This is a genomic window from Moraxella sp. I5G, assembly GCF_055193055.1.
The window spans coordinates 57,672-100,201 of record NZ_JBUXLH010000010.1 but is presented as its reverse complement, the minus strand read 5'-3'; the positions used below and the strand labels follow the sequence as shown (position 1 = coordinate 100,201).

41 protein-coding genes (1 of these 41 only partly in view) are annotated in these 42,530 nt (G+C 37.4%); 22 read left to right on the top strand and 19 right to left on the bottom strand.

Features of this window, described 5'->3' with window-relative positions:
• Both ACZBKJ_RS06920 and ACZBKJ_RS06915 read left to right on the top strand, forming a co-directional pair.
• On the top strand, positions 1–1,687 hold a 1,687-nt coding region (locus ACZBKJ_RS06920; protein WP_463200249.1), incomplete at its 5' end, for a transferrin-binding protein-like solute binding protein.
• Between the two features lie 228 nt (positions 1,688–1,915).
• Positions 1,916–3,340 (top strand): surface lipoprotein assembly modifier, encoded by a 1,425-nt coding sequence (locus tag ACZBKJ_RS06915; RefSeq protein WP_463200248.1) that lies wholly within the window; start codon positions 1,916–1,918, stop codon positions 3,338–3,340.
• Between the two features lie 62 nt (positions 3,341–3,402).
• Here ACZBKJ_RS06915 and ACZBKJ_RS06910 read toward each other — a convergent pair whose 3' ends face one another.
• From ACZBKJ_RS06910 to ACZBKJ_RS06890, 5 genes are all read right to left on the bottom strand, one after another.
• Positions 3,403–4,227 carry a phosphatidate cytidylyltransferase gene (locus ACZBKJ_RS06910; RefSeq protein ID WP_463200247.1) on the bottom strand — a complete coding sequence of 275 codons (825 nt, stop codon included), beginning with the start codon at positions 4,225–4,227 and terminating at the stop codon, positions 3,403–3,405.
• Positions 4,227–5,048, bottom strand: a complete 822-nt coding sequence (gene uppS / locus ACZBKJ_RS06905) for a polyprenyl diphosphate synthase (RefSeq protein WP_463200246.1) — start codon at positions 5,046–5,048, stop codon at positions 4,227–4,229. Before uppS ends, ACZBKJ_RS06910 begins: the two co-directional genes overlap by 1 nt.
• A 78-nt stretch (positions 5,049–5,126) precedes the next feature.
• Positions 5,127–5,681: a ribosome recycling factor gene (gene frr / locus ACZBKJ_RS06900; RefSeq protein WP_463200244.1), complete on the bottom strand. Its 555-nt coding sequence runs from the start codon at positions 5,679–5,681 to the stop codon at positions 5,127–5,129.
• A 51-nt stretch (positions 5,682–5,732) separates the two neighbouring features.
• Positions 5,733–6,458: a UMP kinase gene (gene pyrH / locus ACZBKJ_RS06895; protein WP_463200243.1), complete on the bottom strand. Its 726-nt coding sequence runs from the start codon at positions 6,456–6,458 to the stop codon at positions 5,733–5,735.
• 105 nt (positions 6,459–6,563) lie between these two features.
• Entirely contained in the window at positions 6,564–7,598 is a 1,035-nt protein-coding gene (locus ACZBKJ_RS06890; protein WP_463200242.1) for a porin, read from the bottom strand.
• A gap of 436 nt (positions 7,599–8,034) precedes the next feature.
• On the opposite strand from ACZBKJ_RS06890, the gene ACZBKJ_RS06885 reads away from it, so the two are divergent.
• The gene (locus ACZBKJ_RS06885) at positions 8,035–8,718 is read left to right on the top strand and encodes a MiaE family protein (RefSeq protein WP_463200241.1); all 684 of its coding nucleotides are present in this window, start codon (positions 8,035–8,037) and stop codon (positions 8,716–8,718) included.
• Between the two features lie 122 nt (positions 8,719–8,840).
• The gene (locus ACZBKJ_RS06880) at positions 8,841–9,575 is read left to right on the top strand and encodes a glutathione peroxidase (RefSeq protein WP_463200240.1); all 735 of its coding nucleotides are present in this window, start codon (positions 8,841–8,843) and stop codon (positions 9,573–9,575) included.
• A 71-nt stretch (positions 9,576–9,646) separates the two neighbouring features.
• On the opposite strand, the gene thiI is transcribed toward ACZBKJ_RS06880, so the two are convergent.
• A complete protein-coding gene (gene thiI, locus ACZBKJ_RS06875) occupies positions 9,647–11,095 on the bottom strand; it encodes a tRNA uracil 4-sulfurtransferase ThiI (RefSeq protein WP_463200239.1) in 1,449 nt (482 codons plus the stop codon).
• 144 nt (positions 11,096–11,239) lie between these two features.
• Between thiI and lipA the strand changes: the two genes are divergently transcribed.
• The 5 genes from lipA (at position 11,240) to ACZBKJ_RS06850 (ending at position 14,945) form a co-directional block, all read left to right on the top strand.
• Complete coding sequence (gene lipA / locus ACZBKJ_RS06870; RefSeq protein ID WP_463200238.1) at positions 11,240–12,277, top strand: lipoyl synthase; 1,038 nt, start codon at positions 11,240–11,242, stop codon at positions 12,275–12,277.
• Positions 12,278–12,279: 2 nt separating this feature from the next.
• On the top strand, positions 12,280–13,215 hold the full coding sequence (locus tag ACZBKJ_RS06865) for an alpha/beta fold hydrolase (protein ID WP_463200237.1): 936 nt from the start codon (positions 12,280–12,282) through the stop codon (positions 13,213–13,215).
• 40 nt (positions 13,216–13,255) lie between these two features.
• A complete protein-coding gene (gene dapD, locus ACZBKJ_RS06860) occupies positions 13,256–14,077 on the top strand; it encodes a 2,3,4,5-tetrahydropyridine-2,6-dicarboxylate N-succinyltransferase (RefSeq protein ID WP_463200236.1) in 822 nt (273 codons plus the stop codon).
• Between the two features lie 19 nt (positions 14,078–14,096).
• The gene (locus ACZBKJ_RS06855) at positions 14,097–14,357 is read left to right on the top strand and encodes a DUF333 domain-containing protein (RefSeq protein WP_463200234.1); all 261 of its coding nucleotides are present in this window, start codon (positions 14,097–14,099) and stop codon (positions 14,355–14,357) included.
• 84 nt (positions 14,358–14,441) lie between these two features.
• Positions 14,442–14,945, top strand: coding sequence for a dihydrofolate reductase (locus tag ACZBKJ_RS06850; RefSeq protein ID WP_463200233.1), 504 nt, complete (start codon positions 14,442–14,444; stop codon positions 14,943–14,945).
• A gap of 28 nt (positions 14,946–14,973) precedes the next feature.
• Here ACZBKJ_RS06850 and trhP read toward each other — a convergent pair whose 3' ends face one another.
• Entirely contained in the window at positions 14,974–16,383 is a 1,410-nt protein-coding gene (gene trhP / locus ACZBKJ_RS06845) for a prephenate-dependent tRNA uridine(34) hydroxylase TrhP (protein ID WP_463200232.1), read from the bottom strand.
• A 129-nt stretch (positions 16,384–16,512) separates the two neighbouring features.
• On the opposite strand from trhP, the gene ACZBKJ_RS06840 reads away from it, so the two are divergent.
• Entirely contained in the window at positions 16,513–17,172 is a 660-nt protein-coding gene (locus tag ACZBKJ_RS06840) for a response regulator (protein ID WP_463200231.1), read from the top strand.
• A gap of 32 nt (positions 17,173–17,204) precedes the next feature.
• Positions 17,205–18,551, top strand: a complete 1,347-nt coding sequence (locus ACZBKJ_RS06835; protein WP_463200230.1) for a sensor histidine kinase — start codon at positions 17,205–17,207, stop codon at positions 18,549–18,551.
• A gap of 57 nt (positions 18,552–18,608) precedes the next feature.
• On the opposite strand, the gene queF is transcribed toward ACZBKJ_RS06835, so the two are convergent.
• From queF to mtgA, 5 genes are all read right to left on the bottom strand, one after another.
• On the bottom strand, positions 18,609–19,457 hold the full coding sequence (gene queF, locus ACZBKJ_RS06830) for an NADPH-dependent 7-cyano-7-deazaguanine reductase QueF (protein ID WP_463200229.1): 849 nt from the start codon (positions 19,455–19,457) through the stop codon (positions 18,609–18,611).
• A gap of 28 nt (positions 19,458–19,485) precedes the next feature.
• Positions 19,486–20,262, bottom strand: coding sequence for an ABC transporter permease (locus tag ACZBKJ_RS06825; protein WP_463200228.1), 777 nt, complete (start codon positions 20,260–20,262; stop codon positions 19,486–19,488).
• A 41-nt stretch (positions 20,263–20,303) separates the two neighbouring features.
• Positions 20,304–21,254 (bottom strand): ABC transporter ATP-binding protein, encoded by a 951-nt coding sequence (locus tag ACZBKJ_RS06820; protein ID WP_463200252.1) that lies wholly within the window; start codon positions 21,252–21,254, stop codon positions 20,304–20,306.
• 89 nt (positions 21,255–21,343) lie between these two features.
• Positions 21,344–23,563, bottom strand: a complete 2,220-nt coding sequence (ppk1, locus tag ACZBKJ_RS06815) for a polyphosphate kinase 1 (protein ID WP_463200227.1) — start codon at positions 23,561–23,563, stop codon at positions 21,344–21,346.
• A gap of 52 nt (positions 23,564–23,615) precedes the next feature.
• Positions 23,616–24,263, bottom strand: coding sequence for a monofunctional biosynthetic peptidoglycan transglycosylase (gene mtgA / locus ACZBKJ_RS06810; protein ID WP_463200251.1), 648 nt, complete (start codon positions 24,261–24,263; stop codon positions 23,616–23,618).
• Between the two features lie 171 nt (positions 24,264–24,434).
• Between mtgA and ACZBKJ_RS06805 the strand changes: the two genes are divergently transcribed.
• The 6 genes from ACZBKJ_RS06805 (at position 24,435) to ACZBKJ_RS06780 (ending at position 30,463) form a co-directional block, all read left to right on the top strand.
• Positions 24,435–24,839 (top strand): thioredoxin domain-containing protein, encoded by a 405-nt coding sequence (locus ACZBKJ_RS06805; protein ID WP_463200226.1) that lies wholly within the window; start codon positions 24,435–24,437, stop codon positions 24,837–24,839.
• A 277-nt stretch (positions 24,840–25,116) separates the two neighbouring features.
• Positions 25,117–26,865 carry an L-lactate permease gene (locus ACZBKJ_RS06800; RefSeq protein WP_463200224.1) on the top strand — a complete coding sequence of 583 codons (1,749 nt, stop codon included), beginning with the start codon at positions 25,117–25,119 and terminating at the stop codon, positions 26,863–26,865.
• A gap of 34 nt (positions 26,866–26,899) precedes the next feature.
• Complete coding sequence (locus ACZBKJ_RS06795; protein WP_463200223.1) at positions 26,900–28,108, top strand: alpha-hydroxy acid oxidase; 1,209 nt, start codon at positions 26,900–26,902, stop codon at positions 28,106–28,108.
• A gap of 160 nt (positions 28,109–28,268) precedes the next feature.
• Entirely contained in the window at positions 28,269–28,664 is a 396-nt protein-coding gene (locus ACZBKJ_RS06790; protein ID WP_463200221.1) for a DoxX family protein, read from the top strand.
• A 141-nt stretch (positions 28,665–28,805) separates the two neighbouring features.
• Positions 28,806–29,243 (top strand): DUF4149 domain-containing protein, encoded by a 438-nt coding sequence (locus ACZBKJ_RS06785; RefSeq protein ID WP_463200220.1) that lies wholly within the window; start codon positions 28,806–28,808, stop codon positions 29,241–29,243.
• Between the two features lie 512 nt (positions 29,244–29,755).
• Positions 29,756–30,463 (top strand): hypothetical protein, encoded by a 708-nt coding sequence (locus ACZBKJ_RS06780; protein WP_463200219.1) that lies wholly within the window; start codon positions 29,756–29,758, stop codon positions 30,461–30,463.
• A gap of 276 nt (positions 30,464–30,739) precedes the next feature.
• On the opposite strand, the gene metE is transcribed toward ACZBKJ_RS06780, so the two are convergent.
• The gene (gene metE, locus ACZBKJ_RS06775; protein WP_463200218.1) at positions 30,740–32,995 is read right to left on the bottom strand and encodes a 5-methyltetrahydropteroyltriglutamate--homocysteine S-methyltransferase; all 2,256 of its coding nucleotides are present in this window, start codon (positions 32,993–32,995) and stop codon (positions 30,740–30,742) included.
• A 197-nt stretch (positions 32,996–33,192) separates the two neighbouring features.
• On the opposite strand from metE, the gene ACZBKJ_RS06770 reads away from it, so the two are divergent.
• A complete protein-coding gene (locus ACZBKJ_RS06770; RefSeq protein WP_463200217.1) occupies positions 33,193–34,080 on the top strand; it encodes a LysR family transcriptional regulator in 888 nt (295 codons plus the stop codon).
• Between the two features lie 82 nt (positions 34,081–34,162).
• Here ACZBKJ_RS06770 and ACZBKJ_RS06765 read toward each other — a convergent pair whose 3' ends face one another.
• The gene (locus tag ACZBKJ_RS06765; protein WP_463200216.1) at positions 34,163–34,810 is read right to left on the bottom strand and encodes a PepSY domain-containing protein; all 648 of its coding nucleotides are present in this window, start codon (positions 34,808–34,810) and stop codon (positions 34,163–34,165) included.
• A gap of 176 nt (positions 34,811–34,986) precedes the next feature.
• Between ACZBKJ_RS06765 and ACZBKJ_RS06760 the strand changes: the two genes are divergently transcribed.
• Together ACZBKJ_RS06760 and ACZBKJ_RS06755 are read left to right on the top strand one after the other, a co-directional pair.
• Positions 34,987–35,724, top strand: a complete 738-nt coding sequence (locus tag ACZBKJ_RS06760; RefSeq protein WP_463200215.1) for a radical SAM protein — start codon at positions 34,987–34,989, stop codon at positions 35,722–35,724.
• 50 nt (positions 35,725–35,774) lie between these two features.
• Positions 35,775–36,449: a trimeric intracellular cation channel family protein gene (locus ACZBKJ_RS06755; protein ID WP_463200214.1), complete on the top strand. Its 675-nt coding sequence runs from the start codon at positions 35,775–35,777 to the stop codon at positions 36,447–36,449.
• A gap of 15 nt (positions 36,450–36,464) precedes the next feature.
• Here the strand turns inward: ACZBKJ_RS06755 and ACZBKJ_RS06750 are convergent, their stop codons facing one another.
• Positions 36,465–37,361: a LysR family transcriptional regulator gene (locus ACZBKJ_RS06750; protein WP_463200213.1), complete on the bottom strand. Its 897-nt coding sequence runs from the start codon at positions 37,359–37,361 to the stop codon at positions 36,465–36,467.
• A 223-nt stretch (positions 37,362–37,584) separates the two neighbouring features.
• Between ACZBKJ_RS06750 and ACZBKJ_RS06745 the strand changes: the two genes are divergently transcribed.
• Together ACZBKJ_RS06745 and ACZBKJ_RS06740 are read left to right on the top strand one after the other, a co-directional pair.
• A complete protein-coding gene (locus ACZBKJ_RS06745; RefSeq protein WP_463200212.1) occupies positions 37,585–38,187 on the top strand; it encodes a nitroreductase family protein in 603 nt (200 codons plus the stop codon).
• A gap of 144 nt (positions 38,188–38,331) precedes the next feature.
• Complete coding sequence (locus ACZBKJ_RS06740; RefSeq protein WP_463200211.1) at positions 38,332–39,207, top strand: lytic transglycosylase domain-containing protein; 876 nt, start codon at positions 38,332–38,334, stop codon at positions 39,205–39,207.
• 24 nt (positions 39,208–39,231) lie between these two features.
• On the opposite strand, the gene ACZBKJ_RS06735 is transcribed toward ACZBKJ_RS06740, so the two are convergent.
• The 4 genes from ACZBKJ_RS06735 to sppA form a co-directional block, all read right to left on the bottom strand.
• Positions 39,232–39,927: an LrgB family protein gene (locus tag ACZBKJ_RS06735; RefSeq protein ID WP_463200210.1), complete on the bottom strand. Its 696-nt coding sequence runs from the start codon at positions 39,925–39,927 to the stop codon at positions 39,232–39,234.
• Between the two features lie 8 nt (positions 39,928–39,935).
• The gene (locus ACZBKJ_RS06730) at positions 39,936–40,304 is read right to left on the bottom strand and encodes a CidA/LrgA family protein (protein ID WP_463200209.1); all 369 of its coding nucleotides are present in this window, start codon (positions 40,302–40,304) and stop codon (positions 39,936–39,938) included.
• Positions 40,305–40,454: 150 nt separating this feature from the next.
• Positions 40,455–41,729 (bottom strand): hypothetical protein, encoded by a 1,275-nt coding sequence (locus ACZBKJ_RS06725; protein WP_463200208.1) that lies wholly within the window; start codon positions 41,727–41,729, stop codon positions 40,455–40,457.
• A 99-nt stretch (positions 41,730–41,828) separates the two neighbouring features.
• A protein-coding gene (gene sppA / locus ACZBKJ_RS06720) for a signal peptide peptidase SppA (protein ID WP_463200207.1) crosses the window boundary here: on the bottom strand, positions 41,829–42,530 show its 3' portion. 345 nt of this gene lie beyond the right edge of the window; 702 of the gene's 1,047 nt are visible here — the last part of the coding sequence; its start codon lies off the right edge, out of view — the gene reads right to left on this strand; its stop codon occupies positions 41,829–41,831.

Here is a 42,530-nt window from a genome sequence, read left to right as displayed (position 1 = left end):
CAAACAGCCTGAAACCAAACAGCCTGAAACCAAACAGCCTGAAACCAAACAGCCTGAAACCTCAGAAGAGAATAAGGACACAGCCTTTGGTGGTGATAGCAAAGTCATGACCAAAACTGTAGATGGCGGTGTTGTTACAGCTAAAAAGGGTGAATATAGCGGTTTGAAATACGGTGCGCTTGAAACTCCTAAATCATCAAGCAAAGATGTTGTGATATTAGAAGGCGTTGAAATCAATACCAAAACAATCACAGAAGGCGGATTTACAGCACGTGAAACAAGCGAAAATGGTGGCGGACAAGGTGCGGCACAATTAGCCGTTCACAGTGGTAATTTATTAGCTGATGTACGTTATGGCGGCGTGGCTGATGTTACCAATACGCATTTCCAAAACGACACCAAACAAGGCATTTTTGTACAAGGCAATCCTTCAACACAAGATGTTGTTGCTGCCCAAAAAGGTGAAGCAACCTATGAAGGTTACGGTCTGCACTTTAAAGACGGCAACCCCTTTAGAATAGATTCATTTGATTATGTTGACCCATCCAACAGTGCAAGTAAATTTGACAACACCTATTTGGGTGCAGTAGCCACTAAAGTTTCCGCCAAAGTAAACTTTGATAAGAAAACCATCGGTGTCAATATCAACCGCTTCAGCGACAAAACCCTAAATGGCAATGACGAGGAAAACCGTTTGGGCGGTAAAGACGGGGTATTGAAAGCCAATGCCCGCGATATGGAAAACCTGTCCTTCAACGGTAAGCTGACCGGCAACACTTTTGCCGACGATGCGGGTAACCTGCATGGCGGCTTCTACGGCGCAACTGCCGACCAACTTGCCGGTATGTATAAAGCCAATCAAGAAGTGGAAACGCGCGGCGTATTCGGTGCGAAACGCCAAGATGAAAAAGCAGCTACCACAGAACCTGCAACACCTGTACAGCCCACACAACCTGCTGAAAAACCAAAAACCGATACAACTAATAACACCAAGCCAATTTCTGTAACACCAACATTGTCCAAAGGTGCTTTAGGGCAACAAAACTTTGTAGCTAATGATGCAAATATTACAACATTAGTCATCAATGGAACAAGTATTGATTTATCCATTGCTAAAAATCCAGTTAAGTCTGGATATAGTACCAGCGAAGAGTTCTTGACTGACAGAAAATCTGGCTTTATTATTGATCCTAAAGAAGATACAGCCACTGTTACTAAATCTACAGGACTTTCAAATGTTGTATATGGTCTTGCTCAATTAAAAGATGGTAGTTATACCACTTATGTACAGGGTAAACTGGCTGATACAATTCCTTCTGGCAAAGCCACCTATAAAGGTACAACATTTACACTTATCAATCTTAATGATGTAAGCAAAGATAATTGGCTAACTACCCGCAGTGGCAAGGTTGGTACATTTACTGCTGATGTTGATTTCTCCAATAAAACATTGACAGGTGCTATTGATACCAATGATAACTACGGTGTAGCAGTACAAAAATTTAGTGGCACAATTAACGGTAGCAACTTCACTGGAACATGGGATAAAGCTGATTCAGGTAGCTTATCAGGTGGCTTCTATGGTGCAACAGCGGATGAAATGGCTGGTCAATTTGACTATGCTGGCAAAGACCGTTTTGATACAGCCAATAAAGCCTTCGGCGTATTCGGTGGTAAAAAACAATAATCTTTTATCATAACCCACAAAACCGCTCAATTTTGGGCGGTTTTTAGTTAAAATAAACTTTGGTTATATTTTGATTTTACAAAAAATTTTAAGTTTTGTTTTATCAACCATGATAAAATTAATTGTCATTAACATCATGATATACTATAACAACATTAAAATCCTTAGAAAATCCTAACGATATAAATTTTAAAGATGGGTTTTCAACCATTGATTAAGGAAATTCTGATGAAAAAAAACCTTCTGCTCCTCTCCCTGATTTCCCTGTCCGCCGCACACGCCGAAGGCGTCCCACCCGAACCCAAAACCTATCCGACGCCCGAATTGCAGGTCAACACGGCAGAGCCTGAAAAACCCGAAGAACCCGTCAATCCGCCCGCAGCTGAAACGTCGTCTGAAAAAGTCGTCAACGTCAACGCCGAAACCCTGCTCGCCAATCCAGATCTGCTCGCCCGCGCCATGTATTCCGCCGTCGTTGCTCGTAATATCGCAGGCATCAAAGTGGTTTTGCCGATTTACGAACAGTGGCCGCAACACGATAAAAACATGGCACTTTACGCCCGCGGACTCGTCGCCCAAACGGAAGGCAACATAAAAGAGGCCATCGGACACTACCGCAAATTTATCGCCGAAACCCCCAATGCCCCCGTCGTCCGCTGGCAGCTTGCCACCGCCCTGTTTGAAGACAAGCAGAACGAAGCCGCTGCCGACCAGTTCAACAAACTCAAAACCGAAAAAGACCTGCCCGAGGTGCTTATCAAAGGCATCGAAGCCTACCGCAAAGCCCTGCGCGAACGCGATTCGTGGAAATTCAACGCAGGCCTCAGCATCACCCGCGAGCAGAATATCAACCAAGCCCCCAGCCGCCGAACCTACGGCAACTGGACTTTCCCCGAACCCATCAATGCCACAGCAATCAACTACCAGCTCGGTGCAGAGAAAAAATGGTCGCTACCCAAAGGCTGGTATGCCACAGCCGGTGCGGACACATACGGTAAAATCTACCCTCAGCACACCAATTTCAACGACGTAACTGCCCGTTTTTCCGCAGGCATGGGCTATGCCGACCAAAGAAGCGACGTCGGACTGACCCCGTTCCACGAACGCCGCTTTTACGGCAACGACCCCTATGCCTATACCAGTGGCGCACGCCTGCATTTCAACCACTGGTGGCAGCCCAAGCTGCAAACCCTCAGTGCTTTGGAAATGGGTCGTCTGAAAAACAGCCGCCGAGCTCGTTCCGACAATACAAGCCGTCTCTTGAGCAATTCCGTCGTTTATTACAAAAACGCCCGCCAATACTGGGTCGGCGGTTTCGACATCTATCAGGAACGCAATAAAGAAGACAAAACCGACAGCTTCGACCGATACAGCATCCGCACCGCATGGGGACAAGAATGGGACAAGGGGTTATCAACTACGCTCAGATTAAGTGCCGCCCAACGCCACTACCAAACCCCAAGTTTTTTTAGCAATCAAGAAAAACGCCACGACAAAGAAATGGATGCCTCACTTTCTATATGGCATAGAGCCATTCATTTTAAAGGCATTACCCCCCGCCTGACCGTCGCCCACCACAAAACATGGAGCAACGATAAGTTCTACGAATACGGCAAAACCAGAATGTTTATTGAATTTAGTAAAACATTTTAAAATGGATAATGCCAAAAAAGCCAATCTAAAATAGATTGGCTTATTTTATTTGATAGCGTTGTTTAGTGGTGAAAATTTTCCAATACAGGCAGCACACCCCAAGAAGTCAAAACCCACACCCCGAACGCAAAAATCGGTGTTGCTGATAACAATGAATCAATACGATCCAATACACCGCCATGACCAGGTAAAATTGAACCTGAATCTTTGATGCCTGCACGACGTTTTAACATGGATTCAAATAAATCGCCAAGCACGCTTGATAATGTAGTAACACCTGCTAAGATTAAAAACGCCAAAAGCGCCATACCGCTTGGCAAAAAATAATATCCCACAAAAAACGCTACAATGCTTGATGTTAAAAGTCCGCCAATCAAACCTTCTATGCTTTTATTGGGTGATACATTAGGAGCCAGTTTTCTTTTACCTAATTTTCGTCCCACAAAATAAGCGCTGCTATCAGCACACCATACCAATAAAAACACATACATTAACCACCAAGGTGATAATTTCCACAAACTATACATTGAAGTGATTGCAGAAGTTAAAATCACCACACCCATCAAAAACAGTCGTTTGCCATACCATTTTTCTTGACTAGGATATACCATCACCCAGCGTACTGCCTGCATCCAGATAACTACCGATACCGCCCACCACACAAGCCACGTTTGCGGCAGGGCAACACTCACCAAAGTAACCACCGTTACTAAGAGAATAAATCGAGCAGGATATTGCAATTTTGGCATAAGCTTTGTCCACTCATGCGATGCAATCACAACTCCAAGTGTTAATAACGGCAAAAAAAAGATTGGTAAACGGCTGACAAACATTGCTGTGCCAACGATTGCCACCAGTACGATAGCGGTTTTAATACGTTGCCACATTATACCACTCCCTTGTTATCATCATTCATGCTATTTTTTTGGGCTGTCTTTTCTTCCAAAATCTGTTCGCTGGTTTTACCAAATCGTCTTTCAATTTTAGCAAACCTGTGTATCATAGATTCAAGTTCATCCACACCAAACTCAGGCCATAACGTTGGAGTGAAAAACAGTTCAGCGTAAGCAGACTGCCAAAGCAAAAAATTAGAAATCCGAAAATCTCCGCCCGTTCTTATCAGCATATCCACTGCTGGCAAATCACCCAATTCTACATTTTCGCCAACCATATTAGCATCAATATCATCAGCAGATATTGTGCCATCAGCAACTTTTTGAGCGATTTTTTTGCATGCAAACGCAATATCATCTTTTCCACCATAACTAACAGCAATCGCTAAAGTCATAGTGGTAAAATTGGCAGTTTTAGCTTCTATATCTGCCATTTTTTCTTGTAAACTTCTATCCAGTAAACTTCTATCACCAATAAACCGTAATCGGATTTTATGTTTGGTCATACGTGATAATTGTTCTTGAATGGTTTCTGCTAGCAGCCTCATCAGTAAATCTACCTCATTTTTTGGTCGTGACCAATTTTCTGATGAAAATGCAAAAACCGTCAGTACTTGCACACCATTTTTAGCACAATACTCCACGATTGGATTGAGAGCGTCTTTACCTGCCAAATGACCAGCCCCCATTGGCAAATGATTGGCTTTTCCATAGCGATTATTGCCATCCATAATAATGGCAATGTGTTTTGGCATGGTCGCCACCATAACTGGTTTTGCTAAAGTGTGGTCTGTAGAATTAAACGTATTTGGCATAATAAAACTTAAAAAAGTAAGAAATTTACAAAAAAATAACGCCGACAATCCACCTACTTACGATTATCAGCGTTTTTATTATACAACCAACAACTCAGCTTCTTTTTTCTCAAGACGCGAATCAATCGTTTGAATAAATTTATCCGTCATTTTTTGAATATCATCTGAGGCACGGCGTTCATCATCTTCAGAAATTTCTTTTTCTTTGACCAGATTTTTGATTTCGTGTAGCATATCACGACGAATGTTTCGCACGGAGATTCTGGTGTTTTCAGCATCTGAACGTGCCAATTTTTGCATATCACGGCGAGTTTCCTCAGTTAATGCGGGCATGGGAACACGAATAACATCGGCAGTCATTGGGTTTAGCCCCAAATCCGCTTCACGAATTGCCTTATCTACTGCCTGCACCATAGAACGGTCAAATGGTTGAACCAAAAGGGTGCGACTGTCTTCTACGTTGATGCTAGCTACCTGATTGAGTGGCATTTCTGAGCCATAATAACTAACCATCACTGATGATAAAATACCAGGATGAGCGCGCCCAGTGCGTAATTTAGCAAAAGACGTCTCTAAAGCTTCAATTGCCTTACTCATTCGAGATTCGCCATTTTTTTTAATGTCATTAATCATAAGGTTATTTCCTTTGGAATGATTTTGGTTAATTTAATCTATCAAATCATCTTAATGATAAACTCGTGTACCTTCTTTTTCACCCATAACCACATTAAGCAGTGCGTTGGGTTTATTCATATCAAACACTTGTAGTGGCACATTGTGTTCACGGCACAAAGCAATTGCAGTTAAATCCATCACGCCAAGTTTACGTTCAAGTACTTCATCAAATGATAAGCTATCGTATTTAACCGCATCAGCATGAACGCTTGGGTCTTTATCATACACACCATCAACTTTAGTAGCTTTTAGAATTAAACCTGCTTCAATCTCGATTCCACGCAGACACGCTGCCGTATCAGTGGTAAAAAATGGATTACCCGTTCCTGCTACAAAAATACATACTTCGCCATTACTTAAATGGCGAATAGCATCACGGCTAGAATACGGCTCGCCAACTGTTGCAATTGATAAGGCTGACATCAGACGTGTTTTGATGTTACGGCGAACTAATGCATCACGCATGGCAAGACCATTCATCACGGTTGCCAGCATGCCCATTTGGTCGCCAGTAACACGACCAACCAACCCTTCTTTTTGTAAGGTACTACCGCGATATAAATTACCACCGCCAACTACAATCCCCACCTGCACACCAAGACCTCGCAGATGGGCAATTGATAAACTCATCTGGTCTAAAATACCGGCATCAATCCCCATATCACGACCGCCCGCCAAGGCCTCACCAGAAAGTTTTAACAAAATCCGAGAAAAATGTGGATTTTTATCCGTCATATCATGCCCCACTTTTTTTAAATAAATTATCCAATTTTAACACATTTTTTAAGATTCATAACAAAAACCCATCTAAAAAGATGGGTTTTTATTACTAAAGGTAGATTAGAATTTATATTCTAAACCTGCACCGATACCATAAGAATTTTGGTCTTTAGCACCTGTTACTTTTTCTTTTAGATAACCGCTATAAATGTGACCTGTGGTATTTTGGTTAAAGCCATATTTACCACCGACAACAATGCGCTGTTCTTTATTATTTTTAACATGATCAGCATTGTTCACATAGTCAAGTTGACCATAAGCAGTCCATGGAGTTTGAGCTACTTTATAAGTACCAGAAACAGTGTAGGCATGTTCTTTTTGCTTTTTATCACTAGATCTTAAACCATTTTCATCAGAAGCATAAGCATCAGTTAGTTGATATTGTCCCGCCACAGTAATTGCTGGATTAACAGCATAGGCAACGCTAGCACGCAATGCGCTGTCAAATAAAACTGTATTTTTACTATCAGCGCCAGCTTTTAGATAGCTTACACCCGCTTTTAGTGGCATGTTGCTTGGTTCATATTTAGCAGCTACGCCCCACGCATCACGACCAAAGCTTTCTTCTTTGCTAGTTCCCTTATTGGTTTCATCCAGGGCATACACACCCATCAACTGAACGCCATTATACTCTGGTGAAAAATAGGCAAAAGCGTTGTTAGCACGAGGACCAGAAACAGAAGCTAATACATCATCATCACCAACTGGGCTACCAGTAGTTACATTAGCGTAGTTTACATAATCATCAACTGCAGTCAAACGACCAGCAACCAAAGTACCAAGTCTTTTGTTAGCAAGACCTAGATAGGTATCACGCGCGGTAAAACTTGCCTTGTTATTAGTATCAACTTCTAAACGGTATTCCAATTGATAAACCACGTCCGTATTGGCAGTTAGGGCTTCAGAACCTTTTACACCGATACGAGAAGCGTTAGAATTTAGCTTTGTACGAGTCTCTGTGCTTGCAGCTTTAGCCGCATCATTACCATCTTTAACATCCAAGGTTAAATATGCTTTACCATAAACAGTTGGGGCAGCGTGTGCAGCAGTGATAGACAAAGCAGCAATGGCTGACGCTAAAAGTAGTTTTTTCATGGGTATTTCTCCACTGACATTTTTTAGTGATGGGGCTGCTTAAAACGCTTGCACCCACATGATAATCATCAATAATGATGCTATCATGGTTTTTTCAATTTAGGCATTAGTAGGAAAATCCTTTAACTTCATGCCTTGTGTATAGAATACCAACTTTGACACATTTTGCAACACCTTTTATCTGAAAATTTGCAACTTTTTTCTTGATTTTTTTATTTTTATATATTATTCAATAACTTAAAAATACAAAAAATATTCAAAATTTTTTAGATAAATCATTGATTGTATTACAATTGATTAATTTTTAGACTAATTTTTAGTTTTAACTATATACATTTATTGAAAAAATCTTTAGCAAAAGTTAGAATGAGAATTGTTTATAAATCACTTTATGATTTATTATTTATAATCTTTTATCTTTAATTGGAAAAAGCTGATGAATGCTGATTTAAAAAACACTGATGATTTGGATTATATTACCAAATCTGCTAAAGCCAAAACTGATATCCAGCATATTTATGAGTTTTTAGGCTGCCAAACTTCACAAAAATGGTTAGATATTGCCAAAAATCATTTGCCACTGCTTCTGCAAGACCACGCCAATTGTGAAAAAAAGGCAGCAGGAACGGCAATGAACTTAATTTTTCGTTATGAATTTTATCGTGATTTGCAAGAAAAACTTTCACAGTTAGTACGCGAAGAAATGCTGCATTACGAACAAGTTATGAAATTAATGAAAGAGCGAAACATTGAATGGTTTCATCTTCCAGCAGGTCGCTATGCTAAAGGGCTATTAAAACACAAACGTACATTTGAACCTGCTGGCATGATTGATGTACTCATCATTGGAGCATTTATTGAGGCACGTTCTTGTGAGCGGTTTTCAGCTCTAGCAGATGTAATAGATGATGAAAAATTATCCAAATATTATAAATATCTTTTAAAATCTGAAAGCCGTCATTATGAAGATTATCTTTCACTTGCTCAATCAATTAGCGAAGATGATATCAGTTCACGTGTGGCATTTTTTCGTGAAGTAGAAAGAGAATTGATTGACAGTCCTGATGATGAGCTGCGTTTTCATAGTGGCGTGCCAACTTTTGAGCACTACAGTTATTAATAATATTAAATAATTTATGGTTTTTATTAGATTTTATCAATTAAAGATTTCAATATTTTTGCTTTAAAAAAGTAAAATTAACCTCATATAATAGTAATGAACTTTTCGTAAAAGGATAAATTATGGCTTTTAAAGATATGATTGGTCAGCGTGTACCAAATGTAACGTTTCCGACTCGTCAAGGTGACAGCTGGGTAAATGTAAGCACTGATGAATTATTTAATGGTAAAAAAGTAGTGCTGTTTTCGTTGCCAGGGGCTTTTACACCAACCTGCTCATCAACACACCTGCCTCGTTATAACGAACTGGCTTCTGAGTTTAAAAAACTGGGCGTGGATGAAATTATTTGTGTGTCAGTGAATGATACTTTTGTGATGAACGCATGGAAAGCTAACCAAGAGTGCGACAATATTACTGTCATTCCTGATGGTAATGGCGAATTTACTGAGGGTATGGGGCGACTTGTAGGAAAAGAAAACCTTGGCTTTGGAAAGCGTTCTTGGCGTTATTCTATGCTAGTTGAAGATGGCGTAATCACTAAAATCTTTGACGAGCCCGAAAAAGACGGTGACCCCTTTGAAGTATCCGATGCAGATACTATGATAAAATACCTAAAGCCTGACTGGCAAGATAAACCATCTGTAGCAATTTTTACCAAACCAGGTTGTCCTTTTTGCATTAAAGCCAAAAAACTGCTTGATGAAAAGGGTTTAAGCTATGAAGAAATTGTTTTAGGGCGTGATGCTAGCATGACGGGTGTACGTGCAATCACAGGTCGTGAAACAGTGCCACAGGTGTTTATTGGCGGTCAGCATATTGGCGGTAGCGATGACTTAGAAGCATTTTTTGCTGGCTGACTTTAAAGTATAAACTTAAAAAAGATGGTTTTACGCCATCTTTTTTTATTTTTTATCATGCAATATTTTCTTTAAGATTTTTGAAAAACTTTAATATTATCAAATCCTTGTTCCATTAAATATAAAGCTTGCAATTTACTCATCACGCCTTTTGTGCAATACAGTAGATAAGTTTTTGAGCCATCTAGCGTATTAAAACTACTGGTTAATTTATAAAAAGGCATAGTAGCCACCTGAGCATTTTCAATCACCAAAGGTTTATTGTCAATTTCATCGGGGCTTCGGATGTCTAAAATTACGTCATTTTCACCAATTTGAGACGTGATTTGGATGTTTTTTTGGTTGGTTGTTTGCTGCTGGATTTGGCGAATATCAATACACAAAGCAGTCTCAATAGCTGTTTGTAATGTATTAAAATCAAAGTTTTCCTCACACGCAACCAGTTTATGCTCCGCTGCTTTTACTGTTGGGCTTTTAGAAATTACACCACAAAATTCAGGCATGGATTTAGCGATATCCGCCGTACCAATCTTTTTAGCCATTTTAATAATTTCTTCTTTATCGTTGGTGATTAAGGGTCGTAAAATCAGTGTATCGGATGCTTTGTCAATCATTTGCAAATTAGCAAGGGTTTGACTTGACACCTGCCCCATGGCTTCACCTGTAACCAATGCATTGATTTTATATTGTTTTGCCAAACGACTTGCAGCACGCACCATCATGCGTTTTAGCACCACACCCATATAACCATCATCAATTTTTTGTAAAATTTCAGCAACGACAGGCTCAAAATTCACAGTGATGAATTTAACTTTATGAACTGGGCTGTATTTACGCCAAAGCTCATACGCGGTTTGTTTAGTACCAATTTCGTGAGCCTTGCCACCCAAATTAAAAAATACATAATGTACACGACTGCCGCGTCTGATAAAGTTAAAACTAGCAACCGCTGAATCAAATCCTCCAGAAATTAATGACAACACATCCTCTTGGGTGCTTACTGGAAACCCACCCAACCCATCAAAACGAGCTTTTGTTAATAGCAATTTATCATCTTCAATTTCAAGATTCACAGTAACATCAGGGTTTTCTAACCGCACCTTAGCACTAGCCACCCTTTGGTTTAAGCCGCCACCAACATATCGCATCACATCCATGGAATTAAAATCATGACGACCACGACGTTTAACGCGTACACAAAAGGTTTTATCCACAATTTCATCAGCAACTTGCGCCAATGTTTTTTCAAAAATATCGTGCAAATTTGTATAGGTCATTTCTTCAACTTCTAAAAAATGATGAATGCCTGGAATACATTGCAGTCGTTCAATTAGATAAGGTTTTTTTGTCTGGTCTTTACTGCGCACCACAATTTTATCCCAAAGACGCACAACTGTAACCGTTGAATCAACTGCTCTTAGGTTGTCTCTAATGGTGTTCGCTAAAACTTTGATAAAGCGTTTGCGAACGCTATCACTTTTCATGATAATTTCAGGGAAAAGTTTGATGATAAATTTCATAATTTAGATTTTAGTTAAAATCGGCTATCATATCACTATTAAAATTAGGCGACAATAGTCCTAATATTTGTGGAGATTTTTAGTATCGCTTTTTACCTAAAAATAACGTAAAATAGTCTAATTTTTAAATTACAAACACATAAAATGACCGTTCAAACTTACACCCCTGAAGCTCGCCCTACTCCAAAAAAAGCAGTGCAAGGCGAAAAGCTGCGTGGACATGACAAAGTCGCTCGCATTCCCATCAAAGTAATTCCTACAATTGAAACTCCAAAAAAACCTGACTGGATTCGAGTCAAATTATCAAGCCCTGCTGAGGTTGAGCGTATTAAACAAACTCTGCGCAAACAAAAACTACATACAGTTTGTGAAGAAGCTGCTTGTCCAAACCTACCTCAATGTTTTGGTGATGGTACAGCAACTTTTATGATTATGGGGGATATTTGCACGCGTCGTTGCCCATTTTGTGATGTCGCACACGGCAGACCCAATCCATTAGATAAAGATGAACCTCGCCATACCGCTGAAACAATTTTAGGTATGGGATTAAAATATGCAGTCATCACATCAGTGGATAGAGATGATTTAAAAGATGGCGGGGCTGGACATTTTGCTGATGTGATTAAAGAATCTCGTGCATTAAGTCCAAATTGCTTGATTGAAATCTTAGTGCCAGATTTTCGTGGGCGGGATAAATTAGCGTTAGAAATTTTAACCCAAACCGCTCCTGATGTTTTTAATCACAACATTGAAACCGTACCTCGTTTATATAAAGCCTTTCGTCCCGGTGCTGATTATGCCCATTCTTTAAAACTGTTAAAAGATTACAAGGCGCTGCGTCCTGATATTGCTACCAAATGCGGTTTTATGGTTGGATTAGGTGAAACTGAAGAAGAAGTTTATGCTCTACTTGATGATTTAAAAGCTCATGATGTTGACATCGTAACTATTGGTCAGTATCTTGCCCCAAGCAAAAGTCATGCCCCAGTAGAACGCTATGTTCATCCTGATGAATTTGAACGTTATATGGATTATGGTAAAAAAATTGGCTTTTTTAGTATTTGGGCAGGTCCTATGGTTCGTTCCAGTTACTTTGCCGACCGTCAGTTTTATGGCGAACCTTGTCCACCGCCTGTCAGAAGCAGTAAAGCGCTCGCCAAAGAAGGTAAATTGGGCTGTTAGTTGTGGGTGTTATTTTATCCGCTAATGGCATTCACCGTTTACACCATACATTTTTTATCCCAAAAGATAAAATTAGGGCAAGCTTGCTTATTATTCATGGCATGAGCGAACACAGTGGACGCTATCAAAAGTTTGCGCAGTTTTTAGCAGATCATGGCATTTTAGTGCTGACTTATGACCAACTTGGGCATGGAAAGACTGTCAAAGATAAATATGAATTAGGGTTTTTTGATGAAAAACACCCTGTTCAAGCGCTGTGTAAAGACGTGATTGTTTGCGCTGATGCCTTAAAGCAAAAATCCAAAGAACTGACAAATAAAAACATTCCCCATTTTATTATGGGGCATTCCATGGGGTCATTTATTGCCCGAACGGTCTTGACTCATCACGCTGGCAGCTTTGATGGTGCAATATTAATGGGAACGGCTCATGGTTTTGGCTTTTTTAATCAAATAAGTTTAAAAAGTTTGGGCGTGTTAAACTTTTTAAATGCCAAACAGCCTAACATTTACTTTGCCAATCTTTTAAACCAATATTTGCTTAATCAAATTCGCTCATCAATTTGGGCTTCACCATTTGCGTGGCTATCTGAAAACGGTGATAACATCAAAGCCTTTGAAGCTGACCCTTTATGTGGTTTTGTATTTACCAATAATGGTTTTTTAGCTTTACAAAAATTGCTTTGGCACGCATGTAAGCCCAGTTGGCATGCTTTTATGCCAAATAACTATCCACTGCTTTTTATAAGTGGTAAAGACGACCCAGTTGGACGTATGGGTCAGGATATCTATGGTTTGGTTGATGAGCTGCTAAAGGCTGGAAAAACCAATGTAAACTTCCACCTATATCCCAATATGCGGCATGAGCCTTTGCAAGAAACTCATGCTGATAAAGTACATCAAGATATTTTACATTGGTTTACTGCCAATATATCTTAATTGATTTATATCTACTTTTTTATAATTTTAAGGAAACTTTATGAGTGATTTAAGCATTTTAATTGAACAAACCTTTGAAAATCGCGCCAATTTATCCATTACAAATTGCCCCGATAATGTCCGCCAAGCAGTTAATGAGGCTTTAATAGGTTTAGATAACGGCACTTACCGTGTTGCTGAAAAGACAGATGGCGAATGGGTTGTTAATGAGTGGCTAAAAAAAGCTGTGCTGTTATCTTTTAAAATAAACGATAATACTTCTGTAGAATCTGGAGATTTGCGCTTTTATGATAAAGTAGATACCAAATTTGCTAACTGGTCAGAAACCGATTTTAAAAATGCTGGCATTCGTGTCGTTCCACCTGCTGTCGCCAGAAAAGGTTCATTTATCGCCAAAAATACTATTTTAATGCCATCGTACGTCAATATTGGTGCTTATGTAGATGAAGGCACCATGGTGGATACTTGGGCAACCGTTGGCTCATGTGCTCAAATTGGCAAAAATGTTCATTTGTCGGGTGGTGTTGGCATTGGTGGCGTCTTAGAGCCGCTGCAGGCAAGCCCTACTATTATTGAAGACAACTGCTTTATTGGTGCTAGAAGCGAAATTGTTGAAGGAGTGATTGTTGGTGAAGGCTCAGTCATTTCCATGGGTGTTTATATTGGGCAATCTACCCGTATTTATGACCGTGAAACAGGCGAAATTTATTATGGGCGCGTACCAGCAGGATCGGTTGTTGTTCCGGGCAGTCTGCCTTCAGCTGATGGTAAATACAGTTTATACGCTGCCATCATCGTCAAAAAAGTAGACGCTCAAACTCGCAGCAAAACCAGCATCAACGACCTATTAAGAGCCGAATAAATTAATTTGTAGGTGTCATATGAAAAAAAGCATATTTTTAGCCATCATCGCTACCACTGTCATCACTGGTTGTACCACTACAAAAACACCCGTTACCAAATCGCCAAACCCTGCCAGCGAATTTTGTGTTTCTGTTCATGGCAAATCCATCATTAAAAAAGACACTAACGGTAATGAATACGGCGTTTGTCAATTACCCAACGGTCAAGAAATTGAAGAGTGGGAATTTTACCGCAGTTCTGCCAAAATCATCATTGAAGGTGATACCATTAAAAAATAATTTATTTACTTTAAAATAAAAAAAATGGGTTGGCACTGCTGACCCATTTTTATCGTATTTTTATGATTTATTAAGGAATTTTTAATGAAAATCATTCAGATAGTTGCCATTGACAAACACAATTGCATTGGAAAAAACAACCAATTAGCTTGGCATATCAAAGAAGACCTTCAACACTTTAAAGCGCTTACGACGGGAAAAGCGATTATTATGGGGCGAAAAACCTTTGAATCTTTAGGTCGCCCTTTGCCCAATCGCAACAATATTATCATTACCCAAAATAAAGAGTTTCAGGCTACAGGATGCACAGTAGTTCATCATTTAGATGACGCATTAACACACGCCAAAGACTATGCCAACAGTCATCATCACGATGAAATTTATATTATTGGTGGTGGACAAATCTATCAAAAAAGCCTTGATTTAGCCGATATTTTAGAAATTACCCACGTAGATTTAGAGATTGACGGTGATGCGTTTTATCCTGATTTTAGTAAAAAATTCACTCAAATTTGGACATCTGATATTAAACAGGATGAAAAAACGGGCATCAAGTTTTATTTTGCCCGTTATCAAAAACAATCTTAATCACAGATTACCACGTGTTGCAGCGCAATTACGTATAAATTGGTTCACTGACACTTTTCATAATCAATGCAAATTTCAAGACATCAGCCGCTACATCTGTAAAGGGGTTTTTAATTTTGGCAGTCCAACCAGAACCTAAAGCCCCATCGATACTAGCATTCTTTTTATCCCACATTTGAGTAAGTAAATACACTACATTGCCTTTGGGGGTCATGATTTCTATTTCATCACCAACCATCAGTTTATTTTTAATGTCTAAGATTAAAAATTCGCCGTCAACGTCTGTAACTTCAGCAACAAATTGTTGATTGTCTGTTTTAGATGAGCCGTATTCATAGTTTTGATAATCGCTGTGTACATGACGACGCAAAAATCCTTCTGTATAGCCACGATTTGCCAATCCGTCTAAGGCTGCTATCAGCTGAGTATCAAAAGGCTTACCTGCCAATTTATCATCAATAGCCTTGCGATATACTTGAGCCGTACGTGCAACATAATAATGCGATTTGGTACGTCCTTCAATTTTTAAGGAATGCACCCCCATGTCTATTAAATCTGGCACAAGTTCCACCGCGCGCAAATCTTTAGAATTCATGATATACGTACCATGCTCATCCTCAAACATTGCCATCAGTTCGCCTTTTCGTCCCTGCTCTTCAATCAACACCACCTCGTCAGATGGTTTTTGTACATAATCATCACCCATGACCACATCACCATTTAGATTGATGGCATGAATGGCATTTTCTGCTTGGCTTTGATTAGGAATAAAAATATCAGGATTTTTTGGAACAATATCACCTGTTTCGTTTTCAATCGCTTGATAGGTGTTATAACTCCAGCGGCATGCATTTGTACAAGTACCTTGATTGGCATCACGCTTATTAATATAACCCGATAATAAACAGCGTCCAGAATAAGCCATGCACAAAGCCCCATGAACAAAGACTTCAATCTCCATATTAGGTACTTCACGAATAATCTCACCAATCTCTTTTAAAGACAGTTCTCTGGATAAAATCACTCGTGATACGCCCATTTGCTGCCAAAATTTCACTGTTGCCCAATTAACTGCGTTGGCTTGTACTGACAAATGAATCACTTGATTTGGAAAAGCCTCTCGTACCATCATAATCATGCCAGCATCGGACATAATCAGTGCATCTGGCTTCATTTCAATTACAGGACGAATGTCTTCTATAAAGGTTTTTAATTTGGCATTATGAGCCTGGATATTCACCACAACGTAAAATTTTTTACCCAAACTGTGAGCATAATCAATGCCTTTTTTTAAATTTTCTTCATCAAAATCGTTATTGCGCACTCGCAATGAATAGCGCGCTTGACCTGCATATACAGCATCTGCACCATAAGCAAAAGCGTATTGCATATTTTTAAAAGTTCCAGCGGGGCATAAAAGCTCAGTTATTTGTCTCATAATTTTAAGATAATATTAAAATAAACCAGTCATTATAGCAAAATTTTTATCAAAACCTTCTAAGTTTTTTCTGTCTTTATTTTGTTACAATAATCTGATTTGAAATTATTTTGATAATAGGGGAAATTTGTGCGGGTTTTATTAGCTGAAGACGATATGATGATTGGTGATGTATTTAGTGAAGCCTTGATGGATGAAGGCTATATTGTAGACTGGGTAAAAGATGGCGCACAAGCACTGCTGGCTCTTAAAACCGAACAATATGATATTATTTTACTAGACCTAGGTTTGCCAAAAGTTGATGGCATGGACGTATTAAAAACTCTACGCGCTGCCAAAATTGATGCTCCCGTTTTAATTTTAACCGCGCGAGATGCTCTAGATGACCGCATTCAAGGGCTGGATGGTGGTGCTGACGATTATGTGATTAAACCATTTGAACTTGGTGAAGTACTCGCTCGCATGCGTGTTTTAATTCGTAGACAGCAAGGTAAAGCTCAAAATCTGCTCCAAGTTGGTAATTTATCATTAGATACTGCTAAAAAACGAGCATTTTTAAACCAACAACCCCTAGATTTAACTGCTAAAGAATACATGCTTTTAACCAGTTTTATGACCAATTCTGAAAAAGTATTATCCAAAAGTGATTTGGAGAGCCAATTATACGGCTGGGGTATGGAAGTGGAAAGCAACGCGGTAGAGTTTTTGATTTATAGTTTACGCAAAAAAATTGGACAAAACACCATCAAAAATATGCGTGGATTGGGCTGGTATCTTGCAGCAAATTAATCTGATAATTTATTATTTTTCCGCAATCTGCCATGAAACAACCCCATTCTTTACAGTTAAAACTTATCACCACCACTCTAAGCGTGCTGCTTATCAGCGCCCTATTGGCTGGTATTTTTGCTTTTCAAAGAACCTATGAAGAAACAGACGACTTATTTGATGAAAACTTAGAAAATATTGCTCTTGCCATTTTAACCACCCGCCCAAGCCCCCAAAGCTATCGCACAGGCGATGGTGATGATGGGCTCTGGGTAGATATTTTGGATAAAAATCATACTAATTTTGCCAAATTACCCATGGGGTTTAGTACTGCCATTATAGATGGTGAACGTTTTTCGGTTTACAAACTTGCACAAAACCATCAAACCATCATTGTTCGCCAACGCCATGACAGTCAAGATGAGCTGGCTACATTAGCTGCTTTACATTCTTTGATTCCTTTGCTGATTGTCAGTGGTATTTTAGCAATATTTACACCATTTTTAATGTGGCGTGAGTTTCGCTTTGTTAGACGTGCCACAAAATCAGTTAGCCAGCGCGATGTTCACGATTTATCGCCCTTACCTGTAGAAAACTTTCCTAAAGAGATTTTACCATTTGCTGTTGCTATTAATCAGTTGCTAGTCAAGGCTCAAGAGGATATTGATACCCAAAAACGCTTTATCGCTGATGCTTCTCACGAGCTACGTTCACCTTTAACTGCCATTTCTTTGCAAGTTCAGCGCTTACAAACATTGACTGATTTAGATAAAATCAAAATAGGTCTAAATAAACTTGCTAAAAGCGTTGCGCAAAATCAGGATTTGGTAGAAAAATTACTAACCATTGCACGATTAAATGGCAAAACAGGAAATTACAAACCTGTAAAAATAGCCAACATATTAAAAAATAGTGTCAATCTATTATTGCCAATAATTAATGAAAAATCATTAAATTTTGAAATTGATATCAAACAAGAAAATGCTACACTATTGATTGACGAAACCGTTTTATTATTATTGATTAAAAATATCATTCAAAATGCAATCATTTATACACCCAATCAAGGTCGTATTGCAATTATTTTATCGGATAAAAAACAAGATTTACAAGAATTTGGGGAGTGTGTCATTCACTATAAAAATAATCATCCTTCAAAATTATTTTTACAAATCAAAGATAGTGGTATTGGCATAAAAAAAGCCGATTATTATAAAGTATTTGAACCTTTTACCCGCTTATCACAAAACAATCATTCTGATAATAGCGAAATAAAAGGGACAGGTCTTGGCTTGTCTATTGTAAAAACCGTTTGTGAAAATTCTAAAGCCAATTTATATTTAAACACGTCTTTATTTGAAAATCATTCAGGTGGATTATGTGTTACCTTAGCATTTTAGTTATATGATATTATCATTTTCCACATTTTTAATTATTCACATTAACGGTTTATAAAATCATTGGCGAATTGTGCGTTTTAGGTAATTATCAAAATCTGCATTAAACACTCGAATTGGATTAATATCAATGCCACCACGTCTAGTATAATTTGCCCAGATTTTTAGTTTACTTGGATTTAAATGCACCATAAAATCAGCAAACATACGCTCTACACATTGTTCGTGAAAACCATTGTGCTGACGAAAGGATAAGATATATTGCAATATTTTTGCAAAATCCAACTGATAACTGGTGGTAATTTCAAAAAATACACTTCCCCAATCGGGTTGGTTGGTAACAGGACAATTAGAACGCAATAAATTAGAATAAAATTGATAAGTTTGTTGATGATTTTTGTGATTAAAATTTTTTAAAAAAGAACTGTCAATATCGTGCGTTAATAGAATATTATCTTGATAAAAATCCAATGCATCATCAATGCAATTTTTTTGCTCTAATAGATAAGTATTAAATGATTCATCCGATAAATCACCCAAATAAATTTTTATGTCTTTTTTTACACAAAAAGAGATATCTTGAATAATGGTATCTATTAATTGTTGTTTATCTTCAAACACTGTAAAATTTAAACTATTAAAATAAAGTTTTAAAGATTTGGATTCTACAATGTTTGGTGAATCTGCGGGAATGAATAATTTTAATATCGCCACTTGTGATATGCCTTTTGGATTTAACCAAGAGATTTCAAATGCCTGCCAAATATCCACTCCTTGATAAGATTGATAAAAACCTGTTGCGCGTTTAATCTCATCACGCCCAACATTTCTACTAATTGGATATAAAATATCTGGATTGTAAGTTTTTGGATAATGAGTGTTTTCGCCCAATACGCCATGAATGCTCATACAAATACCTATAAATCATCTATTAAATTTAAATAATACGAATCCGCGAACCATCTTTTAATAAAAGATAAGCAACCCAATAAAAGATAATGCAAAAAACTAAAATAGCTAATAAAGAATAAAAAACATTGACATCAGAATGACCTAAAATTCCATAACGAAAAGCATTAACCATATATACAATCGGATTTAATAAAGATACTTTTTGCCAAAAAGGTGATAAATCTGAAATAGAATAAAAAACACCACCAAGATACGTCAAAGGTGTTAAAATAAAACTTGGTACAATCGAAATATCATCAAAAGAATTAGCAAATATCGCATTAATAAATCCAGCCAATGAAAATAATATTGCTGTTGCAATGATAGTTAGAATTGTAATTGCTAAATTCATAATTGATAATTGAGTAAAAAATAATGCTACTGCACTAACAATAAAAGCAATCATCAAACCGCGAAAAACTCCACCGCCAACGTAACCAATTAAAATGTTATGCAAAGAAACAGGAGATACTAATAATTCATCAATACTTCCATTAAATTTAACACTAAAAAAACTAGAAACCACATTGGAGTAGCTATTGGTAATAACAGACATCATAATCAGTCCTGGCACAATAAATTGCATATAACTAACACCACCCATTTGTCCAATTCTTTGACCAACCATTTGCCCAAAAATAACAAAATACAAAGTCATAGTAATTGCTGGCGGCAATAATGTTTGAGGCCAAATTCGTAAAATACGCTTCATTTCTTTATAAAATAAAGTTTTTAATGCAATATATTGCCCAAAAAAATTCATACAATACTCTATATTTTTATTTAATTAAAAGAAGAATAACATTAATTTTCTTTATTTTTAGATATATCTTTATCCACAATATTCATAAATATTTCTTCTAATCGATTGGATTTATTTCTCATGCTTTTTATTTGAATATTGTGTTGATTAAATTCAACAAATAATTGATTTAATTCTTGATGTTTTCCCAAAGTTATCTCTAATGTTTTATTATCAATTTGGTAGGCATTCAATGCATATTTAAAATTTGGCAAATTTGGCAATTCATCTTTTAAATCAAAAATAAATGCTTGATTTGACAATTGAGATAATAAATCCTTCATTTGAGTATGTATTAAAACTTCACCGTGATTAACAATCGCAATATTTTTACACAATTGCTCTGCTTCTTCTAAATAATGAGTGGTTAAAATAATTGTTGTGCCTTCTTCATTAATTTTTTTAATAAATTCCCACATAGAACGTCTAAGTTCAATATCAACGCCTGCGGTTGGCTCATCCAATATTAATAATTTTGGTTTATGAATCAATGCTCTAGCAATCATTAAACGGCGTTTCATACCACCTGACAAAGCTCGGGTTTTGGTGTGGCGTTTTTCCCAAAGTCCTAAAGATTTCAATAAAAATTCTGCATGTGGTATTGCGTCTTTTTTGGCAATGCCATGATACCCCGCCTGTAACAATAAAACGTTTAAGCACTCTTCAAACTGATTAAAATTAAATTCTTGAGGAACAACGCCCAAATAGGATTTGGCAAGATTGGGTTTTTTGACAATATCCACACCAAAAATTTCAACCACGCCTTTATCCATTTTTAATAAAGAACTGATAATCCCAATCATGGTTGATTTGCCAGCACCATTTGCGCCAAGTAGTGCAAAAAAATCACCTTTTTGCACGGTTAAATTTACACCTTTTAAGGCACAAAAACCATTAGGATAAGTTTTGCTAAGTTGTGTGATTTTTAAAGCAACATTATTATTATCATACATAAAACAAACTTTGTTATTTGGTTTTTTAATAAGATTAAATAAACCGCCATTGACCAGATACACTGATAAACAGCGGTTTATCTTTGGACTTATTGACAAATTTTTTCCAATAATACCGCTTGAGCATCGTGAATCTGATGGGTTTTTTGCACCTGATTCCATTCACCACGCCCATCAAGCTCCCATGCCTGAACATTATCTTCCAAATAATTCATCAAACCATCTTGATAAATACGATAAAAAATCTTTTTATCCAAAATTGGAAATGCCACTTCAACACGATGTAACAAGTTTCTATCCATTAAATCGGCGCTGCTGCAAAATAGTTTTTCATCGCCATCATTATAAAAATAATAAACTCGAGTGTGCTCCAAAAACCGCCCCACAATCGAACGTACATGGATATTTTCAGACAAACCTTTGACTTGCGGGCGTAAACAGCAAATAGAACGTACAATCAAATCAATTTGCACGCCAACTTTTGATGCTTCATATAATTTATTGATGATATGGCGTTCTGTGATGGCGTTGCATTTTAGAATAATGCGCCCTTTTTTACCAGCTTTAACATGGCTGATTTCATCATCAATCATCGATAATAAACCTTCATGTAGCGTAAATGGCGCGTGCAAAATGCATTTTGGTGGCATTGGTCTACCCATGCCAGTTAGTTCCATAAACACATTATGCACATCAGCACAAATATTTTTATCGGCGGTAAACAGCCCATAATCAGTATAGGCTTTGGCGTTACCTGCATGATAATTACCCGTTCCTAAATGGGCATAACGCTGAATTTTTCCTTGTTCCCGACGGACAATAAGCATCAGCTTAGCATGCGTTTTATACCCTACCACACCATAAACAACAATCGCGCCTGCTTGTTGTAAAAAATTAGCAACGGCAATATTAGACGCTTCATCAAACCGAGCGCGCAATTCAATTACTGCTGTTACCTCTTTGCCATTTTTAGCAGCGTGTGCCAAGGCTTGAACAATTTCAGAATTGGTGCCTGAGCGATAAATGGTTTGCTTAATTGCTAAAACATTTGGGTCGTTAGCAGCTTGCCATAATAAATTTACTACGGGTGTAAACAAATCAAAAGGATGATGCACCAAAACATCTTGTTTATTAATAATATTAAACATTAAAGCATCGGCATCAAAACGTGCATCCGCTCCTCGAAAATCTACTTTGTTAAAGGCTTTTGGTAGCGCTCTATTAAATGGGGCGAATTTTAATTCTGGTCTATCAAAATCAGTTAACATACGTGTAAGATTAACTGGTCCATTGACGCGATATAGCTGAAATTCTTCCAAGCCAAATTCATTCAGCAAAAATTGACTGATGTCTGCTGGGCAATCACTGGTAACTTCTAAACGCACTTTATCCCCAAAACGTCGATTATCCAGCTGACCTTCTAAAGCCTTTGCTAAATCATCTACATCATCTGATAATGCCAAATCAGCATTACGTGTCAAACGAAATTGATGACAGCCTGTAACTTTCATACCCAAAAATAATTCACCAACATGTTCATGGATAATTGCAGACAACATGACGTGATGCTCTTTGCCACCAGTTAATTCATCAGGTAGACGAATCACGCGAGGCAATGAACGTGGAGCAGGCACAATTGCCAAATTAATATCCCTTCCAAACGCATCTTTACCCTCTAAACTAACAATAAAATTAAGTGACTTATTCACCAAACGTGGAAATGGGTGAGCTGGGTCGATACTGATGGGCGTCAAGACTGGCAGTACTTGCTCAAAAAAATACTCTTTCATCCATATTTTTTGAGGTTCACTAAGCTCATGACGTTTTAAATAGCGAATATCATTTTCGGCAAGTTCAGGCAAAATATCATTATTTAAGATTCGATACTGTTCTTCAACCGCTCGGTGGGCTACTTGGCTAATTTCAGCTAAAAGCTCACTGGGCTTGCGTCCATCCAAACTACTTAAATGGTCGCCTTGTTTCATTTTTTGCATTAAGCCTGCAACGCGAATCTCAAAAAATTCATCCATATTAGACGAAAAAATCGTCAAAAAAAACATTCTTTCAAGTAAAGGGTAACGAGGATTGGTCGCTTGTGCCAACACTCGTAATTGAAATCGCAAGGTTGATAAATCGCGATTAATATAACACTCTGATGTAAATTCGCCTGTTTTGGTTAAAATTTCATCAATTTCATACAACTTATCAGGGGGTGGCGTCTGCCCCAATACACTGGCAACAGCTTGCTTATCAATACCCTGTTGTTGATTGGCAATAGTTTGCATGGCTTGATTAATAGCAGTATTCATCGGTTTTTTCCTTGTTGAAACGGATAAATGATTTGTAAAAATATGAAACATGTTATTGCGGTAAAACGGCACTGTTCATTCTCCCTAAAATAATCGTCTGTTTGTTGCGCAAACGTTTAGACTGCAAATTTTTTTCATAAAATTTTGGATTGGGCAACATACTAATCAGACGCGCTGACTGTTGCCGATTCAGCTGTTTGGCGGATTTTCCATAATAATGTTGAGCGGCAGCCTCTATACCATAAATACCATGACCAAATTCAACCACATTTAAATACACTTCCAAAATACGTCGTTTTTCCCAAAACGTTTCAATCATAACTGTTAAAATTGCTTCTTCTGCTTTTCGAATATATGAGCGTTTTTTATATAAAAATAAATTTTTAGCCAATTGCTGACTGATGGTTGAACCGCCTTTGGAAATTTTTCCTTTTTTATCATTGGCTTTTGCTGCTATTTCTATACCTTGCCAATCAAATCCGTGATGATGACTAAACTTGGCATCCTCACTAGCAATCGCAGCTTGCTTGACACCTGTAGCGATTTTATCATAATCTACCCAAGTTTGGGTAACGCTACCGCCCGATAAACGATGGCTTATCATAAACATGGAATTAGAAACGGGAAAATACGCCCACACCGCCAACATGATCGCCACCAATAAATGAAAACTAATAAACAATGTCAAAAATGGTGAAATCAGCCAACGCCAGCACCATGGCAAAAAACCTTTTTTAACTGGCTTAATAGGTGCTAACTTATTATCATGATTGGATTTTTCAGGTGTTGATTTTTTCACAGTTTGCTTTTTTCCTTATCAGTTTTGGTTTTATTGTACCTTATTTTTCTGTCTTTATGAGTGTCTTTTTTTATGTCAAACTCACTTTTACTTAATCAAGTTACCGAAAATGAATTATTTATTCATCAACTGCAAAACTTACGCCAAAATCGTTTTTTTGCCAATAAATTACCTCAAAAAAGCTATCAGATTTTTTATCAAACTTTATTAAAATATCTAAATCCACAAACACATTTAGACCCCCAAAATAAGTATCTGGTTGGAACAGATGGCTGCCATCTTTGTGATGATGCCAAAAATATTTTACTAACCGCTCAAAAAACGCACCCGTTTGCCTTTACAGTCTTAGATTTAGCAGATGCTGATGAGTGGTTAATGAATGAAATTTATACAATTATTCCTTTTTTTATTACGCCACAAAAAATTTTATGCTACCCCTTCGGAATTATGGATATTGTATTTTTAGAAAATTATTGATAGAATTTGGAAAGGACTGAGTAAAAATGTTTATGAATATTATTTTTATTCATTTTAATTTTTTTAAAAAAAATTGATTTAAAACAAAAAAAATTATATTTTTATTTTTTGATATTTTATTTTTCTTAAAATGATATTTGTTTATCAGTTTATTTGATAAAATTTGCTATTTATTTTTATAAAATAAAACAGTAAAATTAACCGTTTGTAACGATTATTTAACGAATATTTATTTAAAATTAAACGAAGTTTGCCATCTGGCTTACTAGGAGTGCCTATGCTTGCTTTTTTGGCGTTATTGCCGATTATCATGGTTTTTCTACTGCTTGTCGTAATGCGACTGCCTGCTAAATTTGCCATGCCCGTGGCGTATTTAACTACTGTTTTATTGTCATTATTTGTCTGGAAAACCAGCGGTGTTCAGGTGGCAGCTGCGACCGTTCACGGTGTATTAACAGCGATAAACGTTTTATTTATTGTATTTGCGGCAGTTTTATTATTAAACACCCTAAAAGAAAGTCAAGCCATTGTTGCCATTCGACAAGGTTTTATGGGTATCTCACCTGACCGCCGCGTGCAAATGATTATTGTAGCTTGGTTATTTGGTTCCTTGATTGAAGGTTCAACTGGTTGGGGCACACCATCAGCGGTGGGAGCGCCTCTATTGTTAGCGCTAGGCTTTCCTGCAATGGCGTGTGTTATGGCTATTCTTATTATTCAGTCCACTCCTGTATCTTACGGAGCGGTTGGCACGCCATTATTAATTGGAGTAAATTCAGGACTGGAAAACAAAGCCGATGTTGCTGCTGAAATCTCAAAGTTTGGTTTGGATTTACCACATTATATTTTGGTTATCACTGAAAAAGTGGGTTTTATTCACGCAACCGTTGGTGTGTTAATTCCTTTGATTTTATGTTGCTTTTTAACACGCTTTTTTGGCGAAAAACGTTCATTTGCTGAAGGATTTAAAGCGGCGCCATTTGCTATTTTTGCAGGTCTTGCTTTTACCGTACCTTACTATTTAACGGCTCGTTTTGTAGGTCCTGAATTGCCATCGCTTTTAGGTTCTGTAATTGGACTTTTAATCGTTGTACCTGCCGCTAAAATGGGTTTTTTAACACCTAAAGAAACCTTTGATTTTGCTCACCGTGATAATTGGGAAGAAGACTGGAAAGGCACCCTTGCACATACCGAAATTGATGCCAATGAAAAAGTAAAATTTTCAGTTTTTAAAGCGTTCTCACCTTATTTGATGGTCATTGGTATTTTGGTTGCAACACGCACCATCAAACCTTTAAAAGACTGGTTGAATTCTCACGCCGTTATCAGCTTTCAAGAAATTTTTGGTACAACCATCAGTAACAAAACTCAACTGTTATATTCTCCTGCTACTGTGTTACTATTAGTTTCAATTGTATGCATTTTTATTTTTGGCATGAAAGGCAATGACATCAAAAAAAGCTGGAAAGACTCAGGCATCACCACCATGGCTGCTGCACCTGCTTTGATATTTTCTGTGCCAATGGTGCAAGTGTTTATCAACTCCGGCACCTCACCTGACGCTGCTGTACAAATCTTAGCTATGCCAAAAGTATTGGCGGCAGCGGCAGCAGATTTATTTTCTGGGGCATGGCCTTTAATTTCGCCTTGGATTGGAGCTTTGGGGGCATTTATTGCTGGCTCAAACACCATCTCTAACATGATGTTTTCTCACTTTCAGTGGAGCACCGCCACTCAAATTGGTTTAGATGGCATGGGTGCATCAAAAGTGGTTGCCTTACAAGCAATCGGTGGCGCTGCTGGTAATATGATTAGTGTGCATAACGTTGTGGCAGCTTGTGCGGTTGTTGGCATGGTAAACCGTGAAGGTTTAATTATTCGCAAAACTCTTATTGCCATGACCTACTACATCATTCAAGGCGGCTTAATTGGTATGGCGATTATTATGAGCGCCAGTTGGTGGATTGGTGCAATTATTTGGCCCATCGTATTTTTTGGCGGATTGACCTTGTTAAGCAAAAAATAAAAACCTATTTTAACCAAACCTAATCGGAGATGTTATGAGTAATCTAAGTAAAATTACCGAAATTGAAGATTTGCGACGTGTTGCTGAGCGTAAAGTACCGCGTATGTTTTATGATTACGTAGATTCAGGGTCGTGGACACAAACCACCTATCGCAATAATGAAACTGATTTTGACCGTATTAAATTGCGTCAAAGAGTGCTGGTGAATATGGAGGGACGCAGTCTTGCCACCAAAATGATTGGGCAGGATGTCAGTATGCCTGTAGCGATTGCCCCAACTGGATTTACAGGTATGATGTGGGCAGATGGTGAAATTTATGCTGCTCGTGCCGCTGAAAAATTTGGCATTCCTTTTTCTTTATCCACAATGAGCATTTGTTCTATTGAGGATGTTGCTGAAAATACAGTAAAACCATTTTGGTTTCAATTGTATGTGATGCGCGATAAAAAGTTTATGGAAAATTTGATTCGTCGCGCTAAAGAAGCTAAATGTTCTGCTTTGATTTTAACCGCAGATTTGCAAGTTTTAGGACAGCGCCACAAAGACATTAAAAATGGTTTGTCTGCTCCACCAAAACCTACCATTGCCAACTGCATCAACCTCATGACCAAACCGCAGTGGTGCTTTAACATGCTTGGAACAAAACGCCATACATTCCGCAATATTGTTGGACACGCTGAAGGCGTGGGCGATTTATCCAGTTTGTCATCGTGGACAGCTGAACAGTTTGACCCAAGTCTTAATTGGGATGATGTAGCTCGCATCAAAGACCTGTGGGGTGGACCACTAATTATCAAAGGCATTATGGAGCCTGAAGATGCGGTTTTAGCTGCCAAATCGGGTGCTGATGCTATGGTTATCTCAAACCATGGTGGTCGTCAGCTTGACGGTGCTCCAAGCTCAATTGCTGCCCTTTCTGATTGTGTACAAGCCGTACAAGCAGAAAACTCCAAATGTGAAGTTTGGTTAGATAGTGGCATTCGCTCAGGTCAAGATGTCTTAAAAGCCATCGCATTAGGCGCAAAAGGCACAATGATTGGTCGCTCTTTCTTATATGGTTTGGGTGCCTATGGCGAAGATGGGGTTAGAAAAGCTTTAGAAATCATCTATAAAGAATGTGATGTTACTATGGCATTTTGCGGTCATACCAATATCAATAATGTCAATCCTGATATTTTTGTTAAAGGCACTTATGAAAATCTCAAAGTTGCCGAACCACACGTACTGCCCATCCGCTGGTAACCTTATCATTAAAAAACACGCCCTTTTTGGGCGTTGTTTTTTAAACAGTATTTATTATATTTTCCTATTAAGAAATTATTCTTTAATTCAAAGCATCTATATCTTGATAAATCAATGATTTATACTAACCTTATTTACAAATTTAGTTAATGAGGTTGTTATGTCAATTTTTATACGGCTTGAATCTGTTTTTTTATCAATTTTACGTATTGTTAGTGCCTATCTATTTTTATTACATGGAACTGCCAAATTTTTTGCATTTCCCATCTCCATGGGTGGCTCGCCGTCTGGTCTAACCTTGGTAGCTGGTATTTTAGAAATTTTAGGTGGGATTTTATTAATGCTGGGACTGTTTACCCGTCCAACCGCTTTTATTTTGTCTGGTCAAATGGCGATGGCGTATTTTATGGCTCATGCTTCAAAATCCATTTTGTTTCCTATAGCTAATGGTGGTGAGTCTGCAGTGCTATTTTGTTTTATTTTTCTATACATTGCTACATCCGGTGGTGGAAAATGGGCACTGGATAGTCTATTAACAAACCAAAAAATAAATTAAAACCATCAATAATGATTCATGATTAGCATCAATAATCTTAAAATAGGTGTATGATAAAAAAATGTGTTAAACTCTATCACTAAAAATGATAGAGTTTTTTTATAACTGAATATTTTATCGCTAATAGTACAGGAAAAAATCATGATTCGTCAAAACATTTTGGCTCGCTTGATTGTCATCATTGCAGCACTATGGCTGGGAATGCAAATAATGGCTGGTTACATTGCTGCACCAGTTTTATTCTCACATTTACCAAAAATGCAAGCTGGAGAGATTGCTGGGATTTTATTTGGGATTTTATCATGGACAGGGCTGGTGATTTGGGCAGGTGTGTTTTTGGTACAATACCGTACTAAAGCATCCGTTGCTAAATTGACTGCTGTTTTGTGGTTGTTTCTTTGTATCAATGAATTTTTAGTAACACCCGTAATTGAAGCCTACAAAAACAACACAACAAACTGGCTACTTTCTTTGCTTGGCGGCTCGTTTGGCGCATGGCACGGTATCTCTAGCATCATTTTTATGTTTTGTGCCCTATTAGCTGTCATATCCGTATGGAAAACATCCAAAACCATTTAATCTAGTTGCTAAACTAAATTAATCAAACAAAAAAATTAAGCAAAATAAAACCCTTAAAAGCCCCATGTTGCCTACTGCCTATTTACAATATATATAATTAATACAAACCATCAAACGCAAATTTTATTGTATTTAAATAAATTGGTAGGCAAATCAATTTACAACCTCTATTATATCCTTATCTTTATTATAAAAGATGAAGTGTTTATGTCTTTAAAACCTTATATTTAACACTGAATCGATTCAAAATCATAAGACCTTTTATTTAAAATCAAAAGATTGATTCAATTGATTAATTATCAATCAATTTTTTAGAACATCCCAATATAAAAAATCAATTGTAAAGTAAAGTAATATTTTGTAATAATATGAGAGTAAATAGATATGTCTTGTAATGATAAGTTAATAAAGTTAATTTATTGTAATTTTTCCTGATATATCAAGCAGTTTATTGATTATTTTTTATATATTTATTAAATGTAATGATGTGCACCTTTTGAGGAAATCCAACGATGAAAAAATTACAAGTACTTCTATTATCCACCCTGATTGCATCTCCAGCTGTCGCTTTGGCAGATAGTAATTTGGAGTTTTATGGTAAGGCAGGTATCCCCGGTATTGGTGTTGGTGTTGGCGCAGGCGTTCACGATAAGGTGTCAGTGCGTGCCGATATTACCACACTTGGCTCTATTAGCCGCGATTTTAAACAAAATAAAATTGAGTACACAGCCAAGGTCAAAGCCACTCAAGGCACAATTGCCATTGATTATTTCCCAATGACCAACAGCGGTTTTCGTTTGACGACAGGTGTTGGTATGGGACGCATTAAAATTGATGGTGAAGGTCGCTCTACCCGTCCAAATGGCACCATTAAAATTGGTGGCAAAAGCTATAGTTATGACAGCTCACAGGATTTTGTAAATGCAAAAATCGAATATCCTGATTTAATGCCTTATTTTGGGATTGGCTTAGGTCATAACGCCAAGGCAAAACAAGCCGGCAGCTGGGGTTTTAATGCTGATTTAGGTGTGTATGTTGGTGATCCAAAAACCAGTTTCCAAGTTAGTGATAGTTTGTATGAAAAAATGCTACTAGCAAATGGTAATGACGCTGCCGCTACTGCCGCCGACATCGAGCGCGAACGTCAACGAGTTAAAGATAAAGCGGGTGATTTGCGAGTGGTTCCTGTGGCGTCTGTTGGTTTTTCTTATTATTTCTAACAAATCATCCTGTAATGGATAGGTCATCTAAGAAATTAGATGACCTTTTTAATGGATTCTTTTTTTAATCCTTTTGGTTATAAATAAATTGTATAAGCTTGAACCTCTTAATCATTTTCACTAAGTTTTATCAAGAAAACAAAGTCTAAGATTAACAGTGCATAAATAAAAAAACCGCCATTAATAAGCGGTTTTTTTATCAGTGATTATCAATCATCATAATCAAATTCATCGTCTTCATGAACATTGCAAGCATCACACATAATTTTTCCTCATTTATTTGCCATATACTTCACGAACCTTTTGGGTCATGTCCATCATGTTTTGGAGCGCTAAAATAGTTTCTGACCAACCTCGAGTTTTTAGTCCACAATCAGGATTTACCCACAAACGCTCTTTTGGAATGTACTTTATGGCTTCATCAATGACCACTTGCATGTTTTGAGCGCTTGGAGTACGCGGACTGTGAATATCATAAACGCCGGGACCAATAGCATTATGATAGCCATTTTCTTTAAAAGCATCCAAAAGCTGTAAACCAGAACGGGCTGTTTCGATAGTGATGACATCAGCATCCATTGCCAAGATATGTTCTAAACAGTCATGAAAGCTAGAATAACACATATGTGTATGAATTTGCGTAACAGGATAAGCTGAACTTGATGCGTGTCTAAATGCCGCAACTGCTTGTTGCCAATAACGATTTTTTGCCGCTTCTTTTAAAGGTAACCCTTCACGAAAAGCAGGTTCATCAATTTGAATAATACCAATACCAGCGTCTTGCAAATCGCTGACTTCCTGATTAATCGCTTCAGCAATTTGCAAACGTAAAATATCACGAGTAGCGCTATCACTTGGAGCAAATGACCAGTTTAAAATTGTTACAGGACCGGTCAGCATGCCTTTCATCGGTTTATTGGTTAATGACTGAGCGAATTTTGTCCATTCTACTGTCATTGCTGTTGGGCGGCTGATATTACCAACAACAATTGGTGGGCGTACACAGCGAGTGCCATAACTTTGCACCCAACCATTTTGCGATACCCAAAATCCATCCATGTATTGAGCAAAATATTCCACCATATCAGTACGTTCGGCTTCGCCATGCACCAAAACATCAATGCCCAATTTTTCTTGTTCATCAACAGCGCGGTGAATTTCATCTTGCATTGCTTTTTGATACAATTCATCCGATAAATTGCCTTTTTTCCAGTCGGCACGAGCTTTACGAATTTCTTGGGTTTGGGGAAATGAACCAATGGTTGTGGTTGGAAACAGTGGCAAGTTTAATTTTGCTTGTTGACTAGCATAACGTTCATCAAATTTACCTTCTCGTACTTTGGCACCATCAGCATAAGCAGTTAATTCAATTTGAGTGGCATTTTGGTTAGCGGCCGCTTCGCCTGTTGCTAATTTGGCAGATAAAACAACTTCAGCTAGTTTTTGTTTAGCAAAAGCCAGTTTGCCTTGTAGGTTTTCTGGTACATTTTCATGGGTTAAATCCACTGGCAAGTGCAGAAGACTAGAGCCGCTGCCAACCCAAAGTCTATCACCAAGTTTTGCATAAGCTTTGGCTAAAATTTCTTGGGTTAAAACTTGATTAGTTGTCCATACAGAACGCCCGTCAACAACGCCTATTGATAAAATTTTATGTGTTGGTAAATGGTCAATAACTTGGGTTACGTATTGCTTGGGCTGACTTGTACGCGTAACGTCAATATGAATACCACTAACAGGCAAATTACAAGCAACATTACAATTATTACCCAGCGTATCAAAATAACTGGCAACAATCAGTTTTGGTGGGGTGCGTTGCAATCCATTATACGCTCTTTCAAAAGCCTGTTGCCATTTATTATCCAAGTCCAATGATAAAATTGGCTCATCAAGCTGTACCCAATCTACGCCGTTATCACCCAATTCGCCTAGCAAATCAGCATAAACTGGCAATAGCGCATCTAAATATTCCAATTTATCTGCTTTTTTGGAATTGGCAAGGTATAAAAATGTCAAAGGTCCAACCAAAACTACTTTAAGTTCTTTTTGAACGCCTTTACTATTTAAAATCGCTTTGGTATCATTAACTTGTTTGAGAATTTGACTAAAATCAGTATGGTCAAAACTTTGATTTTCAGCAAGTTCAGGTACAAGGTAATGATAATTGGTATCAAACCATTTAGTCATTTGTAAGGCGGCAGTATCAGAAAATTGCCCTGTGTGGTCGCGACCTCTGGCAAAATAGAATTGACGGTCAAAAGTATCAAGAGTTTCTGCTCCAGAAAACCGTGTCGGCACAATTCCAAAAGCGGTTGCTTGAGTTAAAACCAAATCATAATGAGCAAAATCACCTGTAGTAACCACAGATAATCCTGCATCAATTTGGTCATTGATATTGGTATCAAATACCGCTTGAATTTGTGCTAAAGTGGCTTGTTTGTCTTGTTTACCTGCCCAATATTTTTCTAAGGCAAATTTAGTCTGCCGTTTGTCGCCAATGCGGGGATAACCCAAAATATGTGTTTGAACTGTCATGATAACTACCTAAAAATAAACATCAAAAAGAGCAATTTATTTAAAAAAATTCATCTTTATATAAATATAATGAATAATTTTTATGTTTATATCATACCTTAGTTTTATCATGAATAAAAATCAATTTTTTCATCTTAAGATGAAAATTTTTAATTAATATGCTAAACTATTGACTAACTTTTAAAAAACTTTTGATTATGTTAGAAATTCGCCATCTACAAATGCTTTCCACTTTATCGCGACTTGGTTCCTTAGCATTGACTGCTGATGAACTTAATTTAACTGCATCAGCGATTTCTCATCAATTAAAAGAGTTAGAAAGTTATTATGATATTACATTGGTCAATCGTAAAACTCGTCCTGTCAGTTTCACGCCTGCTGGCAAAAGAATTTTACAACTTGCAGATAATATCTTGCCACAAGTTGCACGCGCTAAATTTGACCTAAAACGACTGGCTCACGGTCAAGCCGGCAGATTACGTCTTGCTAGTGAATGTCACAGTTGTTTTGATTGGCTGATGCCGATTTTAAATGTTTACCGTAAAAACTACAGTGATGTGGAACTGGATTTTGCGACAGGTTTTGAGCCTGAGCCTCATCAGATGTTGATAAATGGTGAAATTGATTTACTAATTACTGCAAGTGATTTACCAGTAGATGGTATCACTTATCATCCTTTATTTACCTATGAAAGTCGTTTGGTATTGTCGCCTGCACACCAGCTTGCTAGTTATGACATGATATCCGCTCAAGATTTGGCTCAAGAGACACTGATTGTTTATCCTGTGGAAGAGGCAAGGCTGGACATTATTGCTCACTTTTTAAAACCTAACAACATTCAACCAAAACACATTCGCACCACAGAAATTACCGCCATGCTAATTCAGCTGGTCGCCAGTGAACGAGGGGTTGCAGCACTGCCCGACTGGATTGCTAATGAGTATGAGAAAAAAGGATGGATAGTATCTCGTAAACTTGGCGACGGAGTATATTGTAAACTCTACGCAGCAGTACGAACTCACAGTCAAGATATGGCATACATTAAAGGCTTTTTACAGCTATTAGAAAAAATGGTAAAGCCTTGAATTATAAAACCAATTTCATATCATGAATTAACGTTAATAAATAAAAAATGCCACAAATTGTGGTATTTTTTTAAATCAATCATTAGTCATCATAGTCTACAAAAGATTGTAGCACTTGACCTGTTTGGGCATCAACCACGACTTCGTGAGGCTGCCCATCAGCGCCTATCATCTTAACTTCATAGTGAGAACCAATATATTCTCGATCTAAACTAGCATCAAAAACCTGACCAGCCACTGATTGTTGGGCGATTTCGATGGCTTTATCCAAACTAATAGCTGGTTGTCCTTTTCTTTTAAACTCACGTTCTGCGCGGCTAAATAAAACTTGACCTGATTTTGCATCAACCAAAACTTTGTGTTCAAGTCCACCATTAAACGTTTCAATCTCATAGACACTACCTAAGTGTCCGCCTTGGATTTCAAAATCTGTAGCATACCCTTTGGTTTGATTTTGGGCGACAAGAATCGCATTTTTAATACTTTGCATTTGGTCGGTCGCAACTGTTGTTATTTGTGGTACCGCATTGTTTACTGCATTATCTACCGTATTATTTTGGGTGACAGCTGCCGAATCTGGTTGGGGATTTTGCATATTTTGCACATGTTGAGATGGTGGGGCTGATATTGGTGTTTGGTCAATAACGATAGGCTGTTCATTTCTTGAGCAAGCAGTAACTAACAAACCTACTAATACCATTGACGTTAATGTTTTAAGATACAATTTCATAACTTCCTCCATTTTGGTGTGTTGCTTATTTAATTTATTGCTCATCTTTTGGTCATTATAACAAACAAAACTTAGCAGATACTTAGCTTTTATATTGATTTAATTTACTTTGATAACATACCAATTTTTATCAAAATCACTTATAATGTTTGGTTTTTATATTTTTTATATTAAATATGTCAAGCAATCACATTCCTTTGCGAAACACACAAATTCCTACAACTGACCCAAATGCAGGGCTGCGCTTAACAGAAATCTTTTATTCACTGCAAGGTGAAGCTTTAAGCATGGGATTGCCAACGATTTTTATTCGCTTAACAGGCTGTCCTCTACGTTGTCATTATTGCGACACCACCTATTCATTCACAGGTGGTCAAAGGTGGTCGTTACCTGATATTTTAACGCACATTCAGCAATTTTTTTGTAAACGTGTATGCATTACTGGTGGCGAACCTTTAGCGCAGCCAAATGCTTTTGCTTTAATGGATATGTTATTGCAATCTGGTTATGAAATTTCTTTGGAAACGTCAGGCGCATTATCTGTCAAGGATGTTCCTGTCTTAGTCTCAAAAGTAATGGATTTAAAAAGCCCATCATCAGGAGAAGAAAATAAGAATCTGTGGGAAAATTTAAATTACTTGACCCCGCACGACCAAATTAAAATCGTCATTGCTGATAGACAAGATTACGATTGGGCAAAACAAAAAGTTATTAACCACCAATTAGACAAAAAATGTGGGGTAGTTTGGCTTTCACCCATGTTTGAAGTGCCTAATATAGATAATCACCACAGCAGTAACAATGTACCTAATATTGCTGCAAATCTTGCTCAATGGATATTAGACGATGCTCTACCTGTTCGTTTTGGTTTGCAGCTGCATAAAATTATTTGGGCAGACGCCAAAGGCAAATAATGACAGTCTAAAGCCATTTAAATTATTTATCATCCATTTAAATTAACACTATGTATTTATTCAATGTTCACCTACTTAATGCAGACCTGCTGATTGATGTTTTTGATATAGTGGGGATTGTGGCGTGCAGCATTGCAGGTACAATTTTAGCCATTCGAAAGAATCTGGATTTTTTTGGTTGTATTTTAATTTCTATGGTTGCCAGTATTGGCGGGGGCACATTAAGAGATATTTTACTAAATCGTTATCCGCTTTTTTGGATAATGGATTTAACCTATGTTTATGTCATTACCATTACATCCATTATTACCCAAATCACCACCAATTGGTATCAAACTGTTAATAAATCAGTAGATTGGCTGATTCGTTTTTTTGACGCCATTGGACTGTCTGCTTTTAGCGTGATTGGGCTAACAGTTGCATTATCCTATCATCACCCATTAATAGCGGTTTTAATGTCAGTCATTACCAGCGTGGCAGGCGGGATTTTGCGTGATATGATTTGCCATCAAATTCCTTTGGTTTTGCAACAAGAAATCTATCTTAGTACCTGCATCATTGGTTCAGCAATGTATTTTTTGCTTAAATACTTTAGTTTTAGTGACAATATCAGCCAGCTGGTTATGATGCTGGTTGTGTTTGTGGTACGAATGTTAGCAATTAGTTATAATTGGAACCTACCATCACTAAACTTAAAAAAACTGCTTAAAAGACACTATTTATAGTGATTGGATTTTTTATCATACATCGCAGTCAGAACATTTATCCACCCAAAAATCAATAAACGCTCTAACTTTTGCACTCAAAAAAGCTCTATCTACATAAGCTGCATACAAACCAACTGATAACATCTGATAATCTGAAAATAATCGGACTAATTTTTTAGTACACAGTTCATCTTCAATGACCCAACTGGGCATATAACCCAAGCCTGCGCCTGATTTTATCAACTCAGCGCTCATCAATGTATCGTTGCTATAAATATGTGAAACAGGCTGGATTGTGTGTTTTTCACCAGTGGATTTGTGAACAATGTCAAAGCTGTCCATCTTAACATAGCTGGGCGTTACGGTTTGATGGGTAGACAACTCATCAGGTGATTTTGGTACATCATATTTTTGCAGATAATCTGGCGATGCTACAGCATAAAATTCAACTTTGGTTAAAGGTCTAGTAATTAGTGATGGTTTAGGCTGATTGGACAATCGCAATGCCAAATCATAGCCACCTGCCACCAAATCCACCATATCATTAGATAGCGATAAATCCAAAATAACCTCTGGGTATTGCATTTGAAATTCTGTCAGCCACCCTGCAACTTTAGCATTAGCAAACCAAAGCGGCATGGTGATTTTTAGCACCCCTTTTGCATTACTGGTTGCTCCTTGGGCGCTTTGTTTGGCGCTATCTAGCACTTCCAAAGCATACAAAGATTGAGCATAATACTCACCACCAATCGCGGTCAAATGCACGCTGCGACTGTTGCGGTGTAACAATTTTGTACCAAGGCGATTTTCTAAATTGGTGATGTGCTTGCTGGTCATGGCAATCGACATGTCCATCTTATCAGCCGCTTTGGTGAAACTGCCTGTTTGCACCACTTGGTGAAAAGCTTTAATACTTGTTAATGTATCCATAACAAATTACCAAATTAAATAATTTATATTCATATTATAGCCCTAACAAAAAAATTGTTACAAGTAAAACGCTAATATCCTGATTAATTAATAATAGGTGTTTTAAGATAATTGAAAGTTTCCTATTAAGAAAATATCTATTAATCAAATCCATATTGTTAATAATTAAATTTTTATTATACTAATTTAAATTTTTATCATAAATCAATTAAAGAGGTTTTTTATGAATTTCAAAACATTACAAAAAGCTGCCCAAGCTCGCCGCTCTATTTATGCTTTAAATAAAAATTTATCCATCAGCATTGATGAGATTAATCATATTGTGGAACATGCTTTATTGCATACACCATCATCATTTAATTCGCAATCCACACGCATGGTTATTTTGCACAACGCAGAACATGACAAACTTTGGGATTTAACTAAAGATGCTTTGCGTAAAATTATTCCTACTGAAAATTTTTCCGCTACTGAACATAAATTAAATGGCTTTAAAGCAGCTGCTGGCACAATATTGTTTTTTGAAGATATGACTGTTATCAAAAACCTACAAGAGCAATTCCCAAGTTATGCTGAAAACTTCCCCATCTGGGCAGACCATGCTAATGCCATGAATCAATATGCTATTTGGACAACACTTGCCAGTGAAAATATTGGAGCAAATTTACAACACTATAACCCAATTATTGATAAAGCTGTTGCAAACACGTGGGGCATTTCTGACCATTGGAAACTGCGCGCTCAACTTGTATTTGGCGGTATTACAGAACAAGCTAGTGAAAAAACATTTGTTTCAATTGATGAACGTTTAAAAATATTTTCTTAATATATCATCACAAAACTATCATTAAAACTGGGTTTTATCCGAAAAACCCAGTCTTTTAACTCCTTAATTAAAGTGATGGGGAAAAACATGGTATAATGGTTTTTATCCAATTTAATATTATCCATTAACACCATTAAAAAGATTATGTTACAAAAAACGTTAAAATTATCCCATTTAAAATTATCTGCCATCGGTTTATCTACTTTGATGGTTTTTACTTCCACTGTTTTTGCTGAAAATATTTATGTATATAAAAAAGGTGATAATCAGCAATTGTATTTAACCAATATCAAGCAAAACTCCAGTGGTAAAGAAAAGTTTACTGAAATTAGTGTTACGTATTATCCTGATACCAAATTGCATAAAGATGGAGCCATCCCCTCCACTTACAATCCCGTTACTGCTGCCACCCCAAGTCGTAGCAACAACAAAAATGCCTACGACCATTTGATTCGTGCCGCCGCTGCAAAACATGGGGTAGACCCTGCTTTAATTAAAGCGGTGATTCATACCGAATCTGCTTTTAATCCAAACGCTCGCTCACCTGTCGGCGCGATGGGCTTGATGCAGCTGATGCCTGGCACAGCTCGAGATATGGGGGTTGGCAATCCTTGGGACCCTGCTCAAAATATTGACGGTGGCACACGTTATTTGGCATGGTTGCAACGTCAGTTTAGCAATCGTGATTTTGTCATCGCTGCATACAACGCAGGTCATGGCAACGTTAAAAAATACGGTGGCATTCCTCCGTTTTCTGAAACGCGCAATTATGTGAAATCCGTAAACAGTCGCTATCACAGTCTGTATCGTAATGAAATGAGCGGCGGCGCTTCCGTTCAATACGCCATGGCGCCACAGCCACAACCAATGCCAATGCCAATGCCTGCTCGTTTAGAAGTACCTGCATCCAATGGCGTTAGAACGGTACAGGTCAATTACAATCAAGCAACTGCCCCCCAAAACCCTGCTATTTCCAACTCGTCATCTGGTCGGGTGTTTATTAGTAGCGGCAGCCATTAACCTTGTAGATTATCTGATTTCTGGTTATATTAGGTAGGGAACAAGCCACGGTGCTAAAAAGGCAGTGAGAATGCCATTTAAAATTAGTCCAAGAGTTGCGTACGCAACAAATCTCATACTCATTTGCATGACTCTAACTGTTCCTAGAGCGTGAGAAGCTGTTCCCATCGCCAAACCTTTCGCCATTGGGCGGTAAATGCCACTGATGTGCAGAACCCACACCCCTAAAATCTGACCGATCACGCCTGCAATCAGTACTGTAGCAGATGTAATTCCAATAACACCTTGTAATTTATCGGTAACCTCAATGGCAATTGGCATGGTAACTGATTTGGCAGCAATGGCAATTTGTAATACGTCGCTACCACCAAAAATTCCCACCAGCCAAACGCCAGAAACAATACCCACAAATGAACCTACCAATTGTGAGAAAAAAATTGCCAGCCATTGGGAACGGATTTTTTGCCATTCTATATACAAAGGCACCGCCAAACACACCACCGCAGGAGCCAGCCAAAAAGTTAAATAACTACTGGCTTTATCAAAAGTCTGCCACTCAATATTTAAAGTTTTTAGCACACATATCACAACAATGGTTGTAATGAGCGTTGGGTTAATCCACTGACTACGAAAGCGGGCACGCAGAACCATACACAACTCAAAACAGCCAATGAGCAATAACAACAAAAAAAATGGGCTGACGAATAACTCCCTTATCATTACACTTCCTAGCGATTTGATTTTAAACGAAACGATTTTTGCAAATATCTGATAACTTGATAAGTTCTTCCGGTCGCTATCAGCACCAAAAAGGTGCTAAGACTGGTTGCTAATAGCAATATCCACAGCTCTTTTTGAATAATATCCAAATATTGCATAATAGAAATACACGCCGGCACTACCATCAAAACCAAATAATCCAGCATAATTTTAGCTAAAGATTGTACAGTTTTTAATTCAACTACACCAGTTTGTAGCGCAAAAAATAACAGTAATAACCCAATAATACTGGCAGGTAATGGCAAATGCGTTAGCCTGATAAACACTTCCCCTAAAAACAAACAGCCAAAAACCAATAAAAACGCCTTTAAAATCATATCCACTTCCTTTGTTATCAAAAGTTGATTTTACAATAAAAATGGTTTTAGTGAAAAGTTTTTATTGCTTATTTGCCATTTTAAAATGTGTGATAAGCTAACTTGAATAAATAAAAATCGTTCTTATTTATAACTTGAGTCTATAAATGATTAAGTACACTGCATTAAAAATGCACTCACCCTAGCTTGATTTGACCAAAAAACATAACAAATGCCCCCTGAACCAAATAAAAGCGAGTTTCCTGATACATCCAAAAGCCCACTATCCAGCTGCATTAAAAAGCTCATTTTTTCACCAGTTATGGGGCAATTTGGCACAAACGCATCTTGTATCCACGTTGGCATACCGCCCAAACGGTTTAAGTTTTCTCGTCCATTGCTAAGCGCCCAATCTTGAGTTTGCCAACGACTTGGTGTTTGGCTTAAATGGATTTTTTGACAAATCAGCGGTTTATCTATTATGTTAAGCTGCGTTTGAATTTCCCCTATTCTTTTTGGATTGCCATCATGGTCGTGTTGATAAAATAGTATATCAAACCCCTCATTGAGTTCACTAATATGACATGCTAAAACCAATTTTGGTAAAGTTACATCAATGTCATTTGGAATATCATGTAAAGTTATAAGATGAAACAATGGATTAGTTGCCAAATTTTCATCATTTTGTAAAACTCCACCAAAAGCGTAAGAGATATTTTGAGCGTTCATTTGCCAAGTTGGATGAATTGATTCAAAATTAATGCAAGATTGGCTGGGAATTTTATCAAAAACTAGGTGATAAGTAGCTGGATAACAATAACTTTTAATTGCATCATTATTTACTGTTAAGCCAACATTATGCAAATGTGCTAACAAATACTCATCTAATATGCCATAAATTTTAATAAAAAATGGTTTATCTCTAACCGTATTAAGCAGCCATTCTATGGTTGGTAAATGACGAGTTGCAAGTAAACAAGTAAATAATAAGTACTTTTTATCCAAATCTTGCTCTTGAATGAATAATGCCTTAAAAATCTGAATGTTTATCTGTGGTAAATGGTGCCACGGCTGACTAAAATAATAGGATTCTTGATTGATTTTTAAACGTAAAATATCTTGTAAATGCTGATGTAATAACTCAGGGTATTGATAAGCTGTGTAAGCAATAAGTGATTCAGTATTTTTGCCAACCATTTGATTATTTTGATTTTTTATCTCTTCTTGATGAATGGCAAACTCAATTAGTTTTTGCAAATCAGCTTTACACACATAACTTATCATCGCATCAAACAAAATGCCTGTATCCAGCTCTTTATTTAAACACACATCACAAAATTCAAAGGCTGTTTTAGGATTATTTGCAAAAACAGATATTTGATGATTAAGATTTGGCATTTGCCAGCCTTTTTGACTAAAAATATTTAAAAAATTTTCAACCGTCATACTTAAAAAACCTTTTGCTTAAAAAGAATGCAAAAAAAGCGCCTCAAAGGCGCTTTTTAGCTACTTTTGATTTTTTAAAAGAGACAATCATATTGTGTATTATTGCAATTTGCCTTGCTCTTTTTCAAAACTCATCTGTACACCCTGACCTAAACCTTTACCAACTTGCACCCCAAATTTATCAAAAATCTTTTGTACAGGGTCGCTGTAGGTATAATTTACGGTATTTTCCACTTCCAATTGTTTTTTTAAAGTGCTGATACTGCCCACTTTGTCGGCAAGTCCAAGTTCAATGGATTGACTGCCTGTCCAAAAAAGCCCGCTAAACAATTTATTGGTTTCTGGGTCTTTAAGCCTGTCTCCACGCCCCTCTTTAACAGCATTAATAAAATTTTGATGAGTAATATCAAGCAATTTTTGAACGTGTTGGCGTTCACTTTCGGTCATGGGTCGGGTGATACTCATAATGTCTTTATATTCACCCGATGTCATCGTTGCTGACTTAACGCCAACCTTTTTCATCAACTCTTCTACATTGTAGCTGGACATAATCACGCCAATAGAACCAACCAAACTTGAAGGATTGACCCAAATCTCATCGGCACTGGATGCAATGTAATACGCTCCACTTGCTCCTAAATCACCAATAACAGCATAGAGTTTTTTATCAGGGTATGTTTTTTTAAGCTCTCTTGCAGTTTGCCAAACCTCATCAGACTGCACTGGAGAACCGCCGGGTGAATTGATTGCCAATGCAACTGCTTTGGCTTTAGGATTTTTAAAAGCTTCTATTAAAGCGGT

Coding starts and splice junctions, on each gene's coding strand:
- ACZBKJ_RS06915 (WP_463200248.1), top strand. CDS start 1,916: ATGAAAAAAAACCTTCTGCTCCTCTCCCTGATTTCCCTGTCCGCCGCA.
- ACZBKJ_RS06910 (WP_463200247.1), bottom strand. CDS start 4,227: ATGTGGCAACGTATTAAAACCGCTATCGTACTGGTGGCAATCGTTGGC.
- uppS (WP_463200246.1), bottom strand. CDS start 5,048: ATGCCAAATACGTTTAATTCTACAGACCACACTTTAGCAAAACCAGTT.
- frr (WP_463200244.1), bottom strand. CDS start 5,681: ATGATTAATGACATTAAAAAAAATGGCGAATCTCGAATGAGTAAGGCA.
- pyrH (WP_463200243.1), bottom strand. CDS start 6,458: ATGACGGATAAAAATCCACATTTTTCTCGGATTTTGTTAAAACTTTCT.
- ACZBKJ_RS06890 (WP_463200242.1), bottom strand. CDS start 7,598: ATGAAAAAACTACTTTTAGCGTCAGCCATTGCTGCTTTGTCTATCACT.
- ACZBKJ_RS06885 (WP_463200241.1), top strand. CDS start 8,035: ATGAATGCTGATTTAAAAAACACTGATGATTTGGATTATATTACCAAA.
- ACZBKJ_RS06880 (WP_463200240.1), top strand. CDS start 8,841: ATGGCTTTTAAAGATATGATTGGTCAGCGTGTACCAAATGTAACGTTT.
- thiI (WP_463200239.1), bottom strand. CDS start 11,095: ATGAAATTTATCATCAAACTTTTCCCTGAAATTATCATGAAAAGTGAT.
- lipA (WP_463200238.1), top strand. CDS start 11,240: ATGACCGTTCAAACTTACACCCCTGAAGCTCGCCCTACTCCAAAAAAA.
- dapD (WP_463200236.1), top strand. CDS start 13,256: ATGAGTGATTTAAGCATTTTAATTGAACAAACCTTTGAAAATCGCGCC.
- ACZBKJ_RS06855 (WP_463200234.1), top strand. CDS start 14,097: ATGAAAAAAAGCATATTTTTAGCCATCATCGCTACCACTGTCATCACT.
- ACZBKJ_RS06850 (WP_463200233.1), top strand. CDS start 14,442: ATGAAAATCATTCAGATAGTTGCCATTGACAAACACAATTGCATTGGA.
- trhP (WP_463200232.1), bottom strand. CDS start 16,383: ATGAGACAAATAACTGAGCTTTTATGCCCCGCTGGAACTTTTAAAAAT.
- ACZBKJ_RS06835 (WP_463200230.1), top strand. CDS start 17,205: ATGAAACAACCCCATTCTTTACAGTTAAAACTTATCACCACCACTCTA.
- queF (WP_463200229.1), bottom strand. CDS start 19,457: ATGAGCATTCATGGCGTATTGGGCGAAAACACTCATTATCCAAAAACT.
- ACZBKJ_RS06825 (WP_463200228.1), bottom strand. CDS start 20,262: ATGAATTTTTTTGGGCAATATATTGCATTAAAAACTTTATTTTATAAA.
- ACZBKJ_RS06820 (WP_463200252.1), bottom strand. CDS start 21,254: ATGTATGATAATAATAATGTTGCTTTAAAAATCACACAACTTAGCAAA.
- ppk1 (WP_463200227.1), bottom strand. CDS start 23,563: ATGAATACTGCTATTAATCAAGCCATGCAAACTATTGCCAATCAACAA.
- ACZBKJ_RS06805 (WP_463200226.1), top strand. CDS start 24,435: ATGTCAAACTCACTTTTACTTAATCAAGTTACCGAAAATGAATTATTT.
- ACZBKJ_RS06800 (WP_463200224.1), top strand. CDS start 25,117: ATGCTTGCTTTTTTGGCGTTATTGCCGATTATCATGGTTTTTCTACTG.
- ACZBKJ_RS06795 (WP_463200223.1), top strand. CDS start 26,900: ATGAGTAATCTAAGTAAAATTACCGAAATTGAAGATTTGCGACGTGTT.
- ACZBKJ_RS06790 (WP_463200221.1), top strand. CDS start 28,269: ATGTCAATTTTTATACGGCTTGAATCTGTTTTTTTATCAATTTTACGT.
- ACZBKJ_RS06785 (WP_463200220.1), top strand. CDS start 28,806: ATGATTCGTCAAAACATTTTGGCTCGCTTGATTGTCATCATTGCAGCA.
- ACZBKJ_RS06780 (WP_463200219.1), top strand. CDS start 29,756: ATGAAAAAATTACAAGTACTTCTATTATCCACCCTGATTGCATCTCCA.
- metE (WP_463200218.1), bottom strand. CDS start 32,995: ATGACAGTTCAAACACATATTTTGGGTTATCCCCGCATTGGCGACAAA.
- ACZBKJ_RS06770 (WP_463200217.1), top strand. CDS start 33,193: ATGTTAGAAATTCGCCATCTACAAATGCTTTCCACTTTATCGCGACTT.
- ACZBKJ_RS06765 (WP_463200216.1), bottom strand. CDS start 34,810: ATGAAATTGTATCTTAAAACATTAACGTCAATGGTATTAGTAGGTTTG.
- ACZBKJ_RS06760 (WP_463200215.1), top strand. CDS start 34,987: ATGTCAAGCAATCACATTCCTTTGCGAAACACACAAATTCCTACAACT.
- ACZBKJ_RS06755 (WP_463200214.1), top strand. CDS start 35,775: ATGTATTTATTCAATGTTCACCTACTTAATGCAGACCTGCTGATTGAT.
- ACZBKJ_RS06750 (WP_463200213.1), bottom strand. CDS start 37,361: ATGGATACATTAACAAGTATTAAAGCTTTTCACCAAGTGGTGCAAACA.
- ACZBKJ_RS06745 (WP_463200212.1), top strand. CDS start 37,585: ATGAATTTCAAAACATTACAAAAAGCTGCCCAAGCTCGCCGCTCTATT.
- ACZBKJ_RS06740 (WP_463200211.1), top strand. CDS start 38,332: ATGTTACAAAAAACGTTAAAATTATCCCATTTAAAATTATCTGCCATC.
- ACZBKJ_RS06735 (WP_463200210.1), bottom strand. CDS start 39,927: ATGATAAGGGAGTTATTCGTCAGCCCATTTTTTTTGTTGTTATTGCTC.
- ACZBKJ_RS06730 (WP_463200209.1), bottom strand. CDS start 40,304: ATGATTTTAAAGGCGTTTTTATTGGTTTTTGGCTGTTTGTTTTTAGGG.
- ACZBKJ_RS06725 (WP_463200208.1), bottom strand. CDS start 41,729: ATGACGGTTGAAAATTTTTTAAATATTTTTAGTCAAAAAGGCTGGCAA.